The sequence below is a fragment of the Streptomyces sp. NBRC 110611 genome (assembly GCF_001590865.1).
GTDB lineage: Bacteria > Actinomycetota > Actinomycetes > Streptomycetales > Streptomycetaceae > Streptomyces.
Window position 1 is genome coordinate 7,846 of record NZ_BBUY01000003.1, and the last position, 57,671, is coordinate 65,516.

41 protein-coding genes, 7 tRNA genes, 1 pseudogene and 1 riboswitch (1 of these 50 running past the window's edge) are annotated in these 57,671 nt (G+C 70.8%); of the genes and pseudogenes, 23 read left to right on the forward strand and 26 right to left on the reverse strand.

What is annotated here, in order from left to right:
• Positions 1–933 precede the first annotated feature (933 nt).
• Positions 934–2,814: a sigma-70 family RNA polymerase sigma factor gene (locus tag AZE13_RS08210; RefSeq protein WP_066928598.1), complete on the forward strand. Its 1,881-nt coding sequence runs from the start codon at positions 934–936 to the stop codon at positions 2,812–2,814.
• 375 nt (positions 2,815–3,189) lie between these two features.
• Here the strand turns inward: AZE13_RS08210 and AZE13_RS08215 are convergent, their stop codons facing one another.
• Positions 3,190–5,346 carry an asparagine synthase-related protein gene (locus AZE13_RS08215; protein ID WP_079123820.1) on the reverse strand — a complete coding sequence of 719 codons (2,157 nt, stop codon included), beginning with the start codon at positions 5,344–5,346 and terminating at the stop codon, positions 3,190–3,192.
• Positions 5,347–6,117: 771 nt separating this feature from the next.
• Between AZE13_RS08215 and AZE13_RS08220 the strand changes: the two genes are divergently transcribed.
• Positions 6,118–7,566 carry an MFS transporter gene (locus tag AZE13_RS08220; RefSeq protein WP_066928602.1) on the forward strand — a complete coding sequence of 483 codons (1,449 nt, stop codon included), beginning with the start codon at positions 6,118–6,120 and terminating at the stop codon, positions 7,564–7,566.
• A 276-nt stretch (positions 7,567–7,842) separates the two neighbouring features.
• A complete protein-coding gene (gene lhgO / locus AZE13_RS08225; protein ID WP_079123821.1) occupies positions 7,843–9,054 on the forward strand; it encodes an L-2-hydroxyglutarate oxidase in 1,212 nt (403 codons plus the stop codon).
• Positions 9,055–9,188: 134 nt separating this feature from the next.
• Here lhgO and AZE13_RS08230 read toward each other — a convergent pair whose 3' ends face one another.
• Positions 9,189–10,466, reverse strand: coding sequence for a PQQ-binding-like beta-propeller repeat protein (locus tag AZE13_RS08230; protein WP_066928606.1), 1,278 nt, complete (start codon positions 10,464–10,466; stop codon positions 9,189–9,191).
• 824 nt (positions 10,467–11,290) lie between these two features.
• On the opposite strand from AZE13_RS08230, the gene trmB reads away from it, so the two are divergent.
• From trmB to AZE13_RS08245, 3 genes are all read left to right on the forward strand, one after another.
• Positions 11,291–12,214 (forward strand): tRNA (guanosine(46)-N7)-methyltransferase TrmB, encoded by a 924-nt coding sequence (gene trmB / locus AZE13_RS08235; RefSeq protein WP_066928608.1) that lies wholly within the window; start codon positions 11,291–11,293, stop codon positions 12,212–12,214.
• A gap of 206 nt (positions 12,215–12,420) precedes the next feature.
• Entirely contained in the window at positions 12,421–13,923 is a 1,503-nt protein-coding gene (locus AZE13_RS08240; protein WP_258527651.1) for a PrsW family intramembrane metalloprotease, read from the forward strand.
• A 193-nt stretch (positions 13,924–14,116) separates the two neighbouring features.
• The gene (locus tag AZE13_RS08245) at positions 14,117–14,419 is read left to right on the forward strand and encodes a hypothetical protein (protein WP_066929472.1); all 303 of its coding nucleotides are present in this window, start codon (positions 14,117–14,119) and stop codon (positions 14,417–14,419) included.
• 142 nt (positions 14,420–14,561) lie between these two features.
• On the opposite strand, the gene AZE13_RS08250 is transcribed toward AZE13_RS08245, so the two are convergent.
• The 12 genes from AZE13_RS08250 to AZE13_RS08300 all read right to left on the reverse strand — a co-directional run bounded on the left by AZE13_RS08250 (position 14,562) and on the right by AZE13_RS08300 (position 30,422).
• Positions 14,562–15,503 carry an aldo/keto reductase gene (locus AZE13_RS08250; RefSeq protein WP_066928610.1) on the reverse strand — a complete coding sequence of 314 codons (942 nt, stop codon included), beginning with the start codon at positions 15,501–15,503 and terminating at the stop codon, positions 14,562–14,564.
• Between the two features lie 127 nt (positions 15,504–15,630).
• Positions 15,631–16,953: a M23 family metallopeptidase gene (locus tag AZE13_RS08255; protein WP_398780122.1), complete on the reverse strand. Its 1,323-nt coding sequence runs from the start codon at positions 16,951–16,953 to the stop codon at positions 15,631–15,633.
• An 11-nt stretch (positions 16,954–16,964) separates the two neighbouring features.
• A riboswitch (cyclic di-AMP (ydaO/yuaA leader) is annotated at positions 16,965–17,108 on the reverse strand.
• Between the two features lie 405 nt (positions 17,109–17,513).
• Positions 17,514–18,752: a PP2C family protein-serine/threonine phosphatase gene (locus AZE13_RS08260; protein WP_258527652.1), complete on the reverse strand. Its 1,239-nt coding sequence runs from the start codon at positions 18,750–18,752 to the stop codon at positions 17,514–17,516.
• Between the two features lie 10 nt (positions 18,753–18,762).
• Positions 18,763–19,047 carry a hypothetical protein gene (locus AZE13_RS37485; RefSeq protein WP_220127567.1) on the reverse strand — a complete coding sequence of 95 codons (285 nt, stop codon included), beginning with the start codon at positions 19,045–19,047 and terminating at the stop codon, positions 18,763–18,765.
• Positions 19,048–19,139: 92 nt separating this feature from the next.
• Positions 19,140–19,577 carry a hypothetical protein gene (locus AZE13_RS08265; RefSeq protein ID WP_066928612.1) on the reverse strand — a complete coding sequence of 146 codons (438 nt, stop codon included), beginning with the start codon at positions 19,575–19,577 and terminating at the stop codon, positions 19,140–19,142.
• Positions 19,578–19,616: 39 nt separating this feature from the next.
• A complete protein-coding gene (locus AZE13_RS08270; RefSeq protein WP_107288283.1) occupies positions 19,617–23,960 on the reverse strand; it encodes a polymorphic toxin-type HINT domain-containing protein in 4,344 nt (1,447 codons plus the stop codon).
• Between the two features lie 277 nt (positions 23,961–24,237).
• The gene (locus AZE13_RS08275) at positions 24,238–25,377 is read right to left on the reverse strand and encodes a hypothetical protein (RefSeq protein WP_258527653.1); all 1,140 of its coding nucleotides are present in this window, start codon (positions 25,375–25,377) and stop codon (positions 24,238–24,240) included.
• A 257-nt stretch (positions 25,378–25,634) separates the two neighbouring features.
• Entirely contained in the window at positions 25,635–26,195 is a 561-nt protein-coding gene (locus tag AZE13_RS08280; protein WP_066928616.1) for an RICIN domain-containing protein, read from the reverse strand.
• A 96-nt stretch (positions 26,196–26,291) separates the two neighbouring features.
• The gene (locus tag AZE13_RS08285; RefSeq protein ID WP_066928619.1) at positions 26,292–26,855 is read right to left on the reverse strand and encodes an RICIN domain-containing protein; all 564 of its coding nucleotides are present in this window, start codon (positions 26,853–26,855) and stop codon (positions 26,292–26,294) included.
• Between the two features lie 480 nt (positions 26,856–27,335).
• Entirely contained in the window at positions 27,336–28,880 is a 1,545-nt protein-coding gene (locus tag AZE13_RS08290) for an AbfB domain-containing protein (protein ID WP_258527654.1), read from the reverse strand.
• Between the two features lie 442 nt (positions 28,881–29,322).
• A complete protein-coding gene (locus AZE13_RS08295; protein ID WP_066928623.1) occupies positions 29,323–29,835 on the reverse strand; it encodes a GNAT family N-acetyltransferase in 513 nt (170 codons plus the stop codon).
• Positions 29,836–29,939: 104 nt separating this feature from the next.
• Positions 29,940–30,422 (reverse strand): GNAT family N-acetyltransferase, encoded by a 483-nt coding sequence (locus tag AZE13_RS08300; protein WP_079123880.1) that lies wholly within the window; start codon positions 30,420–30,422, stop codon positions 29,940–29,942.
• A gap of 535 nt (positions 30,423–30,957) precedes the next feature.
• On the opposite strand from AZE13_RS08300, the pseudogene AZE13_RS39225 reads away from it, so the two are divergent.
• A pseudogene (locus AZE13_RS39225) lies at positions 30,958–31,029 on the forward strand (integrase); the annotation flags it as partial.
• 180 nt (positions 31,030–31,209) lie between these two features.
• On the opposite strand, the gene AZE13_RS08310 reads toward AZE13_RS39225, so the two are convergent.
• The 3 genes from AZE13_RS08310 to AZE13_RS08320 form a co-directional block, all read right to left on the reverse strand.
• Positions 31,210–31,282 (reverse strand) — tRNA-Lys (locus AZE13_RS08310).
• Between the two features lie 285 nt (positions 31,283–31,567).
• Positions 31,568–33,907, reverse strand: coding sequence for a DEAD/DEAH box helicase (locus AZE13_RS08315; RefSeq protein ID WP_066928627.1), 2,340 nt, complete (start codon positions 33,905–33,907; stop codon positions 31,568–31,570).
• A gap of 351 nt (positions 33,908–34,258) precedes the next feature.
• Entirely contained in the window at positions 34,259–34,825 is a 567-nt protein-coding gene (locus tag AZE13_RS08320; RefSeq protein WP_066928629.1) for a hypothetical protein, read from the reverse strand.
• Between AZE13_RS08320 and AZE13_RS37890 the strand changes: the two genes are divergently transcribed.
• Complete coding sequence (locus AZE13_RS37890) at positions 34,824–34,946, forward strand: hypothetical protein (RefSeq protein ID WP_258527655.1); 123 nt, start codon at positions 34,824–34,826, stop codon at positions 34,944–34,946. The genes AZE13_RS08320 and AZE13_RS37890 overlap by 2 nt on opposite strands.
• Before the next feature lie 215 nt (positions 34,947–35,161).
• On the opposite strand, the gene AZE13_RS08325 is transcribed toward AZE13_RS37890, so the two are convergent.
• The gene (locus AZE13_RS08325) at positions 35,162–35,512 is read right to left on the reverse strand and encodes a metallopeptidase family protein (protein ID WP_181690285.1); all 351 of its coding nucleotides are present in this window, start codon (positions 35,510–35,512) and stop codon (positions 35,162–35,164) included.
• Positions 35,513–35,604: 92 nt separating this feature from the next.
• Between AZE13_RS08325 and AZE13_RS08330 the strand changes: the two genes are divergently transcribed.
• The 7 genes from AZE13_RS08330 to AZE13_RS37490 all read left to right on the forward strand — a co-directional run bounded on the left by AZE13_RS08330 (position 35,605) and on the right by AZE13_RS37490 (position 42,927).
• A complete protein-coding gene (locus AZE13_RS08330; protein WP_079123824.1) occupies positions 35,605–37,236 on the forward strand; it encodes a metallophosphoesterase in 1,632 nt (543 codons plus the stop codon).
• Positions 37,237–37,400: 164 nt separating this feature from the next.
• Positions 37,401–37,473 (forward strand) — tRNA-Glu (locus tag AZE13_RS08335).
• Between the two features lie 48 nt (positions 37,474–37,521).
• Positions 37,522–37,596 (forward strand) — tRNA-Asp (locus tag AZE13_RS08340).
• A 4-nt stretch (positions 37,597–37,600) separates the two neighbouring features.
• Positions 37,601–37,674: transfer RNA gene (locus AZE13_RS08345), tRNA-Phe, on the forward strand.
• A 206-nt stretch (positions 37,675–37,880) separates the two neighbouring features.
• On the forward strand, positions 37,881–41,975 hold the full coding sequence (hrpA, locus tag AZE13_RS08350; RefSeq protein ID WP_066928633.1) for an ATP-dependent RNA helicase HrpA: 4,095 nt from the start codon (positions 37,881–37,883) through the stop codon (positions 41,973–41,975).
• A 141-nt stretch (positions 41,976–42,116) separates the two neighbouring features.
• Positions 42,117–42,191: transfer RNA gene (locus AZE13_RS08355), tRNA-Asp, on the forward strand.
• A gap of 526 nt (positions 42,192–42,717) precedes the next feature.
• Entirely contained in the window at positions 42,718–42,927 is a 210-nt protein-coding gene (locus tag AZE13_RS37490; RefSeq protein WP_079123825.1) for a DUF6274 family protein, read from the forward strand.
• Between the two features lie 532 nt (positions 42,928–43,459).
• On the opposite strand, the gene bldC is transcribed toward AZE13_RS37490, so the two are convergent.
• Both bldC and AZE13_RS08365 read right to left on the reverse strand, forming a co-directional pair.
• A complete protein-coding gene (gene bldC, locus AZE13_RS08360; protein ID WP_003949541.1) occupies positions 43,460–43,666 on the reverse strand; it encodes a developmental transcriptional regulator BldC in 207 nt (68 codons plus the stop codon).
• A 512-nt stretch (positions 43,667–44,178) separates the two neighbouring features.
• Complete coding sequence (locus tag AZE13_RS08365; protein WP_066928635.1) at positions 44,179–45,015, reverse strand: hypothetical protein; 837 nt, start codon at positions 45,013–45,015, stop codon at positions 44,179–44,181.
• A gap of 235 nt (positions 45,016–45,250) precedes the next feature.
• Here AZE13_RS08365 and AZE13_RS08370 point away from each other — a divergent pair, with 235 nt between their 5' ends.
• Positions 45,251–46,408 carry a Leu/Phe/Val dehydrogenase gene (locus tag AZE13_RS08370; protein ID WP_258527656.1) on the forward strand — a complete coding sequence of 386 codons (1,158 nt, stop codon included), beginning with the start codon at positions 45,251–45,253 and terminating at the stop codon, positions 46,406–46,408.
• A 439-nt stretch (positions 46,409–46,847) separates the two neighbouring features.
• Complete coding sequence (locus AZE13_RS08375; RefSeq protein ID WP_066928637.1) at positions 46,848–47,102, forward strand: DUF3073 domain-containing protein; 255 nt, start codon at positions 46,848–46,850, stop codon at positions 47,100–47,102.
• A 195-nt stretch (positions 47,103–47,297) separates the two neighbouring features.
• Here AZE13_RS08375 and purM read toward each other — a convergent pair whose 3' ends face one another.
• From purM to purS, 6 genes are all read right to left on the reverse strand, one after another.
• Complete coding sequence (gene purM, locus AZE13_RS08380; protein ID WP_066928639.1) at positions 47,298–48,368, reverse strand: phosphoribosylformylglycinamidine cyclo-ligase; 1,071 nt, start codon at positions 48,366–48,368, stop codon at positions 47,298–47,300.
• Between the two features lie 34 nt (positions 48,369–48,402).
• Positions 48,403–49,962 (reverse strand): amidophosphoribosyltransferase, encoded by a 1,560-nt coding sequence (purF, locus tag AZE13_RS08385; RefSeq protein WP_066928641.1) that lies wholly within the window; start codon positions 49,960–49,962, stop codon positions 48,403–48,405.
• Between the two features lie 135 nt (positions 49,963–50,097).
• Positions 50,098–50,706 carry a sterol carrier family protein gene (locus tag AZE13_RS08390; protein ID WP_066928643.1) on the reverse strand — a complete coding sequence of 203 codons (609 nt, stop codon included), beginning with the start codon at positions 50,704–50,706 and terminating at the stop codon, positions 50,098–50,100.
• Between the two features lie 172 nt (positions 50,707–50,878).
• On the reverse strand, positions 50,879–53,128 hold the full coding sequence (purL, locus tag AZE13_RS08395; RefSeq protein ID WP_066928645.1) for a phosphoribosylformylglycinamidine synthase subunit PurL: 2,250 nt from the start codon (positions 53,126–53,128) through the stop codon (positions 50,879–50,881).
• Positions 53,125–53,805, reverse strand: coding sequence for a phosphoribosylformylglycinamidine synthase subunit PurQ (gene purQ, locus AZE13_RS08400; RefSeq protein WP_066928647.1), 681 nt, complete (start codon positions 53,803–53,805; stop codon positions 53,125–53,127). Before purQ ends, purL begins: the two co-directional genes overlap by 4 nt.
• The gene (purS, locus tag AZE13_RS08405; RefSeq protein WP_066928649.1) at positions 53,802–54,065 is read right to left on the reverse strand and encodes a phosphoribosylformylglycinamidine synthase subunit PurS; all 264 of its coding nucleotides are present in this window, start codon (positions 54,063–54,065) and stop codon (positions 53,802–53,804) included. Before purS ends, purQ begins: the two co-directional genes overlap by 4 nt.
• Positions 54,066–54,370: 305 nt before the next feature.
• On the opposite strand from purS, the gene AZE13_RS08410 reads away from it, so the two are divergent.
• The 6 genes from AZE13_RS08410 to AZE13_RS08435 form a co-directional block, all read left to right on the forward strand.
• Entirely contained in the window at positions 54,371–54,691 is a 321-nt protein-coding gene (locus tag AZE13_RS08410) for a histone-like nucleoid-structuring protein Lsr2 (protein WP_066928651.1), read from the forward strand.
• 120 nt (positions 54,692–54,811) lie between these two features.
• Positions 54,812–54,883, forward strand: a tRNA-Gly gene (locus AZE13_RS08415).
• A gap of 75 nt (positions 54,884–54,958) precedes the next feature.
• A tRNA-Gly gene (locus AZE13_RS08420) sits at positions 54,959–55,031 on the forward strand.
• A 161-nt stretch (positions 55,032–55,192) separates the two neighbouring features.
• Positions 55,193–56,188 carry an ABC transporter ATP-binding protein gene (locus tag AZE13_RS08425; RefSeq protein ID WP_066928653.1) on the forward strand — a complete coding sequence of 332 codons (996 nt, stop codon included), beginning with the start codon at positions 55,193–55,195 and terminating at the stop codon, positions 56,186–56,188.
• Positions 56,185–57,003: an ABC transporter permease gene (locus AZE13_RS08430; RefSeq protein WP_066928655.1), complete on the forward strand. Its 819-nt coding sequence runs from the start codon at positions 56,185–56,187 to the stop codon at positions 57,001–57,003. Before AZE13_RS08425 ends, AZE13_RS08430 begins: the two co-directional genes overlap by 4 nt.
• A 110-nt stretch (positions 57,004–57,113) precedes the next feature.
• Positions 57,114–57,671, forward strand: partial view of a sensor histidine kinase gene (locus AZE13_RS08435; RefSeq protein ID WP_107288303.1) — the 5' portion only. The gene runs 675 nt beyond the window's last position; only the first 558 of its 1,233 coding nucleotides appear in the window; its start codon is at positions 57,114–57,116; its stop codon lies beyond the right edge, outside the window.

Sequence of the window (57,671 nt, forward strand, 5' to 3'; positions counted from 1 at the left end):
CAGGCCGCGTCCGCACGGCTGCTGGAGATCCTGCTGGAGGGGCTGCGCTCGCGTCCCGTGCGGTGAGATCCGTCGGCCGGCCCGGTCCGGGCGGTCCCGGTCGCCGGGCCCGCCGCCGGGCAGGGCGGCCCGGCGGGACATGGCCGCCGGGCACGGGGCGCGTAGGGCTCCGGCTCCGGCACTACTCGGGGAGGGGCATCCGCCCTTCGGGGAGCGGCTTCCGTTCCTCGGGGAGGGGCATCTGCTTCTCGGGGCTTCTTGGGGAGGGGCAACCTCTTCTCGGGGTGGGGCGTCTCGGCTCCCGGCGCCAGTGGCTCGTACGGATACCGCACGAGGTATGGCCCGTTTGTGCCGTATGGCCCGTACGGGTGAATGCCCGGGCGGCCGTGCGCGTACCCGCCCCGGATGAGTGGTTGGCCGACCGGACGCTGAAGCACCCGGATCCGATGTGGCACGCTGGCGCGGTGTTCCGGTGTGACGGCGGTTTCGGGGGCCTCGGCGATGAGTGGTGACGGACGGGACGAGCGACGCGGTACCGGCTCCGGGGCGGGCGGGAGCGAGACCGCACCGCACCAGCAGGTACCGGACCAGACCGAGCCGCAGGTCCCCGGCCAGGCCGGGCCGCAGGAGCCTGAGCAGGCCGGGCCACAGGTACCTGACCAAGCCGGGCCGCAGGGGCCTGTGCCGGAAGTCCCGTCGTCCGCCCGGAGGGCGGGCTCCGCGCCGGACGGGTCGGCCCCGGGGCGCGACCGGGCCGGTGGCTCCGGGCACGGCCGGGGCGGTCGGCCGACGGGGGAAAAGGCCGGCGGGGCGGGGCACGATCAGGCCAGCGGGCCGGTAGGCGAACGGGTCGGTGGGGCGGCGGGCCAACGGGACGCTGGTGGGGCTGCGGGGGAACGGGGCGGTGGGGCTGCGGGGGAGGACGTTCCGAGCGTGCCGCCGCAGCGTGAGCGGGGCCGCGGTCCGGCCCCGGCAGCCGATGCCGGCGAGGAGGAACTTCCGCCCTCCGACGGCGAGTTGATCGCCGCTATGCGGGCCGGCGACGACAGCGCGTACGAGGAGCTGTACCGCAGGCACGCCGCGGCGGTCCGGCGCTACGCCCGCAACTGCTGCCGGGACGCGCACACCGCGGAGGACCTGACCGGTGAGGTCTTCGCCCGTACGCTGCAGGCGGTGCGCGGTGGCGCGGGCCCGGACACGGCCGTACGCGCCTACCTGCTGACGGCCGTCCGCCGGGTCGCCGCGTCCTGGGCGAAGACCGCGCGGCGAGAGCAGCTGGTCGAGGACTTCGCGGTGTTCGCGGTATCCGCGGCCGGTGCGGCCGGTGCGGCGAGGGACGACGACGCGCACGATCCGGGCGCGGATGTACGCGCCATGCACGAGGCCGAGCAGTCGATGGCCGTGCAGGCGTTCCGCAGCCTGCCGGAGCGCTACCAGACGGTGCTGTGGCACACGACGGTCGAGGAGGAGTCGCCGAGCGAGGTCGCCCCGCTGCTCGGGCTGACCGCGAACGCCACCGCGGTGCTGGCGCACCGCGCCCGGGAGGGCCTGCGGCAGGCCTATCTGCAGGCACACGTCAGTCAGTCGCTGACCGCCGGCGGGGACTGCGCCCGGTATGCCGACCGGCTCGGCGCGTACACCCGCGGCGGGCTGCGGATCCGGGCCGAGCGGGGGCTGCGCAAGCACCTGGAGCAGTGCGCCCGGTGCCGGCTGGCCGCGCTGGAGGTCGAGGACGTCAATCAGCGGATCGGCGCGCTGCTGCCGGTCGCGGTCATCGGCTGGCTCGCAGCCGGGTACGCCGTCAAGGCGGCAGTGGCGGGCGCCGCGGGCGCGGGCGCCGCGGCCGGTGCCGGTGCGGCCGCCGCGGCGGGAACAGGAGCAGGAACAGGAGCAGGAGCGGGAGCAGGAACAGGAGCGGGCGGCGGTTCCGGTGCGGCGGGCGGAGCCGGCGGTGCCGCGGTGGGCAAGGGCCTCGGCACGCCGGTGAAGGTCGGCATCGGGGTCGGGGCCGCGGTGGTGGCGGGCACGGCGCTGGCGCTGGCGCTCACCGGCAGCCCGGCGCCCGCGCCGAAGCCGCAGGCTCAGCCGCCCCGGCCGGCCCCGGCCGTACCGCAGAAGCCCGACCCGCGGCCGGCGAAGCCACTGCCGCCGGCGGCCGGCGCCGCACCGGCCCCGGCACACCGGCCGAGCCCGGCTCAGTCCCCCGAGCCGGCGCCGACGCCCACGCCGGCCTCGCCGAAGCCGCCGCTCACCCCGGCCCCGACGCCGCCCGCCGCACCGTCCGCGACACCGCCGACGTCACCCACCCCCGCCCCCACGCCCACACCGACGCCCACACCCACGCCGCCCAAGCCCTCTCCGAAGCCACCGCAGCCCGCGCCGACGCCGTATCAGCTCAATGCGCTCGCCCATGACGTCATGGGCGACGGCAGCAAGCCCGAGGTGCGCACCATCGGCAGCGGCTGGCTGTGGCAGCGGCCGTCGGCCGAGGTCGCCGGCACGACGTATCCGAACAGCGTGAGCGTGCACGCGCCGTCCTCGGTGACCATCGACCTCAACCGCCAGTGCACCGCGTACGACGCCGTCGTGGGTGTCGACGATCTCAGCCTGCGGCTGGGGGCGCTGCGCTTCTCCGTCTACGGGGACGGGGAGCGGCTGTGGCGGTCGGCGGTGGTGCGTGGCGGGGAGCAGGGGGTGCCGGTGCATGTCCCGCTGACGGGCCGTAAGACGCTGCGGCTGGTCGTCGAGCCGGTGTCGCCCCTCGATGTGGTGACCGTCGGCGACTGGGCACGGGCGCGGATCAGCTGTCGTTGACGGGGCCTGCGGCCGGCCCCGGGGCCGGGGCCCCGGGGCCGGGGCCGGGGCCCCGGGGCTGGGACTGAAGCCGGGCTGGGCTCGTCGCTCGTTCGGGGGGCCGGCGCTCGGGGGCGCGGTGCGCGTATCACGTTGGCCGGGCGAGCGGGCGGCGTGTGTCCTCGGCGTGCAGTGCCTCATGTGCGCCGTCGCATGCGCTGTTCAGCTCGTCGCACAGCACGTCGGCCGTGCGACGCGCACCGGTGTCAGCGCTCAGCAGGCCAGAAGGCCAGAAGCCCCGGCCGACGGGTCAGGCCCGCCCGCCGGGACGACGCACCTGCGAAACCTCTCGCCCTCCTCCCCCCTCCCTCCCCCTCTCCCCCGCACGACCGGCCCTCACGACAACCGCGCACGCGGCGCCACTCCCCCCGCGACCGCCCGCTGCCGCGGCGCCTCCGCCCCCGTCCAGCACGTCCCCCGCCGCGCCACCAGCCGCCGCAGCCACAGCTCCGTGGAGACCAGCTCCGCCAGCCCGTCCAGCGGCAGCCCGGCCCCCTCCGCCGCGGCCCGCAGCGCCGTACGGACCACCCGTGCCTCGATCAGCCCGGCATCGGCCAGCAGCGGTGCGTCGAAGAGCCGCACCAGGTCGTCGACGGCGCTGCGCAGCCCGGTGCGTACCGCAGCGGTGTGGGTGAGCTGCGAGGTGGCGCCCCATCCGGGCGGGAGGTCCCGTACGCCCGCGCCGGCCAGTACGGAGCGCAGGACGGCGGCCCGCGCCCCGGGCTGCACCCGCAGGGTGTCCGGCAGGGCGCGGCAGGCGAGTACCACCTGGTTGTCGAGGAACGGGGCATGCAGCCGCTGGTTGCGCACCTCGGCGGCCTGCTCGAAGACACGGTGGTCGGCGGCCTGGCGGGCCAGTGCCGCGCGGGCCCGCCGCTCCCCCGGGCGGCCGGACGCCGGTGAGCGGGCCGCCGCCTCGCCGAGCCGAACCGATACTTCGGCGAGCGCCTCGCCCGTGAGCCAGCGTGCCGCGGGCCCCGGCCGGCACCAGGCGAGCGCGGCCAGCGAGGCGTCCACGGCTCCGCCCGCCACCGGCTCGTCGGCGAACTCCCGCTCCAGCAGGCGGCGGGCCGTGTCGGCGATACCGTCCGGGTACGGCGTACGGGCGAGCCTGCGGGCCGCGCGGTACACCGTGAACGGCACCAGGACCGAGTGGGCGGAGGGCCCGTCGGCCTTGGCCAGCGCGGTGACCGGGCGCAGCAGAGGGCGCCGGCGGCGGTCCATGAGGAGGTCGGCGAGCCGGGCCGGGTGGGCGTCGAGGACCTGGCGGGCACCGTGCCCGACGAAGTGGTCCGCGCTGCCCGCCAGCAGCCTGCGGCGATGGCGGCCCGCGGTGACGAGGGCGGGGCCCGGCTCGTCCGTGAGCGGGCCGCCTTCGAGGTCCGCATACGGGAGAGCCTCCTCGCCGGCCGCGACGACGACGTGATGCAGCCGCGGATTGTCGGCGATACTGCGGGCGCGCTCCAGTTCGGCGTCCCGGTGGGCCTGAGCCTGACCTCCTTGGGTGGCACGGTCGTTGAAGGTGACGGCCAGGAGGCGCTCACCGTGGCCGCCCAGGCTTCCGGGCCGGCCGGGGAGGCCGGCGGCCAGGAGGGCGAGGGTTCCCGAGGCGCTGCCTCCGGAGAGGTCGGCGCCGATGCCGGGGGCCGGTCCGCCGCGTGCGGCGCGCCGCTCGGCGGGGCCCATTCCGGGCACCGGGCCGGGGTCGAGCCCGTCGAGGCCGTCCGGGTCGGCGGCGTGCCGGGGGGCGGCCAGCCGGGCTCGTACGGCGTCGAGCAGCGCGTCGCGGACGCCGTCCACCGCCTGTTCCGGGGCGAGTTGGGGCGCGGCGACGGCGAGCGACGCGGTGGGCTCGTAGGAGGTGATGTCGCGGGTGCCGCCGCGCAGCACCAGGGCGTGGCCGGGCGGGATCCGGCGGACACCTTCGTACGGCGTGCCGGAGCCGAGGGCCTCGGGGGCGTCCGGGCAGGCCAGCAGCGCGGCCAGATGGCCGATGTCGAGGCCGGCCTCGATCAGGTCCGCGAGCGGGAGGGCCGCGGTGGCGTAAGCGGTGCCGCCGGCCCAGGGGGTGTGGAAGACGGGGCGGGCGCCGGCCAGGTCTCCGGTGACGGTGATCCGCCGTCCTACCTGGACGACGGCGGTGTAGCCGCCGGGCCAGGCGGTGAGGTGGCGCAGCGCGCCCCCACGGGCCGCGAGCAGGCCCACCCGCAGCTGGTCGTCGGTGGCTCCGCAGACACCGAACACGGCGAGCCGGGTCTCGGGGTCGGCCTGGACGACGCGGACCTCGTCCGGCCGCCAGTCGCCGACCGCCCACAGCGGATCCGGGCCGCCCCAGAGGAGTTGGGCGCCTACGGGGAGCACGGTGCGCGCCTCCGCGCCCTCCGACCCTGCGGCGGGCGCCCCCGATGCGCCGGATGCTCCCGATTCGCCGGGCGTCCTCGATTCGCCGGACGTCCCCGTGGCGGCACTGCTCCACCCCACCAACCAGCGCATTGCCGCCTCCACCCGATTCCCCGCGTCCGTGCACCGGGGTCAACGGCCGCCCCCGCGCAACGGATTGCCAAGCTGTCGTCATGCTGTGGTGCTGCCGTCAAGCTCTTGCGGCGACCATGCTGCCATGCCGGCGGCGCAGGGGAAGGGCCGGAGCGGGCCCGTATACGGGCAGTTCACGGTGGGGCTCAACGGGCGGGTCCGTCGGGGGCGCGCGGCGACAGGGCGCACGGCGACGGGGTTGTGGCTGCGGCCGCCCGTCCCGACCACCCGCCTCTCCTCCCCCGGAAGGCCCCCCGTGTGGCCCCCGGGGCGGCTCCGGGCGATGGCCGCGGCGCGAATGCAGCACCCGACGCTTTTCGGCCAAAGTCCCTTATGCACAGCCGAGTTGACACACCCGTACGTCACGTCCACCGGCGACGCGACCGGCAGCGGCCGACGCGCGCGACGGTCCGGGAAGCGGGCTGCGCCCCCCGGACCGGACCGCCACCCGCGGGGAATGAGGTGACGGTGTCCCCCAGCCCACTGGATCCAGTGCAGCGGGCCGACCCACGCAACAGCCATGGAAGCGCCCGCGGTGGTGGGCGACCAGCGCGCACGGAAGGGCGCACGGGCACACGTACCCGGAGCACATGCCAACTCCCGCACCCCTGTTTGAACATGAATCTCGCCATCCGGGACACCGGCCCTTAACGGTCGGGATCCGGCGAACTACTCTGGGTGGACGCATGCCCCGGGGTAGCGGGGCGGCTGTCGCTGGTTCGAGGGGTGCGCATGTCCAGGGATATACGCGGGCCGAACGAGAAGCTCGGCACGGTTCTCGCCCTCGCGGGTATCAGCAATGCCGGACTGGCACGCCGGGTCAACGACCTCGGTGCGCAGCGCGGACTGACACTTCGCTATGACAAGACATCGGTGGCGCGTTGGGTTTCGAAGGGCATGGTGCCCCAGGGTGCCGCGCCCCATCTGATCGCGTCCGCAATCGGCAGCAAGCTGGGCCGGCCGGTGCCGCTGCACGAGATCGGGCTGGCCGACGCGGACCCGGCCCCCGAGGTCGGCCTGGCCTTTCCCCGCGATGTGGGCGCGGCGGTGCGCTCGGCGACCGAGCTCTACCGTCTCGATCTGGCCGGGCGGCGGGCCGGCAGCGGCGGCATCTGGCAGAGCCTGGCCGGATCCTTCGCCGTCACCGCCTACGCCACCCCCGCCTCGCGCTGGCTGATATCCCCGGCCGACAGTTCGGTGGCGCGGGAGGCGCCCGAGGCGCGGGAGAAGGACGCCGCGGCGGCCGGCGACGCCGGGAGTCCGCAGCACGTGGGCCACAGCGACGTCAGCAAGCTGCGCGAGGCCGCCGAGGACGCGCGCCGCTGGGACTCCAAGTACGGTGGCGGGGACTGGCGTTCGTCCATGGTGCCGGAGTGCCTCCGGGTGGACGCGGCGCCGCTGCTGCTCGCCTCGTACAGCGACGAGGTGGGCCGGGCGCTCTTCGGGGCGACCTCCGAACTCACCCGGCTCGCGGGGTGGATGGCCTTCGACACCGGCCAGCAGGAGGCGGCGCAGCGCTACTACATCCAGGCGCTGCGGCTCGCCCGGGCGGCCGCCGACGTCCCCCTGGGCGGGTACGTCCTGGCGTCGATGTCCCTCCAGGCGACCTACCGCGGCTTCGCCGACGAGGGCGTCGACCTCGCGCAGGCGGCCCTGGAGCGCAACCGCGGTCTGGCCACCGCCCGCACCATGAGCTTCTTCCGCCTGGTGGAGGCTCGGGCGCAGGCCAAGGCCGGTGAGGCGCGCGCCTGCGAGGTGGCGCTGAAGGCCTCCGAGGGCTGGCTGGAGCGCTCCCGCGGCGGCGACCCCGACCCGTCATGGCTGGACTTCTACTCGTACGAACGCTTCGCCGCCGACGCCGCCGAGTGCTACCGGGACCTGCGGCTGCCCCGTCAGGTGCGCCGCTTCACCGAGCAGGCCCTCTCCCGCCCCACGGAGGAGTTCGTACGCTCCCACGGGCTGCGCCTGGTGGTGTCCGCGGTGGCCGAACTGGAGTCCGGCAACCTGGACGCGGCCTGCGCGGCGGGCACCCGGGCGGTCGAGGTGGCGGGCCGGATCTCCTCGGCCCGCACGACGGAGTACGTCCGCGATCTGCTGCACCGCCTGGAGCCGTACGGCGACGAGCCGCGCGTGGTGGAGCTGCGGGAACGGGCACGGCCGCTGCTGGCGGCGCCGGCGTAGGACGGACATCGGCGTCGAACTCTGCATGTTCCGAACCCCGAATGTTCGAACCCCGAATGTTTCGGATTTCGAATGTTTCGGACTTCGAACCTCGGACTCCGGACTCCGCGCTTCGGACGGGGCGGGCGCGGGCGTTCGCGTCGCCACCGGGCGGCCCGCCCCGGCCGGTCCTCGCCGCACTGTCAGTGGTGCCCGTCATGATGGGGTACGTCGTCGGCGATGGCGCGCGGATCCGCGGCGAGGGGCGGACCTGCGGCTATGCGGTTGGGAGGTGCAGTGGCGGCGTACGACTGCGATGTGCTGGTGATCGGTGCCGGCATCATCGGGCTCTCCACGGCCCTTGCGATCACGCGGGCCGCGCCGGGCACGCGCGTCGTGGTCCTGGAGAAGGAGCCGGGGCCCGCCCGCCATCAGACCGGGCGCAACAGCGGTGTGATCCACAGCGGCATCTACTACCCGCCCGGTTCGCTCAAGGCCCGCTTCGCCCTCCAGGGCTCAGCGGAGCTGGTCACGTTCTGTGCCGAGCACGACATCCCGCACGAGGTCACCGGCAAGCTGATCGTCGCCACGGACCGCAGCGAACTCCCGCGGCTGCACGGCCTCATCCAGCGCGGCCGGGAGCACGGCCTTCCGGTGCGTGAGCTGGGCCCCGCCCAGATAGCCGAGTACGAACCGGAGGTGCGCGGCCTGGCCGCCATCCATGTCGGCACCACCGGCATCTGCGACTTCGCCGCGGTCGCCCGCCGGTACGGCCGGCTGGCACAGGACGCCGGTGCCCGGATCGTCTACGGCGCCGAGGTGACGGCGATCGGCCGCCGCCCCGGCCGGGTCGCGGTCCGTACCGCCGACGGCACGGTCCACCGCGCCCGCGCCCTGGTCAACTGCGCCGGCCTGCACTGCGACCGGATCGCCCGGCTGGCCGGCGACGCCCCGGGCATGCGGATCGTCCCGTTCCGCGGCGAGTACTACACCCTCGCCCCGGAGCGCGCCGCCCTCGTCCGCGGCCTGGTCTACCCCGTTCCCGACCCGGCCTTCCCCTTCCTGGGCGTCCATCTGACCCGTGGCGTCGACGGCGCCGTCCACATCGGCCCCAACGCCGTCCCCGCCCTGGCCCGCGAGGGCTACGACTGGCGCACCATCCGCCCCGCCGAGCTGGCCGGCGCCCTCGGCTACCCCGGCTCCTGGCGGATAGCCCGCCGCCACTGGCGCTACGGCGCCGGCGAACTGCACCGCTCGCTGTCCCGGCGCGCCTTCACCGACGCGGTCCGCCGCCTCCTCCCGGCCGCCCGCGAGGAGGACCTGATCCCCGCCCCGTCCGGCGTCCGGGCCCAGGCCGTCCTGCCCGACGGCACCCTCGTCGACGACTTCCTCTTCGCCGAGACCCCCGGCATGATCCACGTCCTCAACGCCCCGTCCCCGGCAGCCACGGCATCACTGCCCATTGGCCGGGAGGTGGCACGACGGGTGCTGGGGGTGCTGGGGCACTAGGACGGATGGGGCGCTGGGGGGTGGGCCAGGAAAGGTGGCCGGAGACGAGGCGGCCGGCCGGCCGAGGACGACACCGCCCCGGCGGCCTCACCTCGACCATCCCGGCGACCGGGCCCCACCGCCCCGGCGGCGGATCACCCCCTCCACCGCCCCGGAGGAACCTGGAACGCCTGGACGCTCGGACGGTTGTCACTGAGCTGCTCACCCTGGACGAAGAGCGTTTTGTCGATGCCGTTCCAGGTGAGTGACATGGAGTCGGGCGAGGGCAGCGAATGCTCCGGGTCGTAGACCGTGCCCATCACCTTCTCCTTGCCATCGCGCAGGCCGATCGAGACCAGCAGCGGGTTGCGGGCGTTCGCGCCACTGTCGGGTGACGTGGTGACCGCGATCAGACCCGGGTCGTCCACGCCCGCGGTCGCCGCCGTGCCGCGCTTCTTCCACAGCAGCTTTCCGGTCTTCAGGTCCATGGCCGCGAGGCCCTTGTCCGCGCCGTACTGCGCCACCAGCACCTGCTCGTCATCGTCGACGTAGGTGCTGCGCGAATCGAATGTCAGGTCCTTCAGCTCCCCTTCGAGCTTGAACGAGTGGTCCGGCTTCCCTTCCTTCGTATACGTCTGGACGTAGCGGTCGGGATCGGCGGAGCTGCCGTCGAGCATGAGGAGCGTCAGGGGCCGGTCGGAGAGGATCTGCTCGATCGGCCGCTTCTCACCCTCGATCTTCGAATGGATGCTGGGGTACTCCAGGTCCTGGATTTTCAGCTGCGTCTGCGGCTTCTCATCGGGGCAGTTGCTCACCCAGGCGAGATACTGCGGGCTCAGACCGACGGAGTTGGTGCACAGGTGCCCCCGCGAGGTGAGCTGCCAGACCTTGTTCGCGCCGGAGACCGAGAAGCCGGCGTAGGTCCGCCCGATCGTGACCGCGACGACCTTCTTGTTCACCACGACCCGCGGCCGGTGTTCCGCGCCGCTTCCGTCCTGGAGGTTCTTCGACCACAGCGTGCGGCCGGTGTCGGTGTCGACGACGGACACGTAGGAACAGTCGTCGCCGCCCGCGTCGAAGACGACCACGCCCACGCCTTCGTAACTCGCGTCCTTGGACATCGCGCAGACCTCGCCCGCGCCCTTCGGCGTCTCCACCGTCCACGACTTCTTGCCGGTCTTGCGGTTGTACGCGCGCACGCCCTCGCTATCGCCGTAGATGACGTCGTCGTTGTTGAACCACATCGAGCGCAGACCGTTCTCGTCCTGCCGTTCGCGAGCGGACGCGCTGGCGGGCGCCTTCCACAGCTGCGGCAGGGCGTTCGCCGGCCGGTCGGCGGCCGAGTCGGCAGAGCCGTTGCCCGTGAGAAGGAAGTACCCGCCGACACCGCCGGCGATCAGGACGACCATCACGATCGCCAGGATGATCGCCACGGGGGGTTTGTTACGGGCCGGACCGACGGGCAGCCCCGCCCCACCCGGGAACGGTGCTGCCGCCATGGGCCCACCGGGGAACGGCGGCTGCCCGGGGACCTGTCCCGGGACGGGAACCTGTCCTGGCACGGGAACCTGTCCCGGCGTGGCCGCCTGCCCCGGCACAGGAGCTTGCCCCGGCACAGGGGCCTGCTGCTGGGCGTACGGCGGGTGCGGCAGGGGCAGGGGCGGCTGCTGGCCTCCGTGTGGCACGGAACCGTGCGGCGCGGAAGGGGGCTGGGCAAAGCCCTGCTGAGGTGAGCCCTGAGGCTGGCCCATGGGCGGCTGGGCCGCACCCGGACCAGGCGGAACGGGCTGAGCGGGCTGAGCCGGCTGAGCCGGCTGAGCGAGCGGAGTGGGCTGAGCGGGCGGAGTCGCATAGGGGTTGGGGCCGGCCGGAGACGGGCCGACGGGCTGTCCCGCGGGCGGGGGCTCGGCCGCCCCGATGGGCTGGCCTGGTACCGGCGGACCGACAGGTGCCGCTCCCGGACCCCCCTGGCCGTCCGGCTTCGGCCCTTGCGGATTCCCGGTGCTTCCCTGGCCACCCTGCGACACGATGAACAGACCCCCTGGCTTGCTGGCTTACTGGTGCGTGTGCCGGCTTCGTTGCGGCACGTCGGCCCCGCATCGTATGCACGCCGCCACTCCCCCAGCCAGCGCCTTCCCACCAGCGGTTTCGCCCTTTCCGCCCAGCCATCGCCCGGTACTCCCGGTATCGCCGCGGCCACCTCCCCCGCCCTCCACCCACCGTGGAACCGTCCTCCGCCCCGTAGAATCGACACACTGTGTCCGAGAATCCCGCCACCCCTGAAGCCAACCCGTCGGAAGCCAACCCGTCGGCTACCAGCCAGTCGGAAGCCGGCCCGTCGGAAGCCGACGCTCCGGCAGCCGCGGCCGCGGCCGCGCAGGAAACCACCACGCAGGGAGCCCGCAGCCTCGGCCTCGGCTCCACGGCCGTGTCAGCCGCCACCCCCCGCCGCGGCGCACCCATGTTCCCCGACGGCACCGGCCCCGCGGCCGACCCGGCCGGCTCGCACCACGAGCGGCGGATCCGCTCCTTCCAGCCCCGCCGCAGCCGCGTCTCCCCCGGACAGGCGGATGCGCTGCGCCGCCTGTGGCCCACGTGGGGGCTGGACATCGACGGGCTCTCCCGTATTGATCTGGACACGTTCTTCGACGGCCTGCCGGTCGTCCTGGAAATCGGCTTCGGGATGGGTGAGGCCACGGCACAGATGGCCGCCGCCGACCCGTCGACCGGCATCCTCGCCTGTGACGTGCACACGCCGGGCCAGGGCAATCTGCTCCGCCTCGCCGAGCAGAACGGCCTGTCCAACATCCGGGTGGCGAACGGCGACGCGATCATCCTGCTCCGCGAGATGCTCGCCCCCGGCTCCCTCGCCGGCCTGCGCGTCTTCTTCCCCGACCCCTGGCCCAAGAAGCGCCACCACAAGCGCCGCCTGATCCAGCCGGAATTCGTCTCGCTGGCCTGCTCCCGGCTCACGCCCGGCGCCCTGGTCCACTGCGCGACCGACTGGGAGCCGTACGCCGAGCAGATGCTGGAGGTCCTCTCCGCCGAGCCGACGCTGGAGAACCTCCACCCGGGATACGCCCCCCGGCCGGACTTCCGCCCGCTGACCAGGTTCGAGGGCCAGGGCCTGGACAAGGGACACGTCGTCCACGACCTGCTCTTCCGCCGCCGCAGCGCATAAGCCGCAGCCGGTAACCGGTCATCGGCCAGTCGGCAGCCGCAACCACAGCCGGTAGCCAGTAATCGGTCAGTCGCCAGCCAGCCATCGGTAGCCGCAGCCGGTAGCTGGCAATCGGTCAGTCGCCAGCCGATCATCAGCAGCCGCAGCAGGTATCCACCAGCAACGGCCCCTCGTTACGCCGCAAAGCTCCTCGTTAGGGTCGACAGGTGTCCCCGTCCCCCCAGCCGCCCCCACACCCCTGCGCACTGCCGCCGCCACCTCCACCCCCACCCCCGTACACACCCCCCGCATACGCCCCCTGCGCCGCGCACGCCCCCACCGCACCCCCACACCACCACCGCCGCAGACCCCCCTGGCAGAGCAGAACCGTCCGCGCGACGGCCCTGATATCCCTCCTGGCCCTCTCCGGTGTCCTGATCATCGCGCTGGTCCGCCGCGAGACCGGCACCGAAGGCTTCCTGGTAGGCCTCGGCCTGGCCGTCTTCCCCGTACCGCTCCTCATCGCAGCCTTCTGCTGGCTCGACCGCCTGGAGCCCGAGCCCTGGCGCAACCTCGCCTTCGCCTTCACCTGGGGCGCCTGCGCCGCCACCCTGGTCGCCCTGCTGGCCAACGGCTTCGCCACCGACTGGCTGGCCGCCAACATCGCCTCCACCTCGCCCTCCGAGGCCGAGGCCTGGGGCGCCGCCGTCATCGCCCCGTTCGTCGAGGAGACGGGCAAGGCCGCCGCCGTCCTCTTCCTCTACCGCTTCCGCCGACGCGACTTCGACGGCATCACGGACGGCATCGTCATCGCCGGCATCACCGCCACCGGCTTCGCTTTCACCGAGAACATCCTCTACCTGGGCAACGCCTTCGGCGAGGACCAGTCCCTGGGCCACTCGGGCCTGGACTCCCTCACCGCCGGCACCTTCTTCATCCGGATCATCGTCTCCCCCTTCGCCCACCCCCTCTTCACCATCCCCACCGGCCTCGCGTTCGGCATCGCCGCCACCCGCTACCCCCGCCGCCGCACCGCCCGCACGGCCGTGACCGCCCTGGGCCTGGCGACCTCGGTCCTCCTCCACGCCGTCTGGAACGCCTCCGCCACCCTCGACACCCCCGACTTCCTCCTCATCTACGGCCTCTTCATGGTCCCGCTCCTCCTCGTCCTGACCGCCCTCGCCGTCTGGGCCCGCAACCAGGAACTCCGCTCCCTCCGCCACTACCTCACCCCCTACATCGCCGCCGGCTGGCTCGTCCCCGCCGAACCCACCGCCCTCTCCTCCCTCAAGACCCGCGCCCTGGCCCGCGACATCGCCCACCGCACCCACGGCCCCGCCGCCGCCCGCGCCGTCACCGAATACACCGCCCTCGCCACCGCCCTCTCCTTCCACCGCCGCCGCGCCCACCTCACCGGCCCCACCCCAGACTTCACCACCCAGGAACACCACCTACTCCAGCACCTACGCCACTACCAGCCTTGGGGGCAACGGGCACTTACGGATGCACTGGAGACTGCGGCCCGGCAGGACGAGCGCTGGGCGAACCAGGTGCACCAGGAAGACCAGGTGCACCAGGAAGAGAACGAGCACGACACCTCCGGCGCACCCCTCTCAAAGAAACCCACTCGGGGGAACCCACGCAGTCAGCGCAGCCGAAGCCACACCACGCCGCCCCCACCCCGCCCTACGGAACAAGCAACTCACCGCCCGCCACCGGGTCAAGCGTGACGGCATTGAAAAGCTGGAACGCAGACACCTCGTAGCCGGTGCGCCTCGTAGCCCCGCGTGCCGAAGACACCGCCCCGAGCCACACAAGCAGAGCCCTGCGTGCTGCTTTCTCTTTACTCCCTGGGGCCACCCGATCCGCTGCGAGCCCGGCGTAGGCTCAGGGAAGTTGGCTCTGACGTGGAAGGTTATGGCGATGGCGCGTATTCCGGCGGCAGTGGTGGCGGCGAGTGGGCTCGTGGGTGGTTATGGCGTCGCTCGGTGGACGGAGAAGAGGCCGTTGGGGGGAGTGGCGCTGGTGGCGGCTGGGGTTGTGGCGGCCAAGGAGTGGCAGGAGAAGGCCGGGCCGAAGGCTGCGGTGGCGTTGAGTGGCGCCTATGTGGCGGCGTTTGTGGGGTCGCATGTGCTGGCCAAGAAGATCGGGGCCTGGCCTTCGGTGTTCGCGGTGGCGGGTGGGATGGCGCTGGCGTCGTGGGCGGTGGTGGACCGTCGGGGGTGAGTCGGGGGTAAGTCAGGGGTGAGTCGGGGTGAGGTGCCGACGGCACAGTTCTCGGCCGGCCACGGGCATCCCCGCGCAGAGGGGGCAGGGGCCCGCTGCGTGGGGACGCCCCCTCTGTGCGAGGCGGGGCGAGGCAGGCCGGTCAGGCCGATGCGTCGTTCAGGAGGGTGAGTTCGGCCTGGGTGAGGGAGAGGTCCGCGGCGGCCAGGAGGGGCGGGAGCTGGGAGACCGTACGGGCACTGGCGATGGGGGCGGCGACCGTCGGCTGCGCGGCGAGCCAGGCGAGGGCCACGGTGGCGAGTTCGGCACCATGGGCGGCGGCGACGGTGTCGAGGGCCTCCAGGACGCGGAGGCCGCGATCGGTGGCCAGATACTCTGCGGCCTTCTCGGAGCGGGCGCTGTCGGTCGCGGCGCCAGGGCGGTACTTGCCCGTGAGGAAGCCGGAGGCGAGGGCGTAATAGGGCATCGCGGCGACGCTCTCGCGGGCGGCCACGTCGGCCAGTTCACCCTCGTAGGTGTCGCGGGAGACCAGGTTGTAGTGGGGCTGCAGGGCGACGTATCGGGCCAGGCCCTCGCGAGCGGAGAAGGTAAGGGATTCCGCCAGGCGGGCCGCGGAGATGTTGGACGCACCGATCTCGCGGACCTTGCCGGCCTTGACGAGGTCGTCGAGGGCGGTGAGGAACTCCCCGACCTCCAGTGATTCGTCGTCGTAGTGGGTGTAGTAGAGGTCGATGTAGTCCGTGCGGAGGCGGGTGAGGGACTGGTCGACCGCGGTCTTGATCGTGGCGGCGGTCAGGCCCGTGAAGTCGGGGTGTGCGCCGACCTTGGTGGCGATGACGACGTCGGAGCGATTGCCCCGGGACGCCAGCCAGTTGCCGATGACAGTCTCGGATTCACCGCCCTTGTTGCCGGGGACCCAGGCGGAGTACACGTCGGCGGTGTCGATGAAGTTCCCGCCGGCGGTCGTGTACGCGTCGAGCACGGCGAAGGACTCGGCTTCGTCGGCAGTCCAGCCGAAGACGTTGCCCCCGAGGGAGAGCGGGGAGACGGAGAGCGAACCAACAGTTTTGAGTTTCGCAGTCATGTGGAGGGAAGCGCTCGGGGGGAGGGGGGTTATTCCCCCTCGTTTCCCTCGTTTCCCTCGTTTCCTGCGTTTCCCTGGCTTCCTGCGCTTCCCTGGCTTCCTGCGCTTCCCTCGGTTCCGTCTTGCCTCAGGCTTCGATCCCGTGCTCCCGCAGCCACGCCATCGGGTCTGTCGGGTCGCCGCCACCGGGACGTACCTCGAGGTGGAGGTGCGGGCCGGTGACATTGCCGGTCGCGCCGACGCGGCCGATGACATCGCCCGTATTGACCTTGCCGGAGGTCTTCACCATCGAGGACAGATGGCAGAACCAGAGCTCGGTGCCGTCGTCCAGGGTGAGCACGATGCGGTAGCCGTACGCACCGGCCCAGCCGGCCTGGGTGATGGTGCCGGAGTGAACCGCCTTGACGGGCGTGCCGGTCGGCGCGGCGAAGTCCTGCCCGGTATGGTCCGCGGCCCAGCGGTCGCCGGCCTGGCCGAAGCCGGCGGTCAGGGTGTACGAGGAGACGGGGACGGTGAAGCTCTTCGCCAGCCGGGCGAGGCGTTCGGCCTCCGCCTTACGGTGGGCCTCCGCCTCGGCCTCGCGCTTGGCTTCCAGTTCTGCGGCTTTCTTGGCGGCCGCGGCCCTCTCGGCCGCCTTCTGGGCTTCGACCGCTTCCTTCGCGGCCTGCTTGACGGCGGCGTTCTCGGCCGCCTCACGGGCTTCCGTCTCGGCGGCGCTCTGCTGCGCGTCGGCCTGCTGGAGGATGCGGCTGCGCAGGGCCTCGCCGGCACCGCTGCCCGTACCGGTGCCTGTACCGGAGCCCGTACCGGTGGCCTGGCTGAGCGGGCCCGAGGGAGAAGGGGAGTTGGCCTCGGAGCCGGGGGCGGCGCCGGAGGTGGATTCGTCACCGTCAGCATCGGCATCGGCATCGGATATGAGGTCGCCGACGCCGGGGAGGGACTCGGCGTCCGGCAGGCTGTCGGCTATCTCGTCGGCCAGCCCGCCGATGTCGGGTATCGAGATCGGGAGCGGCGGGCGGCCCTCCGCCGTGGCCATGCCTCCCGCGCCGACCGCCGCGATGACGCCGACGCCCAGGACTGTGCCGCCGCGGGCGAGTCCGCCGGTGCGCTGCTTGACCACCCGGTGCTTGCCACGGACGGAGCGGACGGACTCCTCGGTGGGGTTCCACTCCTCCCACGGGCCGTCGCCGCCACCGTCACCGCCACCGTCACCGACGCCGTCACCGACGCCGTCACCGACGACGATGCTGGCACCGTCACCGACGCTGTTGGCGTCCCCGGCGCTGTTGGCGTCGCGGCCCGTTGCGATGTCTGCACCGCCGCGCGCGTGCGCGTAGGCAGGTCCGTCGAAAGCGCCTCGGGCATCGAGTTCATGCGCGAAGGCCGGGGCAGCGGGGGCTGCGGAGGCGGATGCGGACGGAGCCTCGGGGGCAGGCCTGTTGGATGCCACGGGGGCGGACTCCTTTCCTTCCTTCTCGCCTACCGGGTTAGCTGACGGGTTCGGAGCAGGAAGGTCTCCTACGGGCACCCTCTGGCTGAGGCGTCCGATTCACCCCAAGGTGATGGTTCCCCGGTTCCCTTGCGCAGTTCATGCGGTCCGTGCGGTCCGTGCAGTTCACGCAGTTTGTGCGATTCATGCGGTTCATGCAGTTCCGGCGGCTCGCGTAGTTCGTACCGGTCATGCCGTTCGGGGTGCTGAAGGTGCGTGAAATGTGCGTACGGGATTCGGCGTCGGCGCACGGTGCCGCCTCTTTCGACGGCTGGGACGACCGCGCTCCGTTATCGGACAGTAATAGAAGTCGTGACCATTTTCCAAGCCTCCCCGGGAATCCTTGTCCACTCTCCACGAGGTTTGACGTGGAACTTTTCCACGCATACCCACGCGAACCTGGCAAGTTGACCAAGGGACTCCAAACGATCTTTCGGCGATTGTGCGTCAGTTGTTATGCGACGCATGCGCCGCCATGACGCCAAGGAGCATTCATCGATTACCCGGAGTGACAGCGCGCGTTACGCCCCCATAGGCCGCTGCACCGCCAGCAGCGCCATATCGTCCGCCTGCTCCCCGCCCGTATGCCGTGCCACGTCCTCGATGAGGGCGTCCAGGAGGCCGCCCGGCCCGGTGAAGTGGCGGCCGCGCAGCCGTACCGACGGGTCGTAGAAGCGGCCGTGGGAGTCGCGGGCCTCGGTGACGCCGTCCGTGAAGAAGAGCAGCAGCGCACCGGCCGGGAGGAACGTCTCGTCCACCCGGTCCGGCCAGCTCGCCACCTCGCCCATCCCCAACGGCAGCGCCGGCGCCGAGGGGGCCAGCTCGCGCAGCCCGCCGTCCGGGGTGAGCATCAGCGGCGGCGGATGGCCGCGGTTGAGGACCCGCAGCACGGGCTCCCCGTCGGCCGGGACCTCCGCCAGGACAGCCGTGGCGAACCCCTCGACCAGCTCGATCCCCGCACGCCGCTCGGCCTCCCGCCGCAGCGCCCGCTCCAGCCGGCCCGCCACCGCCTCCAGCGTGGCCTCCCGCTCGGCCGCCTCCCGGAAGCCGCCGACGACGACCACCGCGGCCTCCACCGCCTCCAGCCCCTTGCCGCGCACATCGCCGACGAGCAGCCGTACGCCGTACGGGGTGTCCTGCACGGCGTAGAGGTCGCCGCCGATCCGTGCGTCCGCCCGCGCGCCCACGTAGCGGGCCGCGACCGTGAGCCCTCCGCCGAGCCGCTCCGGCGGCTCCGGCAGTACGGCCCGCTGGGCGGCCTCCGCGACATCCCGTACGGACGCCAGATGGGCCTCGGTCTTCCGGAGTGCGCGGTTGATGCCGAGCGCCAGCAGGGACACGACGAACACCGTCGCGGCCTCCGTCACCGCCTCGTTGATGTTCGCGGCGGGGCTGCGGTAGGCAGCCACCCAGATCTCGCCGGCGACGGCGGCAAGTGCGGTGAAGGCTGTGGCGCCCAGCGAGAAGAGCGGCGCCGCGACCAGCGGGGCGGCGGCGAAGAAGGGCGAGCCGGTGTAGGTGAGCGGTGTCACCTCCTCGAAGGTGATACCGCCGATGAGCAGAATGACGGGCAGCCAGCGCACCAGGCGCTGCCCCCGCAGCCGCTCCAGCTGCTTTGGCCACGTCAGCTGCTTCGGCCACGTCAGCTGCTTCGGCTGCTTCGGCCACGTCAGCTGCTTCGGCTGCTTCCGGGCACGGCGGGTCCACGGCTCCCCGGAATCGTCGCCCGTAGAAGGCCTGTCGCCCTGCCGCATCCGCACCGGCCTCTTCTCACTCCACCCGTCCGTACGAGCCCCGGTACCGGTCCGGTACCGGCCCCGCGCACGGGCACCGCGTCATGTCGGCCGCCTCGACGCCCGTCCCAAGGCTTTCCGTTACAAGGGCGTACGGCGAATCCTCGGCGTCCGGATGGGGCATGCGCGAGCGGACGGACCGTACAGCGCTTGACGGTGCTGAGCGGCGCTCCTTGCTGGATATGACCTCCACGTCATCAGTCACGAGTTCGAGACCAACTCCGAAGAACTTGCAGCAGAGCCCCTTCTCGCTGATGGTCACAACAGACCCGCTTTGCCGCGCAACGACAGATGCCCCCGCCGGGATTGCCCGGCAGGGGCATCTGCAGATTTTTAATCTGCGGCTTCTACAGTTCAGGGCGACGGGGTAGTCAGCACAGCGAACCCGTCCCACTCAGCGAACCTGTTGAACGAGAGCACCGGCCCATCATTGCCTGCACTCGCTGCGCAGATGTATGCCGGATGCACCCTGCCCATGGTCAGGTAGTCCAACTCGAAGAATGCGTCCCTGCTGCTGCAGAGGATTCCCGGTTCGGTTGCCGAGTACATGATGAAGGCATGCTCAGAGTCCATGAAGTGGTGTGTGCGTGCCCACTCCACGGCCAAATCCCCTGACCATCCAGCATCCTCATAGCTGAACACGGAATACGGAATCTCACGCCAGTCGAGTCGTGATGGGATCCACGGGAGAGTGCACAGGTACTCATCGAACTCCCTGCTCGCTTCAACCGGCATCCTGACAGCCCTCCCCGAACTGATCCAATCGGTGAGGTGGTCAGATTCAACGTACATCGCCGTCCTCCGTGTCAGCCATGATTGCGTTCGGCACCTCTAGTTCCAGGGGAAATGCTTGATGATGTCACGGTAGTCCCCTTCGTCGGCGATTCCACCCCCAGGCTTGGGGATTGTGAAATATCCGCGCTGGGAATCCGGGCCCATCTCGGCACGCTTCTTCGACCTGTCAAAGTTCTTCCACCAGTTGATGTGAAGGGCCTTTTCCGGGTCTTTCGGGTCAAAGTCGATTCGCCAGCCACTCCGGCCGTCAGGGCTCTGCATGCCAACGTAGAGCTTGTCCTTCATCGGGCCGATCTCGCTCTTGTACGGAATCGCATCGTCTCCCAGGCCTGCCGCCTCCCGCGCCTTGGTGCGCGCGTCGGCGAAGTCACGGCCATCGCCCGGGATCTCGCCGCACGGATTCTTGGAATTGTGGACGAGGACCGGAGCGTCCCCTGCCACCACATAATACGTGTGGAGGCCGTCGACGCTGAGGTTGTAGACCGTGCGGATGCCGGGCGAGGGATGGATGCCGACGACTTCCTTCGACTCACCCTGAGGAGTACGGAGAAGATCACCGGCCTTGAGGTCCACAGCGTCCAGCCAGCGATGCCGGTTGTCCGCCCAGAACGGGTGCCCTGAAGTGGCCGTGAGTGTGCCGGTGGCGTTCCCGGCCGCGCCGTCGGTGTCGATGGTCAGGTCGACGAGGTCGTCCTTGTCGCCGATGATCACGTCGGTGACCGTGCGCGCCGCGGTCTTACCGGTACTGGGGTCGGTGGCCAGTACCGCCTGTCCGGTTCGAATGTCTCCGATCCGTTTACGAGTACCGTCGCCCATCAGCACCGGAGTTTCGGGGGTGAAGCTGTTGGGCTTGCTCTTCACTTTGCAGATGGGGACGTTTACAAGAGCGTCCTCAGCCTTTTTGATGAACTTCTTCGCCTTGGCCGATTCTTCAAGGAATTTGTTGACTCCACCAACGATCCTTGTGATGGCCTTGGTTATCGCCGGAAGTTCCTTGATAATAGTCAAGGCCTTACCCCACGGGAGGGCGCCGATAGCTGCCCAGAAGCAGCTTTCGATGTTGCCTTCCGTGAAGCACTTCTCAATATCTTCAAAGAGAAGCTTTACGAGAATCTCTCCACCATTTTCAAGGAGAAAGTCCTTGAAGTCCATGGCGGCGATCTTGCGGAAGTTCTCGTATTCTTCCGGAGAGATCCCGAATTTCTCGAGTGCCGCCTTTTCCTCGTCGTTCAGTTCGGGGAGGAGACCCTTGCTTCCTGCTTCCTTGGCTGCTGCTTCGCGGGCCTTGCGTTCTTGTTCCCGCTGATATTCCTCGGCCTTCTTGGCTGCTTCGTCGGCTTCGTGGGCGTATTTGTTGGCGTTCTTGGCTGCTTCTTCTGCCGACTTGGCGTGCTTTTCGGCGGAGGTGGCGAGGTTGTTGGCGTCGGCGGCGTCCTTTTCGGCTTGGGCTGCGGCGCTTTGGGCGACGGTGGCTTCGTGTTCGGCGCGGGTGGCGGCGCTGTTGGCGGCGTTGGCGTGCTGCTGGGCTTCGGCGGCGGCGCCGCGGGCGCGGGCTGCTTCGGCCTCGGCCGCGTTGGCCGCCTTGCGTGCTGCTGCTGCGTCGGCGTAGGCCTGGTTGGCGGCCTGGCGGGCTTGTTTGGCGTCGGCCTGGGCCTGGGCGTCGGCCTTGTTGGCGGAGGCTGCGGCGGCGCGGGCCTTGGCGCCGTCGGCTGCGGCTTCGGCGGCGGACTTCATCGCCGCCGCGGCCGAGCGGGCGGCGTTGGCCGAAGACTTGGCCGCGTCGGCGGCGGCCTTGAACGCCGGGGCGACCTGGGCGTTGGCGCGTTGGGCCGCTGCCTCGGCGGCCTGGGCGGCCTTGAGTGCTTCGGCGGCCTTGGCCTCGGCCGAGGCGACCTGCTCCTGGCCGATCTCCTGGGCGGCCTTGGCGACTTCGGTGGTGAAGTCGGCGTCGACGTCCGCTCCGGTGAAGGGGGCGGTCAGGTCGATGGCGGTGTTGGCAGGATCGGCGATACCCGCCGCGGTGGTGCGGGCCGCGCCGGAGGCCTGGACGGCGATGGTGGACTGGAGTCGGGCCATGGCGGCTTCGCGGACGGCGCCGTCGGCTTCGTCCTTGGTCCGCTTGGCCGCCTGCAGCGCGTTGTTGGCGTGCATGGCGGCCAGTCCGGCCAGGCGGGCCGACTCGTGCGCGGCGATGCCGGCCCGGGCCTGCTGCGCGGTGGCTTCGGCGGCCTTGGCATTGGCGCGCTGGGCCGCGGCGTGGGTGGCGGCGGCCTCGGCCTCGGCCTTGTTCGCCGCGGCATTCGCCCTGGCCGCGGCAGCCTCGGCCTTGTTGGCTGCGGCGTTGGCGCGAGCGGCGTGCGCGGTCGCCTCGGCGGCCGCGGCCCGTGCCCGGGCAGCATGACCGGCAGCCTCGGTGGCCGCGGCACGGGCGCGTACGGCGGCACCGCTCGCGCCGTCGGCGGCACTGCGGGCCTGACCGGCCGCCGCACCGGCGGCATTGGCGTCCGCCCGCGCCCCCTCGGCCGCAGCACGGGCCTCACCGGCAGCAGCGGTGCCCTTGCCCGCGGCCGCCATCGCCTCAGTGGCCTTCGCCCGCGCCTCCTTGGCCTGGTGGTTCTGCTCAGCCGCAAACGCCTTGTTCCGCGCCTCGCGGGCGTTGTTCTCCTCGCTGCGGGCGCGCTCGTCGGCCTTGGCGGCGACGCCCTCCTTCTCCGCGGCGCTGGCGCGTGCGGAGGCGGCGGCTGCGGCGGCGGACTGGGCTTGTGCGCGCAGGGCGGAGGCGGTGCGGGCTTCGGCCTCGGCGCGGGCCCGGGCCGCCGCGGCGGCGTCCCGCTCCCGCTCGGCACGAGCCCGGGCCTGAGCAGCCAGATCCCGCTCCCGTTCGGCGATGGCACGCTGCTCAGCGGCGATCTTCGCCTGCCGCTCGGCCTCCAAACGAGCCTGACGGGTCTTCTTCGCGTGCTCCCACGCCTCCCGCTCCGCCTGCTCCGCATCGAGGCGAGCCTTCTTGGCCCGGGCAGCGGCATCCGCCGCGACCTTTGCCTGCTTCTCCGCGGCCGCGGCCATCTGCGCGGCGGCCTTCGCCTGCTGCTCGGCGTTGGCACGCCACTTCTTCGCCTGCTGCTCGTGCGCCTGCGCCTCGTTCTTCGAGTTCAGCGCCGCAGCGTCCGCAGCCGTGGCGTCCACCGCGTGCTGCGCGGTCTGGCCCGCGGCAACTGCCGCCTGGGCTGCGGCGGCCATGCCGGAGGCGACCTCCGACCACTGCGCACCATGCGTCAGACCGGTCTCCACCAGCACATCGGCCTGCACCTTCGCCTGAGCCGCGGCGACCTGGGCCCGCTTGGCCGCATCCTGGGCATAACCCACCTGCCGGGCGACCTCGGCCTTCACCGCGGCGTAGTCGGACAGGTGCTTGCCGGCCCGGTCGGCCGACAGCATCCGGTCGGCCTCACGCGCCGCCGAAGCCGCCGACGTCATCGCATTGGCCGCCTCCTTCAGCGCCTTGACCGCATCCCCGTGGTAGCCGATCAGCCGGGAACGCGCCTCAGCCGCACGAGCAGCCTTCTGCGCCAGATCCCGCAGCTTCTCCGCCGCCTCCTGGGCCTCCTTCAGGGCCTTCTCATGCGCGGCCTGATTGTCGGCGTCCTTCTGCGCAGCCTCCTGGTAGCCCTTCTCCAGGAACTCCTCGATCGCCGCCTCGGTCCCGGCATCCAGCGCCGCCTGCGCGGCCTTCTTCACCTCCGGCCCGCCCGCAGAAGCCAGCAGCTCCACGCGCTTGCGCAGCTCGGCCGCACGCTCCTTGGCGGTCTGCTCGTCCTTCTCATCGCGGGCCCGGGCGATCTCCGCACCGAACGCGAGGAAGTCCGCACGGTCCTTCGCCGTGGCCTTCGGCCCCAGGACGCGTTCGACCTCGGCATTGAAGTGCGGCCCGCCGGAGCCGCGCAGCGCCTCGATCTTCTTGCGGTTCTCGACATCGACGTTGTTCTTCTTGTCCTTGGCACGTTGGCGGGCCTCGGCCTCACCGCGCTCCAAGAACTCCCGGACCGCATTCGGATCGCTGCTCTCCAGCGCCTTCTTCGCGGCCTCGCGGACTTCCTCCTCCTCGTCGAACTCCGCGAAATCCTCGACCAGTTGCCGGTCACGATCCGCACTGAGCCGGTCCAGCTCCGAACGCGGAGCAGCACCCGGCGCGGCACCGGACGTCTTCGGCAACGCCGCAGCCAACCGGTCCAACGCCGACAACGCCTGCGTATACGAACCTGCCTGAGCAGCGACGGACGGCGCAGCGCCGGCAACCGTGGCAGCCGCCTCGGTGGCCGTACCACCCAGCAACGCCAACACCACCCCCGCCGAGACCACCGATCTCGCCGCGCCGGCCACACCGGCCCGCGACCGTCCGGCCCGAAGCCGGAACCTACCTATCACCGGGAAACCCCCTTGAAGAGAAACGAAGAGAAGAGAAAAGACCCCCGCCGCCACGCACCAGCACAGGACAGGGCCGAATGAGAAAAGAACGAAGAGAAGAAGGGAAGAAGAGAAGAAGGGAACGGCAGGAGCGAAAGCCGCCGTCCGGTCTGCCTGGCCGGCCGGCGTACCAACCGGAGAGGCAGCCGGACCGGCAGACGCACCGACAGCCGTACAGACCGGACGAGGAAGGTCAGCCCTTGACGCGCTGCTCGCCGTCGCGGGCCTGGTCGAATATGTTCTGCCAGAAGCCGGCCGTCTCGGCCGCGTCCGCCTGCTCCTTGGCCCAGGTGTCACGGTTCGTCTCGGCCGGGTCGGCGATGTTCTTCCAGATCCCGTCCGCCGAGCCCTTGGCGGCCTCGGCGATGGACCGCCAGTTCTCCGACTGCGCCGCCGCCGCGGCCTGCTCGGCCAGCCACGCCTTCCGCGCGGCATCGGCGTGCTCGGCCACCGCCTGCCAGGCCCGTTCGGCCTCGGCCCTGGCCTTCGCCGCATCAGCCGCGTTCTTGACCGCCGCCTCGGCCGCCGCGGCCTGCCCGATCAGGCGCGACAAGGTGTGGTGGCGGACCGTTTCGGCGTCCGCGATCCGGCCCCGGTAGGCCTCCAGGTCCAGCGTGGCACCGGACACCCATCCATAGCCGTAGAACTCCGCGACGTCCGCGTCCGTGGCTCCGGCCCGCAGCGCCCGCTGCGCCGCCACCCGCACCTGCTCACCCGGATCGCGCTCCGCCAACTGCCGCACGAACTCCCGCTCCTTGGCGGAGACTTCCTGCTGACGCTGCTCGTCGGCCTCGCGCGCGGCCCGGTCCCGCCGCTGGGCCTCGGCGTACCCCGTCTTGACGAACGCCGCCTGATCAGCGGCCGTTCCCTTCAGCGCACGCTCGGCCGCGGCCCGCACCTGCGGCGAGAACTCCTTGGGGTGCGTACGGATGACCCGCTCACAGAAGGCCTTGTTCCGGGACCGGGCAGCACGCGCCCGCTCCCGCGCGTAGTCGTAACCCCCACCAGGGGCGAGCCACTCCGCGATGGCCTCGTCCCCACGGGAATTGCGCAGTACGTTCCACGCCGAGACGCGTACTTCGACGGCCGGATGCCCGGTCGCCAGCCGACGGACCTCCTTGCGCGCGCTGTCCGCCGCTGTGGTCCTCATCAGCGAGACCTCACCGGACGGCTGGTCCGGGACGGACGTCGCGGACGTCGCGGACGGGGCAGAGGGCAGGACGGCGACCGGACCGGCCGCCTCCGCCCACGCCGGGACCGTTCCGGCGACGGTACCCGCCCCGGCCAGCACACCGACCGTCAACGCCTGCGCAACCCACCACTGACGCTTCACACAAACCCCCTCAGAAAAGAATCAACATGGCACCCAACACATCCGTCGGAATGCGGAAGAAAGAGATGGAGACGAATGGCAAATGACCAAAAGGGCCAAGAATTTCCCGTGAGGACAATGAAGGGCGAGGGCAAAGAGGGACAGTGCCGTCAGCACGGCACTGTCCCTCCGCGGCACCTATCCGCCGACCTCACACGGCACGCCCCGCTCGGTCACTTGGCCACCGGTCACTTGACTACTAGTCACGTGGCCGACGATCACTTGGCCGGCGAGACGGGCGTGATCCGCCACAGCTGGGCCGGCGTCTGGTTGCAGTACCACTGCTGCGCCAGCACGCCGTTGTCCTTCTTCCCTCCGGGGATGTCCAGGCAACGGTCCTTGACGTGGGTCGGACGCAGCTGGAAGAGCTTCTCGACGGGGTCGACCAGGACGAACTGCCAGCGCTGGTGCTTGAGGCCCTTGCACCCCCACTGACCGACCTCGGCACGGACCTCGGTGCTCTCCCGCCTCACCTCAAGGCACTTGCCGCTGGCGACGGAGCGCAGCTCGAAGGCGGACTTGTCGACGGGAACTGTGCGCCACTGCTGGGCGTTGGTCCCATTGCAGGTGTACTGCTGCGCCCGCTTGCCATCGGCCTTACTGGCCCCGGGGATGTCCAGGCATTTGCCGCTGCCTGCCACCTGCAGCTGCACGACCGTCTCCGCGGCGGGGGCGGCGGAGAGAGGTGCGGTATCTGCCGCGTGTGCGGTGGTCATGCCGCCGGCCAGCGCGGCGACGCTACCGGCCATGGCCAGCGCGGCTCGGATGATCCGTGCCATCGTGGAATTCGCTTCCTTCACAGAATCGTTGGCGCCCAGGAGCTCTGGACGCGGGAGGGGCGGGAGGGGGCGGGGAGGGGTGCGTGCCTGGGAATATCAGGGCTGGACGGGCAGAAGCCGCCAGCGCTGGGCGTCGCTGCCGTTGCAGTACCACTGGTTCGCGTTCGCACCGTCCTTCACGCTGCCACCGCTGATGTCCAGGCAGCGGTCCAGGGCGTGGGTGGGGCTCAGCTGGTACAGCTCCTTGGCGGTGTCGACCAGGACGACCTTCCAGCGCGTGTGGGGGGTCTCGGTGCACCACCACTGCTGGACGTTGGCGCGGATCTCCTTGCTGCCGCCCGACACTTCGAGGCACTTGCCGCTGTGCTTGGCCCGCAGCTCGAAGGTCGCCGAGCCGGTGGGAACCATCTCGAAGACCTGGTTGTCCAGGCCGTCGGCGCAGGTCTGCTGCTCGGCGTTGGCGCCGTTGCGGAAGCTTCCCTTGGCGATGGTGAGGCACTTATCGCTCTTGGCGAGCTGCAGCTTCATGAACTGAGGGGCGGCGGCCGCGCGGAGCGTGGCCTGGTCGGCGTGGGCGGTGGCGGTGCCGGTCGCGGTGGCGCCGACCAGCGCGGTGACACTGGCGGCGATGGCCAGGGCGGCTCGGATGGGCCGGGACATCGTGGATTCCGTTCTTCTCGGTCAGAGACTTGGACGAGCTCGGACGTGGACGAGCTCAGATGTGGCGAGCTCGGACGTGGACAACTCAGACGTGGACAAACTCAGACGTGGACGAGCTCAGCGGAGGGTGATCAGGCAGGCGATCGGACGACCGGCCGCGTCAAACGCCGGTCAGAAGTCGGCCGTCAACCTCCAGTCAGCGTCGGCCAACCGCCGACCGGAGGCCGCTCAGACACCGATCACCGGCTGGTCAGGCACCGATCGAACGCAGACAGCCGATCGCGTAGGCAGTCGATCGCGCGGACAGTCGATCGCGCCGGCGCTCGGACGGCCGACCAGGCGGATGACAGTCGGCCGTCCAGGCAGATCACCCACCAACCGATGAGGCATCCGGTGAGGCACCCGATCAGGCAGCCGATCAGGCAGTCAATCGAAGGCTGATCAGACGTGTGATCAGACGGTTGACCAGGCAGTAGTTGGTCAGCGTGCGAGCGGAGTGGAGATCTTCCAGGTGGCGTCCTGGGCGAAGTCCTTGGAGCGGTCGAAGCGGTGGCCGCTCTTGTCGTCCTTCTTCGCGGCGTAGAGGTCGCCCCAGAAGTGCCGCAGGTAGCGGCCCTTGTTGCCGGCCGACTCGAACGACGTTCCCGAGCCGGTCAGGGCCTTGCGGGCGCACCAGGTGGCGTCCTTGCGGAACTTGGCGCTGCCGTCGTCGGCGGCCATCTTGACCTTGAGACCGTTGAGGGTCAGGTAGTGGCCGGCCTTGGTGGGGGACTTGAATGAGTAGCAGCCGGGCTGGGCGGCGAGCCCGTCGACGACGACCCAGGTGGCGTCCTCGCGGTCGCTCTGCTTGCCCTTGGCGTCGACGGGGGCGAGGAAGGCCTCGCCGCCGTCCACGCTGGACTGACGGACGTACCAGCCCGACAGCTTGGCGCTGCTGGGCGCCAGCGACTGGCGCTTGGCCCGGTAGAGGCTGTCCTCCCGAAGGAAGGCGGCGACATCCGCGTCACTCCCGGCCAGCGCCTTCTTCGCCGCCGCGACCAGGTGCGGACGCACCCCGGTCTTCTGCGCGGCGGCCTGGATGCGCGTGGCCAGCTCGCGGTTGGCCTGGGCGATCTTCTTGCGGCGGTTGTCGTCGTCACGCTTGAAGGCCTGCTCGGCACCGGTGTGCAGGAACGCACTCCAGTCCGCCGTCGCAGAGCTGTTCAACGCCTTCTGCGCCGCCGCGAACAGCTCCGTGCCCTGCGCCCCGGCCGGCGTCAGACGGATCAGCTCACGGATGAAGTTGTCGTCGCTCAGCCGCATCATGGCCTCCGACGGCGTGATCCCGAACAGCGCGGCGGTGTTCTCCCGCGCCGACTGCTCCTTACGACGCTGCGCCTCCTGGCGGTCCTTCTCCTCGAGCTCCTTCAGCTCGTTCTCCCGGTCGCGCTTGTGCGCCTCACGGGCCCCGTTGCCGATGAACTCCTGCCAGACGGCCGCGTCATCCTCCGCCAACGCGCGCGCGGCCGCGGCCCTGACCTCCGGCCCGGCGGCGGCGTGCTTCATCACCTGACGAATGAAATTGTCATCGCTCAGACCCAGCAGCTCCGGACTGCTGGGGATGCCCAGCGCGATCAGCACCCGCGCCTTGGCCTCACGCGCCTCACGCTCAATGGCGGCGCGGTCCTGCTTCCGCTGCTGGTCGAGTTCGTTCGCCTCGCGGATGCCGGTGGTGATGAACCGGATGTGGTCCTCAGCGGTCGCGTCAGGAGACATGACCTCCTCGGCGGCCTGGCGCACGGCTTCCTGGTCCGCGCCTGCGCCATTCGCCTTCTCCCACAGGGCGAAGATGAAGTCGCGGTCGCTGAGCAGGAGCACCTCAGGGTTGTTGGTCACGTCGAGGCCGACCACCGACGCCGCGGTAACCCGCTGCTCCTCACTGGTACCGATCCCCGCGGCCGTGCTCACCTCGCCCGCAGGCGCGGCGACAGCGGTCGTCGCCGGCGCGGCTATCCCGCCCACGGCGGCCAGAGCGGTGGCGGTCACGATCCCACGGGTGATGAACGTCCGCGTCCGAGCGGAACTGGTGCTGCTGCCCTTGTGCATTGCTGTCCTCAAGAACCCCTCTAGCCCCCGTACGGGCCACCCATATGTGGACGAGGCGGAGAACCGCCAAGTCTTGATATTCGCTGAATAAGAGTCAAACCGGACTAGATCGATTTGACCTACCGTCAGATCACCTTTTAACCGCTTCGTTAGCGTTCAGTGCCGTACCCGTGACAAGGCGCAGGCACCCGGACACGTAGGCATACGCAGACATATGCAGAGATACACCGGCATACGTAGGCACGTCAGACCATCCCCACCCCCTCGGCTGAGTGGTACGGATGCGACCACGGTCGCCGAGGGGGCAGAGGCCGGCCCATGGGCCAACGGACCAACGGGGCCAACGGGGCCAACGGGGCCAACAGGCCGAGGGGCCAACGGATCAGATGCCGAACGGTGGGGCGTAGCGGACGGTTCCGTTGGGCAGGGGGTGGCCGGCGTCCAGGGCGAGAGCCATCAGGGCCTCGTCCGGGACGTCGATGGTCAGACCGATGCCGTGGTCGGAGGCGCGGGTGAAGCCGAACCGGGGGTAGTAGGTCGGGTGCCCCAGGACGACGACGTAGCGCTCGCCGGCGTTTCTGGCCGCCGTCAGGGCAGCCAGGACCGCGGCGGAGCCGATGCCACGCCCCTGCTGCTCGGGCCGGACGGCGACCGGGCCCAGGCAGAGGGCCGGGGTGTCGCCGATGTGGCAGCGAGTCAGCAGCGCGTGGCCGACGGGGGTGCCGTTCTCGTCTGTGGCAACGAGAGACAGGCCGTCGATCCATGCGCTCGGGTCGGCGCGCAGGGCGTCGACGAGATCGGCTTCCTCTGCGGTGGGGAAGGCAGCAAGGTTGATCGCGCGGATGGCAGGGATGTCGGCGCCGGTCTCGGCGCGTGTGATCCACGTGATACTCATGATCGACGAGAATCCATTCAGAGCGATGGCCAGTGACGAACAGCAATGAGCGGCAACAATCAGCAATGCGCAGCGATAAACCGAGATGCGCATGCCCCAGGCCGTCACCGTTGGCGGCGGTCCGCTGACGTGATCTCGAATCGGGCCAGATTTTCCTCGGCGTCCCCTCGGGAGAAGCCCGCTTTCTCCAGTACGCGGACCGAGGAGGGGTTCGACAGCTCCACGTTGGCGAACACCGTGTGGACGTCTGGCGCGGTGAGGGCGAACGCCGCCAGGCGCCGGGCGGCCTCGGGGGCATAGCCCCTGCCTCGGCGGGAAGCCACGATGCCGTATCCGATTTCCAGGGCGCCTTCGTTGGGTGGCCAGAACAGGCCGATCGAACCCACCACCTGACCACTCCCGCGCTCGATGATCAGACGGTGACCGCAAGCGCCGAGCCAGGCGGGGTGCTGGCCGAAAAGGCCCGCGATCACGCGATCGCCTTCGGCGGGAAAGTCGTCCGCCCAGTGCGCGGACCTGGTGTCGCCGAGCACCGCGGCAGCCTCACACGTGTTCCAGGGCCGAAGCACAAGACGCCCGGTAATCAGATCGACATGCCCAGACGAGGAAGGAACAGAGGAAGGAGAGGAAAAGATGGAAGCGGAAGAAGAAGAGGAGGAGGAAGAAGAAGAGGAAGACACGTGTCACTCCTGGTCGTTGGAACGACCCGGACCGCGCTTCGCTACCGCGCGGGCCGGACAAGGGCATGCCGACGAAGGCCGACAGCGGCCATATTCATCAACCTCCCTGTCCTCCCGTGTAGTCACGCGCCTCTCGCGCCGGCATGACGCTAACAACCTCTCCTCAGCCCGAGCAAAGCGTTTTCGGCGAGGAACAGACTCCCGCACAACCGCCGCACCTTCACCGAAGGGGACGGCCTCAGGTGACGGGTGTCGAGGCGGTGCGCCCCGCTCCTGTTTTCGCTGAGCTGATCCTGCCGTCTGGCGCGCTCGCGATCCAGGCGAAGGAGACGCTGGAGTTCGGGACCGCTGCCGATAACCGGTCCGTCATCATCGAGTTCCGCGTCGAGGACGCAGACGCCGAGTACGAGCGGCTGAAGCCGCTGGTCAGCGAGTGGGTGTCACCAATGAGGACGGCTCGTGGCTCCATCCCGGCAAGGCCACCGACCTGTTCGAGCGGCTTGTCACGGCGTCACCCCGAGCCGGCCGAGGAGGCCGCGGAAGCCGCCGCGAAGCCCGTCCCTCGGAACCCGGCCGTCTAGCGCGCTCACGCATCGCTCACGCAATCGGCCGATCAAGAGGAAGCGCCCCGGCCAGGGTAAGCGGCCGGGGCGCGTTCTTACAGGTCAGCGCCCCAATGGAGGGGCTGAACCGGTGGGCCATCAGGGGCTCGAACCCTGAACCAATGGATTAAAAGTCCACTGCTCTGCCAATTGAGCTAATGGCCCGCACCGAGCAGCATAGCCCGAGGACCGGCCGCAGCCCGAAGGCATGGGGGGTCGGCCAGTCGGAATGGTGTCATGGACCGGTCGGACGGGTGCCACCGGCCCCGCCGGACGGGCGTCATCGGACGGCGCGGGAGCGGGTGCGGGGTGGGTGCGGGGTAAGTGCCGGGTGGGACTCAACGCGCAGGGCCCGTACGGCACTTGAGTGCGTACGGGCCCTGGGGCACTGCCGGGGTCAGTCCGGCGGTGTCGGTCTGTCGGCCGCGGCCGGTGGACCGGCGTCGACGGTCAGCCGTTGCGCTTCCAGCGCGGCTTGTCGTCGCGGCGGCCGTAGGAACCGGCCGGGGCGCCGCGGTGGTCGTCACGGCGCCCGTACGGGCGGTGGCCGGAGGACGGGCGGCCGCCGGAGCGGTCGTCGCGGTTGAAGGGGCGGTCGCCACCGCTGGAGCGGTAGCCGCCGGAGGAGCGGCCGCCGGCGCGGTCGTCACGGCCGAACGGGCGGCTCGGACGGTCGCCACGGTCGCGGCCGAAGCCACCACGGTCATCACGACGCTCGTCGCGGCGGAAGCCACCGCGGTCGTCACGGCGGTCGTCGCGGCGGTCACGGTCGAAGGAACGGCCACCGGCACGGTCACCGCGGTCGTCACGGCGGAAGCCACCACGATCGTCACGACGGTCACGGTCGAAGGAACGGCCACCGGCACGGTCGTCACGACGGTCGCGGCCGAAACCACCACGGTCATCACGACGCTCGTCGCGGCCGAAGCCACCGCGGTCGCCACGGTCGTCACGGCGGAAGCCACCACGGTCGTCGCGGCGGTCACGGTCGAAGGAACGGCCACCGGCACGGTCATCGCGACGGTCGCGGCCGAAACCACCACGGTCACCGCGGTCGTCACGGCGGAAGCCACCACGATCGTCACGACGGTCGTCACGACGGTCACGGCGCTCGAAGTTGCCCCGGTCGTCACGGCGGTCGTCGCGGCGGGGGCGACGGTCGGCGGACGTGGCCTGGGCCGGCACCGCGGCCTCGGCAGCAGCCTCGGCGGCGGCCTCGGACTCGGCCTGCTCGGCGGCCGCGGCGAGCACCGTGGCCGGGTCCTCGCCACGCTCGCGGGCGGCCCTGGCGGTCAGCCGGTCCGCCTCCTCGCGCAGCTCGGTGGCGCGGCGCTGGAGGCGCTCCAGCTCACGGGTGAGCTGGTTCACCTCGCGCTCGGCCTGCTTGGCGGAGTTGTTGACGGACTCGGCCTGGACCTCGGTGAGCGAGCGGGCGCCGGTGATCCGGGCCAGCTCCTCGTCGAAGGCGCCGGAGCCGCTGACGATGTGCCGCGAGGCGTCCACGCCGGCGTCCTCCATCAGACGGAAGATCTGACGGCGCTGGTGCGGCAGGGAGAGGGAGACGACGGTGCCGGACCGGCCGGCGCGGGCGGTACGGCCGCTGCGGTGCAGGTAGTCCTTGTGGTCACCGGCCGGGTCGACGTTCAGGACCAGGTCGATGCCGTCGACGTGGATACCGCGGGCGGCGACGTCGGTGGCGACCAGCGCGTTGACGTAGCCGTCCTTGAAGTCGGCGAGGACGCGGGTACGCGCGCCCTGGGTCATACCGCCGTGCAGGGCGTCGGCCTTCACACCGGCGTCGACGAGCTGCTCGGCGATCCGGTCGGCGCCCAGCTGGGTGCGGACGAAGATGATGGTGCGGCCCTTACGGGCGGCGATGGCGGCGGTGACCGGCGCCTTGTCCTTCGGCTTCACGACGAGGACGTGGTGGGTCATGGTCGTGACGTTGCCCTGGGCGCTGTCGACCTCGTGGCTGACCGGGTTGGTCAGGTAGCGCTTGACCAGGGTGGAGATCTCGTTCTCCATCGTGGCGGAGAACAGCATCCGCTGACCGCCCTCGGGCACCTGGTCGAGCAGCTCGGTGACCTCGGGCAGGAAGCCCAGGTCGGACATCTGGTCGGCCTCGTCGAGGACGGCGACCTCGACGGCCTCCAGGGAGCAGGCACCGCGGTTGATGATGTCGCGCAGCCGGCCCGGGGTGGCGACCAGGATGTCGACGCCACGCTCAAGGGCGTAGATCTGGTTCCCCATGGACGTACCGCCGCAGACGACCTTCATCTTCAGGCCGAGGACGTCGCCGTAGGGCTGGAGGGAGTCCGCGACCTGCATCGCCAGCTCACGGGTCGGGGTGAGCAGGACGGCGCGCGGCTTCTTCTTCTCGGTGTGACCGCCGGCCAGCCGGGCCAGGGTCGGCAGACCGAAGGAGAGGGTCTTGCCGGAGCCGGTGCGGCCGCGGCCGAGGATGTCCTTGCCGGCCAGCGCGTCCGGGATGGTCGCGGCCTGGATCGGGAAGGGGGTGGTGACGCCGTTCTGCGCCAGCTTGCGGACGACGCCCTCGGGCAGTCCCAGGTCGGCGAAGGTGATGGTGGGCGCCTCGGCCTCGGCCTCGGCCTCGGAGGCACCCGTGTCGACGGCGGGGTCGTCGGCCTCGGTCTTGGCGGCGGCCTCGGTCTCGACGGCGACGGCGTTGACGTCAGCGGCGTTGACGTCGGCGTCGGTCACCTCGGCGGCCGGCTGCTCGACCTGCGGGTCGAGTGCGGGCACGACGGACTGCTCAGTGGAAATGGACATGCGAAATGCGAAACCTTCCGGAGTCTCGGCACGCGCCCAAACTCCGTGTGTTTCACAACGACCGCCTCAATGCGGTCCGGCCACGGCAAGGGAGAGTACGCGCCACGCGGCGCGCTTCTTCATGGCGCCGGGCAAATGGGATCAAACGATCTACCACCATACTCACTCAGCCCCCCGACTGGCAAATGGCCTTCCGGGCCCCCGCCTGCCGCCCTCTTGATCGCAGGGGTGTCGTACGGGCCGCACGGGCCGCACGGGCCGCACGTACGGGTCCGTACGAACCGCCTACGGGTCCGTCCGCGAACCCGTACGCGAACCCGTACGCGAACCCAGCACACCCCTGCGGCGCCCTCACGCCCCGAACTCGTCGCCCGGATCGTCTTGATCGCCGTAGGTGAACATCGGCGAGGCGGGGGACGGGCCGGAGGCGTGGGTGCTCGGCGGGGGCGGTTCGGGGCTGCTCGGCGGCGGGGTCGGCTCCGCACTGGGCGCGTCGGGGGTGGGCGAGGCGGGCGGGGTGGACGGCCGGTGAGTGCGGGACGGTGTGGGTTCCGGCGTCCCGGGGCTGCCGCTGTGGCCGTCCGGCTCGTCGTGGCCGTCCGAGCCGCCATGGCCACCGCTCGCGCCGGGCTCCGGGCCGGAAGGCTGCACCGAACGGGACGGCGTACCGGGCGACGCGGACGGGGTACGCGTCGCCGCCGAGGACGGCTCGCCCGCCTTCCTGCCGCCGGCCGGCCGCGCCTCGGCGTCGCGCACCGTCCGCCGCGGGCCGTCGCCCCGGCCGTCCGGGGTCACACCAGGGCCGGGCTCGGCGTCCTTGCCGTCCTGCTGCGTGGCACTGCCGGACGGCTTCGGCCGGGGCGCTTCGCTGACGCTCAGGCAGCCGGCCAGGGACGCGGCCAGCGCGGAGACGGTCATGGCGGCGACGGCGGCCCGGGTGAGCGCGCCCCTCCCCGGCGGTGACGGCGACGAGGCGGCGCGGCCCCGGGCAGGGGCGGGGGCGGGGGCAGCGGCACTGGGCGGTTTCGGGGATGTGTGACGGCAGGGGCTCGGGCGCACGGCGGGACCTCCGGATCCGGAGCGCAGGGACGGCGGCACGGACTCCCTGCCCAACTCCCGCTCCCCGCCCGAGGACACGCGCACCGCCGGGCCGATCCCGCACCGCGGGCCCCACGGACACCTGCGCCCGGCCACGGACGCCACCGGCACCTGCGCCCAGCCGCGAACCGATACCCGGCTGGTACCCGGCAGGGTTCACCCATAGCCCAGTGCGTGCAACCGCTCGTCATCGATCCCGAAGTGATGCGCCACTTCATGAACGACGGTCACTTCCGTCTCCGCGACCACGTCTTCGCGGGTCTCGCACATCCGCAGCGTCGGCCCCCGGTAGATGGTGATCCGGTCCGGCAGTACACCGGCGTACCACTCCCCCCGGTCGGTCAGCGGTGTCCCCTCGTACAACCCGAGCAGCTCGGGGTCGGCGGCCGGAGGCTCGTCCTCCACGAACACCGCCACGTTGTCCATCAGCCGGGCCAGCTCCGGCGGGATCCGGTCCAGCGCCTCGGCGACCAGTTCCTCGAACTCCTCGCGCGTCATTTCCAGCACCACACCATTCTCCGCCAAGGCAGCCGCCGGCTCTCCGTCAACGGAGCCGACGTCCTGCGTAACGACCATCAGGCGGGGCATATGGGATCCATATGGGACCAATGGCCCGCGGCGCGCGCTCCCGGAGACAACGGAAACGACAGAGCCTCTCCCCACACCCTGGCGACCTCCCACGCCCGGGCAACCTCCTGACCCCTGGCAGCGACATCCCGCACCACCCCGTGCGCTCCGCTCTCGGGCTGGCGGCCGTCGCCGTCCTCGGCGCCTGGCTGGGGCTGCTCCTCATCGGCACCGTCCGTACACCGGTCGGCCCGATGGATACCACCATGGCGCTCCGGCCCTCGCTGACCGGCGGCACCCGCATCACCGTGCCGCCACTCGGCGACCTGGAGCTGAGCAGCCACTCCGCGCCCGTACGGCTCCAGGTGGACGTCGACCGGCTGGACCCGGTCCGCTCCCAGGCGCTGGTCGACCACCCCGAACGGTTCGCCGGCCTCCAGGCCGAGGTCACCCATGACATCACCCGCGGCGCCCTGGGACTGGCGCTGCACTCCTGCGTCGCCGTGGCGTCCGGCGCCGTCGCGCTGGGCCTGGTCGTCCACCGCCGCCCGCGTCGCGCACTGGCCGCCGGCGGCCTGGCGCTCAGCCTGCTCGCCACCTCCGCGGGCGCCGCGTACGCCACCTGGAACCCCCAGTCGGTCCTGGAGCCGAAGTTCTCCGGGCTGCTCTCCTCCGCCCCGTCCGTGGTCGGCACAGCCCGCGCCATCGTCAGCGAATTCGACGTCTACCAAAAGGAGTTGGCGCGCCTGGTCACCAACGTCACCAAGCTCTACGACGCCACCTCGACGCTGCCCGCGTACCGGCCCGACCCCACCACCATCCGCGTCCTGCACGTCTCCGACATCCACCTCAACCCGGCCGCCTGGCGGATCATCGCCTCCCTGGTGAAGCAGTACCGGATCAACGTGATCGTCGACACCGGCGACACCATGGACCACGGCTCGGCCGCCGAGAACCACTTCCTGGATCCGGTATCCACCCTCGGCGCGCCGTACGTGTGGGTACGCGGCAACCACGACTCGCGCACCACGCAGAAGTACCTGGCCGGCCGCGACAACGTCACCGTCCTCGACAACGGCGAGGTCACCGGGATCGCCGGCCTGCGCATCGCCGGCGTCGGCGACCCGCAGTTCACCCCGGACCGGTCCGTCGTACCGGCCGGCGACCCCGCGGAGCGCACCGCCGGCGGCCGGCTCGCCGACGCGCTCCGCACCGAGCGGCTCGCCGGCCGGCCCGCCGACCTCGCGCTGTCCCACAATCCCGCCGCCGTGACGGAGGCGGACGGCCTGGTCCCGCTGGCGCTGGCGGGCCATCTCCACCACCGCGAGAACAGCACGCTCCCCCGGGGTACCCGGCTGATGGTCCAGGGCTCCACGGGCGGCGGCGGGCTGCGCGCGGTGCAGAACAAGAAGCCCGAGCCGGTGCAGGCGTCGGTGCTCTATCTGGGCCGGCGCACCAAACAGCTGCAGGCGTGGGACGAGATCACCCTCGGCGGACTGGGGCTGGCCCGCGCGGAGGTCAGCCGCCACCTGCCCCACGCGAGCCGGCCCGGCGCCACGCCGACACCCACCCCGACGCCGACACCGGCCGGTCCGCCTCACTCGTCCGGCCCAGCGGTCCGGCCCTCGTCCGGTGCAGAGCCCCGGCCCCCGTCCGGCCACTGAACCGGCCACCGCCCCAACTTCCGGCCCGCCCCCGGCGCCCGTTCCCGCCCGTCCGGAAGCGCTTTCCACGGGCCCCGGGTAAACCGTTTTGGCGAACGGTCCTCCCATCCCATATGCTTCTCACGTCCCCGACGGCGCCGGTAACGACGCCAAGGTGGCCACCAGCCCTCATCGTCTAGTGGCCCAGGACGCCGCCCTTTCAAGGCGGTAGCACGGGTTCGAATCCCGTTGGGGGCACGCAACACCCTGTGCGAGACTGGTGCACGCCGCTCTCGCGCAAAGCAAGGTCCTGTGGAGCAGTTTGGAGTGCTCGCCACCCTGTCAAGGTGGAGGCCGCGGGTTCAAATCCCGTCAGGACCGCTGCGGCTGGGTAGCTCAGTTGGTACGAGCGTCCGCCTGAAAAGCGGAAGGTCGCCGGTTCGACCCCGGCCCCAGCCACACCTCTTGCCGCAAGGCCCCGGTTCCTGGAACCGGGGCCTTCTGCGTCTGCGTACGCACAGCGCGGGGACGTCCGGCGCCATGCCCGGCGCCATGTCCGACACTGCGGTCGGCATCGCGGTCGGCACCGCGGTCGGCACCCCCGCGCGGCCGCCCGGGCAAATGGTTCGCCAGTCATTCACCCGAGGTGCGATCCTGGGGGACGTATGTCCAGTCAGCCTGCCCCCGCCCCGCCCGACGGCGCCGCCCCCGCCCTGCCCGGCCTGCTCACGCGCCTGCCCGAGCTGATGCTGCGCGACCAGCAGCGGCTGGGACGCCGGCTCGACGGCGTACGCCGGATCCGGAAGCCCGAGGCGCGGGCGGCCGTGCTCGCCGAAATCGCCGCGGAGGTCGAGCAGGCGGAGCTGCGCGTGGCGGGCCGCCGCGCCGCCGTACCCGAGATCCGCTACCCCGAGGCGCTGCCGGTCAGCCAGAAGAAGGACGAGATCCTCGAGGCGATCCGCGACCACCAGGTCGTGATCGTCGCCGGTGAGACGGGTTCCGGTAAGACCACGCAGATCCCGAAGATCTGTCTGGAGCTGGGACGGGGCGTCCGGGGCCTGATCGGGCACACCCAGCCGCGCCGGATCGCCGCCCGTACGGTCGCGGAGCGGGTCGCCGAGGAGCTGCGCACCCCGCTCGGCGAGTCCGTCGGCTGGAAGGTCCGCTTCACCGACCAGGTGAGCCCGGACACCCATATCAAGCTGATGACGGACGGCATCCTGCTCTCCGAGATCCAGACGGACCGCGAGCTGCGCCAGTACGACACGATCATCATCGACGAGGCGCACGAGCGCAGCCTCAACATCGACTTCATCCTCGGCTATCTGGCGCAGCTGCTGCCGCGCCGCCCCGACCTCAAGGTCGTCATCACGTCGGCGACGATCGACCCGGAGCGGTTCGCCCGGCACTTCGGCGGCTTCGCCACCGTGGACCGTACGCAGGACGGCAGCGGCGACGGCGAGGGCGACGGCGCGTCGAGGGCGGCAAGCGCGCCGATCATCGAGGTCAGCGGGCGGACGTACCCCGTCGAGGTGCGCTATCGGCCGCTCCTGGAGGAGGGCGGCGAGGCCGCGACTCTTCTGGAGGGCGACCGGGACCAGATCACCGCCATCTGCGACGCGGTCGGTGAACTGCAGGCCGAGGGGCCGGGCGACATCCTGGTCTTCCTCTCCGGCGAGCGCGAGATCCGGGATACCGCCGACGCGCTCAACAAGCAGCAGCTCAGGGACACCGAGGTGCTGCCGCTGTACGCCCGGCTGTCGCACGCCGAGCAGCACCGGGTCTTCCAGCGGCACACCGGCCGGCGGATCGTCCTGGCGACCAACGTGGCCGAGACGTCGCTGACCGTCCCCGGCATCCGGTACGTGATCGACACCGGTATGGCGCGCATCTCGCGCTACAGCTACCGCACCAAGGTGCAGCGGCTGCCGATCGAGCCGATCAGCCAGGCCAGTGCCAATCAGCGCAAGGGCCGGTGCGGCCGCCTCAGCGACGGCATCTGCATCCGGCTGTATTCGGAGGACGACTTCCTCAGCCGTCCGGAGTTCACGGACGCGGAGATCCTCCGTACGAACCTCGCCTCCGTCATCCTCCAGATGACCGCGGCCGGGCTCGGCGACATCGAGAAGTTCCCCTTCATCGACCCGCCGGACCGGCGCAACATCAAGGACGGCGTACAGCTCCTGGAGGAGCTGGGGGCGCTCGATCCGAAGCAGAAAGATCCGAAGAAGCGGCTCACACAGGTCGGGCGGAAGCTGTCGCAGCTGCCGGTGGACCCGCGGCTGGCGCGGATGGTGCTGGAGGCGGACCGCAACGGCTGTGTCCGCGAGGTCATGGTCATCGCGGCGGCGCTGTCCATCCAGGACCCGCGCGAGCGGCCGGCCGACAAGCAGCAGCAGGCCGATCAGCAGCACGCCCGCTTCAAGGACGAGACCTCCGACTTCCTCGCGTTCCTGAATCTGTGGCGCTATATCCGCGAACGGCAGAAGGAGCTGTCCTCGTCGGCGTTCCGCCGGATGTGCCGGAGCGAGTTCCTCAACTATCTCCGGATACGTGAGTGGCAGGACATCTACTCCCAGCTGCGTACGGTCGCCAAGTCCATGGGGATCCACCTCTCCGAGGACGACGCGGCGCCGGACCATATTCACACCGCCCTGCTTTCGGGTTTGCTTTCGCACATTGGCCTGAAGGACACCGAGGCCAAGAACGAATACGTGGGCGCGCGCAGCGCCAAATTCGCGGTCTTCCCCGGCTCGGCGCTCTTCAAGAAGCCGCCGCGCTGGGTGATGTCGGCGGAGCTGGTCGAGACGTCCCGCCTGTGGGCGCGGGTGAACGCGCGGATCGAACCCGAGTGGATCGAGCCGCTCGCCGGTCACCTGGTCAAACGCAACTACAGCGAGCCGCACTGGGAACAGAAGATGGCCGCGGTGATGGCGTACGAGCGGGTCACGCTCTACGGCGTGCCGGTCGTCGCCCAGCGCAAGGTGAACTACGGCCGGATCGATCCGGAGACCTCGCGCGACCTGTTCATCCGGCACGCCCTGGTCGAGGGCGACTGGCGCACCCACCACCAGTTCTTCCATGACAACCGCAAACTGCTCGGCGAGGTCGAGGAGTTGGAGCACCGCGCCCGGCGCCGCGACATTCTCGTCGACGACGAGACGCTCTTCGACTTCTACGACCAGCGCATCCCGGCGGAGGTGGTCTCCGGGGCGCACTTCGACTCCTGGTGGAAGACGAAACGCCGGGACGAGCCGGAGCTGCTGAATTTCGAGCACTCCATGCTCATCAACGAATCCGCGGAGGCCGTCACCAAGGACGACTACCCGGATTCCTGGCGCCAGGGAAAGCTGAAGTTCAAGGTCACCTACCAGTTCGAGCCGGGCGCGGACGCGGACGGCGTGACCGTCCACATCCCCCTCCAGGTGCTCAACCAGGTCTCCTCGGAGGGCTTCGACTGGCAGATCCCGGGTCTGCGGGAGCAGCTGGTGACGGAGCTGATCCGGTCCCTGCCGAAGCCGATCCGGCGCAACTACGTCCCGGCGCCCAACTTCGCCGCCCGCTTCCTGGACTCCACCGTTCCGCTCCAGGGCTCCCTGACGGCGTCCCTGGCCGCGGGGCTGCAGCGGATGGTGGGCGTGCCCGTCGAGGCCGCCGACTTCGACGCCGGCAGGATCCCCGACCACCTCAAGATCACCTTCCGGGTGGTCGACGAGCGGCGCCGCAAGCTCGCCGAGGCCAAGGACCTGGAGGCGCTCCGGCTGAAGCTCAAGCCGAAGACCCGGGCCGCCATCTCCAAGGCCTTCGAGCAGGCCGCCGAGCGGCCCGCCAGGGACCGCAGGGGCGGCCAGGGGGCCACGGGCGGCGGACCGGCGCTGGCCGGCCTGGAGCAGCGGACCGGGCTGACGTCGTGGACGATCGGCGGCCTGCCGCGCACGTTCGAGACCCGGCGGGCGGGCCAGCCGCTCAAGGCGTATCCGGCGCTGGTCGACGAGGGCGACAGCGTCGCGGTCCGGCTCTTCGACACCGAGGCCGAGCAGCTGACCGCGATGTGGGCGGGCACCCGCCGCCTCATCCTGCTCAACATCCCCACCAACCCCGCCAAGTTCGCCCAGGGCAAGCTCAGCAACCAGCAGAAGCTCGCGCTGTCCCGTAATCCGCACGGCTCGATCGCGGCGCTCTTCGAGGACTGTGTGACCGCCGCGGCCGACCGCCTGATCGCGGCACGGGGCGGCCCGGCGTGGGACGAGGAGTCCTTCCGGAAGCTGTTCGACGCGGTCCGGGCCGACCTCGTGGACGTCACCCTGCGGACCATCCAGCAGGTCCAGGAGGTGCTGGCGGCCTGGCAGGCGTGCGAGCGCCGGCTGAAGGCGACCACGTTCCCCTCGCTGCTGCCGTCGCTCGCCGACGTCAAGGAGCAGCTGGCGGCACTGATCAAGCCGGGCTTCGTCACCGCGCACGGCGCCAAGCGGCTGCCGGACCTGATGCGCTACCTGGTCGCCGCCGACCGCCGGCTGCAGCAGCTGCCCACCCACGCCGAACGGGACCGCACCCGTATGGCGAAGGTGAAGGAGATGCAGGACGAATACGCCTGGCTGCTGGAGCAGTTCCCGCCCGGCCGCCCGGTGCCGGCCGCGGCCCTGGAGATCCGCTGGATGATCGAGGAACTCCGGGTGAGCTACTTCGCGCACGCGCTGGGGACCGCGTATCCGGTCTCCGACAAGCGGATCGTCAAGGCCGTGGACGCGGCCGCGCCCTGACCCGGGGGCCGCACCCGGCCCCGGGTCCCGGACCCCCGGTTGCCGCCTCCGGGCAGCTCCCCGGGATCGAGTTCGACCGCACCCCCTGACCTGCTGTACAGTCTTGCTTCGCAGCCCGCCGCAAGCGGACAGCACACACAAGGTCCTGTGGAGCAGTTTGGAGTGCTCGCCACCCTGTCAAGGTGGAGGCCGCGGGTTCAAATCCCGTCAGGACCGCAACGCCCCGCAACGGCCCGCATCCATTACGGATGCGGGCCAATTTTCTTTTTTGGTCCTCCTTCCTTTCCGGCTCTCCCGCCGTGGGGCTTCCTCGCCGTTCCGCTGCACTTGGCTGACCTCCCACGTTTTTGGCTTTCCCGCCGTGGCGCCTGGCGGCGGGCTGTTTTCCGCTGCGCGGGGCTGTACGTCACGGGTGCGCCCCTCCGGACTGCCGTCCTGCGGTGCGCCCCCTCCCGTGGGGGGGATCTTGTGGGTGGGGGTGACCGTAATCCTGTATGTGTCCGCAGTGGACCACTCGCGTCCACCCCCACCGGCCGTCTTCTCCCCCCCTCACGGGAGGGGCCGCTCCGCAGGACGCCAGTCCGGAGGAGCGGACCCGCGCCCGACCCACCCACGCCCGCCGCAGGCGCAACGGCGAGAGCACGCACGGCGGGAAAGCCAAAAACGTGGGGGGATTGACGGCGCGCAGCGCCACCGGTAATCACATGGGAAGGCGCCATGCCGTTAACGGGGAGGCTGTGCGATGACAACTGCGGTACGGCATGAGATCAAGGCGCTGCTGCGGGCGCATCTGTCGGCCGCCACGGGGTACCGCCACCTGACGCGGCACTGCCCGGTCTGCCATCAGTTGCTACGGCTCGCCATGGAGCCGTACACGGGGCCTGCCGGACCGCCGGCGCCCGCCCCCGTGCCTTCGTCCGCCGGCGGGGACAAAAGTCCTGCGGGTCGGTGACCAATGACGCCTGTGCGGCCCGCTGTGCGGTGACAGGCTGTGAGGTAAGGTCCGGGCCGCTGACAGGGAGTGTTCTTTACCCCAGGGGCCGTTCGGCCACAAGCGGCACACCATGTGATGGGTGTCACTGAACAAGTTGGGCGAGAAGGGGAACTTACCGCCCCCCTACAACCTGTCAATTTAATATGTGCAATTGCACCACCCTCTGGGCAGGCCCGGAAGTAGACCATGCAGTCTGTTCGCGGAGGGCCCCTCAGGGCGCCTGAAGGGGCCCTGAGGGCCGTCGGAGGCGGCAGTGGCGGCAGGTCGGCCCGAGCGCCGCGCGAGGCCGTGGAGCGGCCGCACGCAAAAAGATCGCGCTGGACCCGGCGGAGTCCAGCGCGATCGGTGACGTACCCAGATGGAGCGGGTGTGGGGCCTGTTGGGGCAGGCGCCGCGTCACGGGAAGCTCTGTAGAGCAGGTGGAGCTATGTGGTGCGAAGTGGGCTTTTTCAGGTTGGGGGGCCCGAAAACAGCCCGGCTATGCGGTTGTTCAGGCCTCGCTGCGCTGCTGCGGGATACCCGCGAGCAGTGCGCGGACCTCAGCCTCGCGGTAACGCCGGTGTCCTCCGAGCGTTCGGATGGACGTGAGCTTGCCTGCCTTGGCCCAGCGGGTGACCGTCTTGGGGTCCACGCGGAACATCGTGGCTACCTCGGCAGGGGTCAGCAGCGGCTCGGCGTCAGGGGTGCGAGCGGTCATGAGCGGCCTCCTCGGGAGAACCGAACCATCACGGTTCTTTCCTCTAAATTCTGCACCTTGGCCCGCGTTGCCCGAAATGGCGGACGCGGGCCGAGTCGGTTATAGGACGAACGGCTTGTCCTCGGCACTACAACTACACCATCTGTCCAGCCACGTCGGCCAAACCGATGGAATTGCCCTCTCAGGTGTTCAACCTCGGCGGATGCCGATGGACCATGCCATAGCGGACAGTCACTTCATCGTGACGATCAGTCACAACGTGATCAGCCGCCACGAGACCCCTCAAGGAGCGCAATACCGATCTATCCGCCCTTAGTTGGACGGAAGGAGCCCACCTCGGGCTCCTTGTCCTATTTTGACACGAGGGTGCACCTTGCTAGCAAGACCCGAAGTCAGTGCTTTAGGTCACGCTTGAGGCAATCGCCCGGTTAAGGACCAACGTCCTTTACCTCCCGACCACCGGAGAGCAAACGCCGCACCACCGTGCCAGAAACCTTCCGTATCCGCGGTCCTCAGCTCGCGAACTGACGTTCCCGCATCGCGCGCCACCGCCGGGAAAGCTTCTCGTACGCGACGCCGGCCCGCTCGCCGTCCCCTTCCCGCAGCGCCGCCAGCCCGTCCGCCACCTCGGCGGCGGAACGGTCCTCGGCGAGCCACTCCTCGGGCACCGCGTGCACCAGCCCCCCGTAGTCCAGCTCCACCAGCGACCGCGGATGGAATTCCTCGAGCCAGCGCCCCACGTCCACCAGGCCGTCGATCAACGGCCCCTCCTCCAGGGAGCCCCGCAGCGTACGCAGCCCCCGGGCGACCCGGCGCCGGGCCTGGACCATCGGCGTCCGGTAACGCAGCACGGGCGACCGGTCACCCGGCACGTACTCCCGTTCGTCGTCGTCGAACAGGACGAACCAGCGGACCGGGATGTGCCAGGCCGCCCCGCGGATCCACGGCCGGGCGTCCGGATTGCGCTCCCGCCACCGCTCGTAGTCGGTGGCCGCCTGCCGGCGCACCACCGGGGGCAGCGCCGCGTCCAGCACCGGCGGCGGCAGCAGTTCCTCCAGCGCTTCCAGGGCCTGCCAGCCGCGCAGCCGGGTGCGCCAGGGGCAGACGCAGATCACCTCGTCCACGACGGCGATGAACGCGTCCGCGCTCTCATGGACCGGCACCGGCACGGGCGGGGTGGGCAGCAGATCGGCCAGCGCCCGGCGCTGCTCGTCCTGGGCGGTGGGGGTGTCGTCCCGCTTGGCGTAGCGCGCCCAGTGGGAGCGCTCCGGCTCGGGGAACGCTGCCAGCGGTTCGTAGACCCGTAGGTACGCCATGTACGGGACCGTCACCGACGACGCCAACGCCACGCCCGCTCCTTCCGGGGAAGTCCACCGCAGGGAGATCCCGCCCTCGGATGTGCCTCGCCGGCCTCCGTGGAGGCCCGTCCGAGGGCCGGCCGGCCTGCGATACGACCAGATCGTCCCACGGCCGTCCCCCGGGAGAGGGTGATCCTCCGCACCTGGCTGATCAACCGGCCCCGCAGGTCTTACGCTCGTGTCAACCGGCCCTCCCCCACCCGCAGGAGGGCGCCCTTCGCGACTTATGGGAGTCACCACAGTGACTGACGTACGTCCACCCTCCTCCCCCGAGTTCCCGGCGCAGTTCGAGCAGGAGGGCACCGCCCGCGCCGACGGCGGTGTGCTGCACACCCTCTTCCGGTCCGAGCAGGGGGGCCACGAGCAGGTCGTGCTCTGCCAGGACCGGGCCAGCGGCCTGAAGGCAGTGATAGCGATCCACAGCACCGCCCTGGGCCCCGCCCTCGGCGGCACCCGCTTCCACGCGTACGCCTCCGAGGAGGAGGCCGTGCTGGACGCCCTCAATCTGTCGCGCGGCATGTCCTACAAGAACGCGCTCGCCGGGCTGGACCACGGCGGCGGGAAGGGCGTGATCATCGGCGACCCCGGTCTGCTCAAGACCGAGGAACTCCTGCTCGCCTACGGCCGGTTCGTGGCATCCCTGGGGGGCCGCTACGTCACCGCGTGCGACGTCGGCACCTACGTCGAGGACATGGACGTCATCGCCCGGACGAACAAGTGGACCACCGGCCGCTCCCCGGAGAACGGCGGTGCCGGCGACTCCTCCATCCTGACCGCCTACGGCGTCTTCCAGGGCATGCGCGCCTCGGCCCAGCACGCCTGGGGCGACCCCACGCTGCGTGGGCGCAAGGTCGGTATCGCCGGTGTCGGCAAGGTGGGGCACCTCCTCGTCGAGCACCTCCTGAAGGACGGCGCCGAGGTGCTGATCACGGACGTCCGCGCCGAGTCGGTGGCTCGGGTCGTCGCCGACCACCCGCAGGTCACCGTGGTCCGGGACACCGAGGCGCTGATCCGTACCGAGGGACTGGACGTGTACGCACCGTGCGCGCTGGGCGGCGCGCTCGACGACGACTCGGTGCCGGTGCTCACCGCGAAGGTGGTCTGCGGCGCGGCCAACAACCAGCTCGCGCACCCCGGCGTGGAGAAGGATCTCTCCGACCGCGGCATTCTGTACGCGCCCGATTACGTCGTGAACGCGGGCGGTGTCATCCAGGTGGCCGACGAGCTGCTCGGCTTCGACTTCGACCGCTGCAAGGCCAAGGCGGCGAAGATCTTCGACACCACGCTGGCGATATTCGCTCGTGCGAAGGCCGACGGCATTCCGCCCGCCGCGGCCGCCGACCGGCTGGCCGAGCACCGGATGACGGAGGCGCGGCGGGCCTGAATCACCTCACGTCCGAACCGCTCGAACCACTCCTGACCCGGCGCCCCTGATACCGCGCGGAGATCCGTCCGGCCCCGTATCCGGCCCGGCAGGGAGATCCAGCCGGTTCGTGCGGAAATCCGGCCGGGCCGGCTGGAAACCCGGTTCGGCTGGAAACACGGTCTTGCGCGGCCCGCCACGGGCGGTGGGGAGACATCCCTCACCACCCGTCGGCGGGTCGGCGTACAGGACAGGTTAAAATCGCAGTTGGCCAGCGGGGACGGGGCACCTCGTCGGCCTTGCCGAGCGGCGGGTGATGCGGGCGACGTACCGTATGGCCGCGGAAGCAGGTACCGTTAAAGCCCTACGGGCCGGTCTCTGTTTGGAGAGACCGCTCTGAACCATGAACGCGTGTCAAGACTCTGGGGCCGTCGGGCCCCGTCATTGAGGGGGTCGACCCATGGGGCGCGGCCGGGCCAAGGCCAAGCAGACAAAGGTCGCCCGCCAGCTGAAGTACAGCAGCGGTGGGACGGATCTCTCACGGCTGGCCGAAGAGCTGGGTGCATCGCAATCGCCGTCGGGCCAGCAGCCGCCGAACGGAGAGCCGTTCGAGGATGACGAGGACGACCCGTACGCACGGTACGCGGAGCTGTACAACAAGGACGACGACGAAGAGGACGAGGGCGACTCGTCCCAGCGGCGTCGTCGCGCCTGATGCGCTGCGGACACTCCGTCCCAGCAGCGCCATAGGCGCCCGACGCGCTGTGCGTCCGCGGCACCCATAACAGCATCACGGACCCGGTCCTGGGCATCGCCCGGACCGGGTTCTGTGCTGCCCAGGCGGCTGCCGGGGGCGTAGGTGCGGCCGCCGCACCGGCCCGTGCCGGTGCGGCTGCTGCCCGCCGGGACCTCAGCTCGCGTAGTCACCGGTCAGGGTCACTGCCTCGGCGTGCTCGCCGCGCTCGACGATCTCACCGCTGATCCAGGCGTCCACACCGCGGTCCGCCAGGGTGGTCAGCGCGACGTCCACCGACTCCCGCGGGACGACGGCGACCATGCCGACGCCCATGTTCAGGGTCTTCTCCAGCTCCAGACGCTCGACCGAGCCGGCCTCGCCGACCAGGCCGAAGACCGGCCCCGGCGTCCAGGTCGAGCGGTCGATCGTGGCGTGCAGGCCGTCCGGGACGACCCGGGCCAGGTTGTTCGCGAGTCCGCCGCCGGTGATGTGCGAGAAAGCGTGCACCTCGGTCGTACGGGTCAGCGCCAGGCAGTCCAGCGAGTAGATCTTGGTGGGCTCCAGCAGCTCCTCGCCGAGGGTGCGGCCGAACTCCGGAACCTCCTGGTCCAGGGCCATCCCCGCCCGGTCGAACAGCACGTGCCGGACCAGGGAGTACCCGTTCGAGTGAAGTCCGGAGGACGCCATCGCGATCACCGCGTCGCCCGTTCGGATACGATCCGCGCCCAGCACCCGGTCCGCCTCGACGACGCCCGTACCGGCGCCGGCGACGTCGAACTCGTCCGCGCCCAGCAGCCCGGGGTGCTCCGCGGTCTCCCCGCCGACCAGCGCACAGCCGGCCAGCACACAGCCCTCGGCGATGCCCTTGACGATGGCCGCGACCCGCTCGGGGTAGACCTTGCCGACGCAGATGTAGTCGGTCATGAACAGCGGCTCGGCGCCGCAGACGACCAGGTCGTCGACGACCATGCCGACGAGGTCGTGGCCGATGGTGTCGTAGACGCCCATCTTCCGGGCGATGTCGACCTTCGTGCCGACGCCGTCGGTGGCGGAGGCCAGCAGCGGCCGCTCGTAGCGCTTGAGGGCGGAGGCGTCGAAGAGGCCGGCGAAGCCGCCGAGCCCGCCGACCACCTCGGGGCGGGTGGCCTTCTTCACCCACTCCTTCATCAGGTCCACGGCGCGGTCGCCGGCCTCGATGTCGACGCCCGCGCTCGCGTAGCTGGCACCCGTGTCTGCAGAGGACATGGCAGAGAACCTTCGTGTCGTGTGTGGACGAGCTCTACGGGCGACGCAGCGCGTCGGCACCGCCGACCCCGGCCGTGAGCGTCTGGACCCCGTCCAGGTCCGGCTTGGCCCTCGCCGCGGTCTCCGACTCCAGGAGGTGCTTGCCGAGCAGCTCCGGGTCGGGCAGCTCCATCGGGTACTCCCCGTCGAAGCACGCGCGGCAGAGGTTCGGCTTGGCGATCGTGGTCGCCTCGATCATGCCGTCGATGGAGATGTACGCGAGCGAATCGGCGCCCAGCGACTTGCCGATCTCCTCGACGCTCAGACCGTTGGCGATCAGCTCCGCGCGGGTGGCGAAGTCGATGCCGAAGAAGCACGGCCACTTGATCGGCGGGGACGAGATCCGGATGTGCACCTCGGCGGCGCCGGCCTCGCGCAGCATCCGGACGAGCGCGCGCTGGGTGTTGCCGCGCACGATCGAGTCGTCGACGACCACCAGGCGCTTGCCGCGGATGACTTCCTTCAGCGGGTTCAGCTTCAGCCGGATGCCCAGCTGGCGGATGGTCTGCGAGGGCTGGATGAAGGTGCGGCCGACGTACGAGTTCTTGACCAGGCCGGACCCGTACGGGATGCCGCTGGCCTCGGCGTACCCGACGGCGGCCGGGGTGCCGGACTCCGGCGTCGCTATCACCAGGTCCGCGTCGGCGGGCGCCTCGGCGGCCAGCCGGCGGCCCATCTCCACCCGGGAGAGGTAGACATTGCGGCCCGCGATGTCGGTGTCCGGACGGGCGAGGTAGACGTACTCGAAGACGCAGCCCTTGGGGCGGGCCTCGGCGAAGCGACTGCTGCGCAGGCCGTCCTCGTCGATGGCGACCAGCTCGCCGGGCTCGATCTCCCGGATGAAGCTGGCGCCGACGATGTCCAGGGCGGCGGTCTCGGAGGCCACCACCCAGCCGCGCTCCAGGCGGCCGAGGACCAGCGGGCGGATGCCCTGCGGGTCACGGGCGGCGTAGAGCGTGTGCTCGTCCATGAAGCAGAGCGAGAAGGCGCCCTTGACCTTGGGGAGCACGAGGGGCGCGGACTCCTCGACGGTCAGCGGCTTGCCGTCCTCGTCGACCTGGCCGGCCAGCAGCGCGGTCACCAGGTCGGTGTCGTTGGTGGCCGCGACCTGGGTGGCCCGGCCGCCCTCACGGGGCAGTGCGGCGACCATCTGGGCCATCTCGGCGGTGTTGACCAGGTTGCCGTTGTGGCCGAGCGCGATCGAGCCGTGCGCGGTGGCACGGAACGTCGGCTGGGCGTTCTCCCACACCGAGGCACCGGTGGTGGAGTAGCGGGCGTGGCCCACGGCGATATGGCCCTGGAGGGAGCCGAGGGAAGTCTCGTCGAAGACCTGGGAGACCAGGCCCATGTCCTTGAAAACGAGGATCTGGGAGCCGTTGCTCACTGCGATGCCCGCGGACTCCTGTCCACGGTGCTGCAGCGCGTACAGCCCGAAATAGGTGAGTTTGGCGACCTCTTCACCCGGAGCCCAGACACCGAAGACGCCGCATGCGTCCTGGGGGCCCTTCTCGCCGGGGAGCAGGTCGTGGTTGAGTCGTCCGTCACCACGTGGCACGCCCCCGAGTCTAGGGCAGGTCGAGGATTCATCCGAACCGGGGATGCCATGGGATATGGACGAGCGTATGAACGGCGCTTCCCTGGCGGCGGCCATACGCGCTCTGAGCTGCACCTTTGCCTGACGTGGGCGGACTCAGGGCCGGTGTCGGAAATCCCGCACCGGGAGGTACGCATCGAGGTCGGCCCGCTCCCCGCTGGCGCTGAGGCGCGCCGCGTCCAGCGCCTCGCCCCAGGTCGTCCGGCCCGTGGCCAGCCGCACCCAGGTCAGCGGGTCGGTCTCGACGACGTTCGGCGGCGTGCCGCGGGTGTGCCGGGGCCCCGCCACGCACTGCACCACGGCGAACGGCGGCACCCGGACCTCGACGGATCCGCCGGGCGCCGCGGCCGCCAGCGCATCGGCCAGCAGCCGGGTGGCGGCGGCCAGCGCCTGGCGGTCGTAGGGGATCTCCACACCGGTCGCCGCCGCCAGGTCGTCGGTGTACCCGACGAGCTCGACGCACCGGGTGACCAGCTGGTCGACGGAGACGGACGGGCCGGAGGCGGACGGGCCGGAGACCGCCGGGAGCGCCTCGATCTGCCCGGCCAGCTCCCGCACGGTCCGGCCGCCGGCGCGGGTGGGCAGGGCAAGCTGCTCGGGCGTGAGGCCCTGGAGGGCCTCCCGTACGTTCCCGAGCTGGTTGAGCACGGCGGTCCGGGTCTTGTCGAGGTCGTACGTGCGCGCACGCTTCTTCGCCGGGGACATGGCAGCGAGCGTAATCGCTCATCGCCCGTCGCCGGGGGGCCGAACTCGTCCGCGGTGAGCGGGAGTCGCGAGGGGGCCGCTCCGCCGTGGTGGAGCGGCCCCGTTACGCGAGCACGTACGCCGTGCCCGTCGTTACGCGAACACGTGCGCCTTCACGTGCGCCACCTTGTCGTTACGAGAGCAGCGCGGGGATCGTGCCCTCGTGGGCCTCGCGGAGCTCGGCCAGGGACAGCGCGAACTGGCCCTGCACCTCGACTGTTTCGCCGTCCACGACACCGATCCGGGTGGCCGGCAGCCCCCGCGCACCGCACATGTCGGTGAAGCGGAGCTCCTCGCTGCGCGGGACGGCGACGAGGGCGCGGCCCGCCGACTCGGAGAAGAGGAACACGAACGGGTCCAGGCCGTCCGGAACCACCACACGGGCGCCCTTGCCCCCGCGCAGGCACGATTCGACCAGGGCCTGGATCAGGCCGCCGTCGGAGAGGTCGTGCGCCGCATCGATCATGCCGTCACGGGAGGCCGAGATGAGGATCTCCGCCAGCAGCCGCTCCCGCTCCAGGTCGACCTTCGGCGGCAGCCCGCCGAGGTGCTCGTGCACCGCCTGCGACCAGGCCGAACCGCCCAGCTCCTCGCGGGTGTCACCCAGGAGGTAGACGAGGTGGCCCTCGTCCGCGAACGCGATCGGGGTGCGGCGGGTGATGTCGTCGATCACGCCGAGCACCGCGACGACCGGCGTCGGGTGGATCGCCGTGTCTCCCGTCTGGTTGTAGAGGGAGACATTGCCGCCGGTGACCGGCGTGCCGAGGGTCTGGCAGGCGTCCGCGAGACCTCGGGTGGCCTCGGCGAACTGCCACATCACGGCCGGGTCCTCGGGCGAACCGAAGTTCAGGCAGTCGGACACGGCCAGCGGCTGGGCCCCGGAGGCGGCGACGTTGCGGTACGCCTCGGCCAGCGCCAGCTGCGCGCCCGTGTACGGGTCGAGCTTGGCGTACCGGCCGTTGCCGTCGGTGGCCACGGCGACGCCGAGGTTGGTCTCCTCGTCGATCCGGACCATCCCGGAGTCCTCCGGCTGGGCCAGGACCGTGTTGCCCTGTACGAAGCGGTCGTACTGGTCGGTGATCCAGGACTTGGCGGCCTGGTTGGGGTGGGCGACCAGGGTGAGGACCTGGTCACGCAGCTCCTCGGCCGTGCGGGGGCGGGGCAGCCGGCCCGCGTCGTCGGCCTGCAGGGCGTCCTGCCAGTCCGGACGGGCGTACGGGCGGTGGTACGTCGGGCCCTCGTGGGCGACGGTACCCGGGGGCACGTCCACGATCTGCTCGCCGTGCCAGAAGATCTCCAGGCGTTCGCCGTCGGTCACCTCACCGATGACGGTGGCGATGACGTCCCACTTCTCGCAGATCTCCATGAAGCGGTCGACGTGCCGCGGCTCGACGATCGCGCACATGCGTTCCTGCGACTCGCTCATGAGGATCTCCTCGGGCGAGAGGGTCGCGTCGCGCAGCGGCACGGTGTCGAGTTCGACGCGCATACCGCCGGAGCCGGCGCTCGCCAGCTCGCTGGTGGCGCAGGACAGACCGGCACCGCCGAGGTCCTGGATGCCGGTGACCAGCTTCTCCTTGAAGATCTCCAGGGTGCACTCGATGAGCAGCTTCTCCTGGAAGGGGTCGCCGACCTGGACGGCGGGCCGCTTGGTCGGGCCCTTGTCCGTAAAGGTCTCGGAGGCGAGTACGGAGACGCCGCCGATGCCGTCGCCGCCGGTGCGGGCGCCGTAGAGGATCACCTTGTTGCCGGCGCCGGACGCCTTGGCGAGATGGATGTCCTCGTGCTTCATCACGCCCACACACAGGGCGTTGACCAGCGGGTTGCCCTGGTAGCAGGGGTCGAAGACGGCCTCGCCGCCGATGTTCGGCAGGCCCAGGCAGTTGCCGTAGCCGCCGATGCCCGCGACCACGCCCGGCAGGACGCGCTTGGTGTCGGGGTGGTCGGCGGCGCCGAAGCGCAGCGGGTCCATCACGGCGACCGGCCGGGCACCCATCGCGAGGATGTCGCGCACGATGCCGCCGACGCCGGTGGCCGCGCCCTGGTAAGGCTCGATGTACGAGGGGTGGTTGTGCGATTCGACCTTGAAGGTGACCGCGTAGCCCTGGCCGACGTCGACCACACCGGCGTTCTCGCCGATGCCCACCAGCATGGCGTCGTTTTCGGGGGCCTTCTCGCCGAACTGCTTCAGGTGCACCTTGCTGCTCTTGTAGGAGCAGTGCTCGGACCACATGACGGAGTACATGGCGAGCTCGGCACCCGTGGGGCGACGGCCGAGGATCTCCCGGATGCGCTCGTACTCGTCCTGCTTGAGGCCGAGTTCGGCCCACGGCTGCTCGGCCTCGGGAGTCTGCTCAGCGTGCTTGACCGTGTCGAGCGTCATGCGTTGACCAACTTCTTCAGGATCGAGGTGAAGAATCCGAGGCCGTCGGTCCGGCCGGTACCGATCAGCGGCTCGGCGGCGTGCTCGGGGTGCGGCATGAGGCCGACGATGTTGCCCGCCTCATTGGTGATGCCGGCGATGTCGCGGAGCGAGCCGTTGGGGTTGCCGTCCAGGTAGCGGAACGCGACCCGGCCCTCGGCCTCCAGCATGTCGAGGGTGCGCTCGTCGGCGACGTACCGGCCGTCGATGTTCTTCAGCGGTACGGAGATCTCCTGGCCGGCCGTGTAGTCGGTGGTCCAGGCCGTGTCCGCGTTCTCCACCCGCAGCTTCTGGTCACGGCAGATGAAGTGCAGACCGTCGTTGCGCAGCATGGCGCCGGGCAGCAGGTGGGTCTCGGTGAGCACCTGGAAGCCGTTGCAGATGCCGAGGACCGGCATACCGGCCCTGGCCTGCTCGATCACGGTCTCCATCACCGGCGAGAACCGGGAGATGGCCCCGGCCCGCAGGTAGTCGCCGTAGGAGAAACCGCCGGGCAGCACCACGGCGTCGACCTGCTTGAGGTCCTTGTCCCGGTGCCACAGCGGTACCGCTTCGGCGCCGGCCAGCCGGACCACGCGCTGGGTGTCGCGGTCGTCGAGCGTGCCGGGGAAAGTGACGACTCCGATGCGCGAGGTCATGATCCGGCTCCGGCCGGCTCGTCGACGCGGACCGTGAAGTCTTCGATGACGGTATTGGCGAGGAAGGTCTCGGCCATCTCATGGATGCGAGCGAGGGCGGCCTCGTCGACCGGGCCCTCCACCTCGAGTTCGAAACGCTTGCCCTGACGGACGTCGGCGATTCCCTCGAAGCCCAGGCGTGGCAGTGCGCGCTGCACCGCCTGGCCCTGGGGGTCGAGGATCTCCGGCTTGAGCATGACGTCGACAACGACGCGTGCCACTGGCACTCCCGGTGGTGTGGTGTGGTGCGTAAGGCGGTTCCCTCACAGTACCGTGTTCGAAAATCTACGCGCATAGATATGCAGCGGCTCCCGATCACGGCCGGGTATCGGCCCGAGCACACCCAGGGAAAATCATCGAAAAGATCCCGGGTCCGGATTGCGGGAAGACACGCTGACGAAATTAACTGGGCTTCACAATGCAATGCCCATCGCTGTACAAATGAAAAAGCATTGATCCCAATCAGCCGGATCTGGAGCATCACCCCATGTCAACAAGGGGTAGCTCCACGAAAGGACCGATATCCGTGGCGCAGCGCGTAGTAGTAACGCTCTCCGATGACATCGACGGAGGAGAAGCCGCAGAGACGGTCATCTTCGGATTGGACGGGAAGTCGTACGAGATCGACCTCAATCCCGCCAATGCGAAGAAACTGCGCGGCGCTCTCGCTCCCTTCGTCGAGGCCGGCCGCAAGCGGGCCAAGTCCGGCAAGGCGTACCACCGGACCGCGGTGACCCCCGATCCGGCGGCCGTCCGGGCCTGGGCACGTTCGCACCAGATGGACGTGCCGCCGCGCGGCCGGATCCCCAAGAAGGTCTACGAGGCCTTCAACGCGGCCAACCACTAACCGACTTGCCGGGCACCCCTCGGGCCGGGCGGAGCGGACTTGCACAGCACCCCTACTGATCAGCTAGAGTCTGGAGCACGCCGAGGGGCGAGGCCGAAAGGCCGGACCTCACGGAGTCACGCGGGTGTAGCTCAGTAGTAGAGCGCCCCCTTTCCAAGGGGGAGGCGCAGTGTGCAATCCCTGTCACCCGCTCTGACAGTCTCGACCACTCCATTGGATCAGGTAGAGTAGCTGTCGCGCCGCTCGGTGAAAGCCGAGTGGATGCCTGCGGACGTAGCTCAGTTGGTAGAGCGCAACCTTGCCAAGGTTGAGGTCGCGAGTTCGAGCCTCGTCGTCCGCTCAGAAAGAGAAGGCCCCGATCATCATGATCGGGGCCTTCTGCATTCCCGCACTGCCGCCTTCTCCCTCACCCCTCCCCCGCTGATCACAACTGACATTTGTCATCAGCTGCGATGACAGGGCGCACGGCCCGGAATCGCGATCAGGCGGGACGCTGTAGTCATGAACATCGGGGAGAAAACCACGGGGGGTGCGCAGCACTCCCGCACGGGATCCGGCGACGCCGTGATCGACGTCACAGGGCTGCGCAGGTCGTACAGCGGCAAGGGGGCCGGGAAGCGGACGTGGTTCGAGGCCGTGCGGGGGGTCGATTTCTCGGTCGCGCGCGGGGAGCTGTTCGCGCTGCTGGGGACGAACGGCGCGGGCAAGACCTCCACCCTCGAGCTGCTGGAGGGGCTGGCCGCGCCCACGGGCGGACAGGTCCGGGTCCTGGGGCACGATCCGTTCCGTGAACGGGCCGCGGTCCGGCCTCGGATCGGCGTGATGCTGCAGGAGGGCGGATTTCCGTCCGAGCTGACTCCGGCGGAGACCGTCCGGATGTGGGCGGGGTGCACCAGCGGGGCGCGCCCGGTCGATGAGGCGCTGAGCTGGGTGGGGCTGACGCGGCGCAAGGACGTACGGGTCAAGCAGCTGTCCGGCGGTGAGCGGCGGCGGCTGGATCTGGCGCTGGCGCTGCTGGGGGAACCGGACGTGCTGTTCCTGGACGAGCCCACGACCGGGCTGGACACCGAAGCGCGCCATGAGACCTGGGAACTGGTCCGTGAGCTGCGCGACAGGGGCGCCACGATCGTGCTGACCACGCACTATCTGGAGGAGGCCGAGGAACTGGCGGACCGGCTGGCGATCATGCACGAGGGGCGGATAGCGGCGGCCGGACAGGTCACGGAGGTCGTCGCCGCACACCCCTCGCGTATCTCCTTCGAGCTGCCCGAGGGCTACCACCTCGGTGATCTCCCCCCGCTGTCGGAGCTGGGGGCCGTCAGCCATGAGACGGACGGGCGCACGGTCCAGCTGCGGACCGACGAACTCCAGCGGACGGCGACCGGCGTGCTGGTCTGGGCGCAGGAGAAGGAGATAGCGCTGGGTGGCCTGGACGTCCGGCAGGCATCCCTGGAAGAGGCATTTCTGCAGATAGCGAAGGGGCTGGAGAAAGAATGAGCGCAAGCGTGCAGGACGTGCGCGACACGGTACGCACCGGAGGCCCGGCACCGGTCGGCGCCATGACACGTCTTCTCTCCCTGGGGCGGGCGGAGTTGACACTGCTCGGCCGCAACAAGTCCGCGCTGTACACCTCGCTGGTCATCCCCTTCGTCATGGGTTTCGCCATGAAACAGGCGATCGCGGAAATGCCGCTGGGCAGCGTGGGGCTCACGGTCGGCACGATGCTGCTGCCCGCCACCCTCGGGTATGTCCTCCTCTTCGGCATCTACTCCACGCTGACCGGCGCCTACGTCGCCCGCCGCGAGGAGCTGGTCCTCAAGCGGCTGCGCACGGGCGAGCTGCGGGACCGGGAGATACTCGCCGGCACGGCCCTGCCCTCGGTGCTCCTGGGGCTGGTGCAGTGCGTCATCCTGGTGGCTCTGGGCGACGCGCTGCTGGATGCCGGCTTCCCCACCTCGCCGCACTTCCTGATCGCCGGGCTGGCACTGGGCCTGATGGTGGTCGTCGGGTTCGCGGCGGTGTCCTCGTGCCTCGCCAAGTCGACCGAGGCGGCTCAGATAGCCGTTCTGCCCTTCATGCTGGTGTCGCTGATGGGCTCCGGGATGGTCGTCCCGCTCGGCGTCGTCCCGGGAGTGCTGGGCGATGTGCTCGGGCTGCTGCCGATGTCCCCGGTGATGGAGCTGATACGGGCGGGCTGGACGGGCGGCGGAAGCGCCAAGGAGATGGTGGGGCACCTGCTCACCGGCTTGGCCTGGAGCGGCATCGCACTGTTTGCTGTGCAGCGGTGGTTCCGCTGGGAACCGCGCCGCTGACGGCCGAGGGCGTCCCGGCGGCACACGGCACGAGGTAACGCGAGCAGTACGACGGGGGCGGACAGCACATGTTCGGACGGGCACGGACGATATGGAAGCGGCGCAACGAGATGCGTGTGGTCGACGTCTACTTCCGGTGGACACTCCACTGCATCCCGTGGATGCCGGCGTTCCTGATGCTGTTCGGAGTGGTGCCGCTCGCCGGCCTGACGGGCCGCCCCTTGGCGATCGCCCTGGCGGGGGTGGCCGCGGGGCTGAGCCTGGCGCAGGGCGGACTGGCCGCCCCCCTGTTGAACCGCGCCCTGGACCGGTACCTCAACCGAGGGGCCACGCCGCGTGCGCTGCTGCTCGCCTCGGGCCTGATCACCCTCCTCAACGGGGCCGCGCTGTTCGCGCTGCTCTTCGTCGGCGGAATCGGCCAGGAGGACCAGGCCACGGTGCTCATGGCGACCGCCGCGGCCATCACACCGGTCTACAAGGCCCAGTGTCTGGTGGTGTCCAAGCGGCAGTTCCTGGGAGCACTGGCCGGCACGGCAGCAGGTACGGGGGTCCTGCTGTTCGTGCTCACGGGCTCCTGGCTGGGTGCGCTGGGAATGGCGGCCATGGTGGCCTTCGCGGGGCTGTGGAGCTTCGTGATCGCGCGGCCCACCGGCTGGCTGCTCTCCGTG

Coding starts and splice junctions, on each gene's coding strand:
- AZE13_RS08215 (WP_079123820.1), bottom strand. CDS start 5,346: ATGCGCTGGTTGGTGGGGTGGAGCAGTGCCGCCACGGGGACGTCCGGC.
- AZE13_RS08220 (WP_066928602.1), top strand. CDS start 6,118: ATGTCCAGGGATATACGCGGGCCGAACGAGAAGCTCGGCACGGTTCTC.
- AZE13_RS08245 (WP_066929472.1), top strand. CDS start 14,117: ATGGCGCGTATTCCGGCGGCAGTGGTGGCGGCGAGTGGGCTCGTGGGT.
- AZE13_RS08250 (WP_066928610.1), bottom strand. CDS start 15,503: ATGACTGCGAAACTCAAAACTGTTGGTTCGCTCTCCGTCTCCCCGCTC.
- AZE13_RS08265 (WP_066928612.1), bottom strand. CDS start 19,577: ATGTACGTTGAATCTGACCACCTCACCGATTGGATCAGTTCGGGGAGG.
- AZE13_RS08280 (WP_066928616.1), bottom strand. CDS start 26,195: ATGGCACGGATCATCCGAGCCGCGCTGGCCATGGCCGGTAGCGTCGCC.
- AZE13_RS08285 (WP_066928619.1), bottom strand. CDS start 26,855: ATGTCCCGGCCCATCCGAGCCGCCCTGGCCATCGCCGCCAGTGTCACC.
- AZE13_RS08295 (WP_066928623.1), bottom strand. CDS start 29,835: ATGAGTATCACGTGGATCACACGCGCCGAGACCGGCGCCGACATCCCT.
- AZE13_RS08315 (WP_066928627.1), bottom strand. CDS start 33,907: ATGTCCATTTCCACTGAGCAGTCCGTCGTGCCCGCACTCGACCCGCAG.
- AZE13_RS37890 (WP_258527655.1), top strand. CDS start 34,824: ATGGCGGCGACGGCGGCCCGGGTGAGCGCGCCCCTCCCCGGCGGTGAC.
- AZE13_RS08320 (WP_066928629.1), bottom strand. CDS start 34,825: ATGACCGTCTCCGCGCTGGCCGCGTCCCTGGCCGGCTGCCTGAGCGTC.
- AZE13_RS08330 (WP_079123824.1), top strand. CDS start 35,605: ATGGGACCAATGGCCCGCGGCGCGCGCTCCCGGAGACAACGGAAACGA.
- hrpA (WP_066928633.1), top strand. CDS start 37,881: ATGTCCAGTCAGCCTGCCCCCGCCCCGCCCGACGGCGCCGCCCCCGCC.
- AZE13_RS37490 (WP_079123825.1), top strand. CDS start 42,718: ATGACAACTGCGGTACGGCATGAGATCAAGGCGCTGCTGCGGGCGCAT.
- bldC (WP_003949541.1), bottom strand. CDS start 43,666: ATGACCGCTCGCACCCCTGACGCCGAGCCGCTGCTGACCCCTGCCGAG.
- AZE13_RS08370 (WP_258527656.1), top strand. CDS start 45,251: ATGGGAGTCACCACAGTGACTGACGTACGTCCACCCTCCTCCCCCGAG.
- AZE13_RS08375 (WP_066928637.1), top strand. CDS start 46,848: ATGGGGCGCGGCCGGGCCAAGGCCAAGCAGACAAAGGTCGCCCGCCAG.
- purM (WP_066928639.1), bottom strand. CDS start 48,368: ATGTCCTCTGCAGACACGGGTGCCAGCTACGCGAGCGCGGGCGTCGAC.
- AZE13_RS08390 (WP_066928643.1), bottom strand. CDS start 50,706: ATGTCCCCGGCGAAGAAGCGTGCGCGCACGTACGACCTCGACAAGACC.
- purL (WP_066928645.1), bottom strand. CDS start 53,128: ATGACGCTCGACACGGTCAAGCACGCTGAGCAGACTCCCGAGGCCGAG.
- purQ (WP_066928647.1), bottom strand. CDS start 53,805: ATGACCTCGCGCATCGGAGTCGTCACTTTCCCCGGCACGCTCGACGAC.
- AZE13_RS08425 (WP_066928653.1), top strand. CDS start 55,193: ATGAACATCGGGGAGAAAACCACGGGGGGTGCGCAGCACTCCCGCACG.
- AZE13_RS08430 (WP_066928655.1), top strand. CDS start 56,185: ATGAGCGCAAGCGTGCAGGACGTGCGCGACACGGTACGCACCGGAGGC.